The 55,550-nt window shown below is 69.0% G+C and carries 52 protein-coding genes (1 of these 52 cut by a window edge); 10 read left to right on the top strand and 42 right to left on the bottom strand.

The features are described from left to right. The 27 genes from pnp to TSB10GB4_RS08870 form a co-directional block, all read right to left on the bottom strand. Positions 1 to 96, bottom strand: the beginning of a protein-coding gene (pnp, locus tag TSB10GB4_RS08740; protein ID WP_186395424.1) for a polyribonucleotide nucleotidyltransferase. 2,022 nt of this gene lie to the left of the window's left edge; only the first 96 of its 2,118 coding nucleotides appear in the window; its start codon is at positions 94 to 96; the stop codon falls past the left edge of the window. Between the two features lie 327 nt (positions 97 to 423). Beyond that, positions 424 to 693 (bottom strand): 30S ribosomal protein S15, encoded by a 270-nt coding sequence (rpsO, locus tag TSB10GB4_RS08745; protein WP_186395425.1) that lies wholly within the window; start codon positions 691 to 693, stop codon positions 424 to 426. Positions 694 to 696: 3 nt separating this feature from the next. After that, positions 697 to 1,671, bottom strand: coding sequence for a tRNA pseudouridine(55) synthase TruB (gene truB / locus TSB10GB4_RS08750; protein WP_186395426.1), 975 nt, complete (start codon positions 1,669 to 1,671; stop codon positions 697 to 699). A 4-nt stretch (positions 1,672 to 1,675) separates the two neighbouring features. Further along, entirely contained in the window at positions 1,676 to 2,155 is a 480-nt protein-coding gene (gene rbfA / locus TSB10GB4_RS08755) for a 30S ribosome-binding factor RbfA (protein ID WP_186395427.1), read from the bottom strand. Positions 2,156 to 2,316: 161 nt separating this feature from the next. Next, on the bottom strand, positions 2,317 to 4,992 hold the full coding sequence (infB, locus tag TSB10GB4_RS08760; RefSeq protein WP_186395428.1) for a translation initiation factor IF-2: 2,676 nt from the start codon (positions 4,990 to 4,992) through the stop codon (positions 2,317 to 2,319). 7 nt (positions 4,993 to 4,999) lie between these two features. Then, on the bottom strand, positions 5,000 to 5,680 hold the full coding sequence (locus tag TSB10GB4_RS08765) for an RNA-binding protein (protein ID WP_186395429.1): 681 nt from the start codon (positions 5,678 to 5,680) through the stop codon (positions 5,000 to 5,002). Positions 5,681 to 5,736: 56 nt separating this feature from the next. Beyond that, on the bottom strand, positions 5,737 to 7,389 hold the full coding sequence (gene nusA / locus TSB10GB4_RS08770) for a transcription termination factor NusA (protein ID WP_186395430.1): 1,653 nt from the start codon (positions 7,387 to 7,389) through the stop codon (positions 5,737 to 5,739). 98 nt (positions 7,390 to 7,487) lie between these two features. Then, on the bottom strand, positions 7,488 to 8,066 hold the full coding sequence (rimP, locus tag TSB10GB4_RS08775) for a ribosome maturation factor RimP (protein WP_186388576.1): 579 nt from the start codon (positions 8,064 to 8,066) through the stop codon (positions 7,488 to 7,490). Positions 8,067 to 8,245: 179 nt separating this feature from the next. Next, positions 8,246 to 8,932, bottom strand: a complete 687-nt coding sequence (locus tag TSB10GB4_RS08780) for a tRNA (guanosine(46)-N(7))-methyltransferase TrmB (protein WP_186395431.1) — start codon at positions 8,930 to 8,932, stop codon at positions 8,246 to 8,248. Between the two features lie 114 nt (positions 8,933 to 9,046). Beyond that, positions 9,047 to 10,219: a methionine adenosyltransferase gene (gene metK, locus TSB10GB4_RS08785; RefSeq protein ID WP_186395432.1), complete on the bottom strand. Its 1,173-nt coding sequence runs from the start codon at positions 10,217 to 10,219 to the stop codon at positions 9,047 to 9,049. Positions 10,220 to 10,643: 424 nt separating this feature from the next. Then, positions 10,644 to 11,051: a helix-turn-helix domain-containing protein gene (locus TSB10GB4_RS08790; protein ID WP_067223230.1), complete on the bottom strand. Its 408-nt coding sequence runs from the start codon at positions 11,049 to 11,051 to the stop codon at positions 10,644 to 10,646. Positions 11,052 to 11,258: 207 nt separating this feature from the next. Beyond that, positions 11,259 to 12,854: an apolipoprotein N-acyltransferase gene (gene lnt / locus TSB10GB4_RS08795; protein WP_208984598.1), complete on the bottom strand. Its 1,596-nt coding sequence runs from the start codon at positions 12,852 to 12,854 to the stop codon at positions 11,259 to 11,261. A 133-nt stretch (positions 12,855 to 12,987) separates the two neighbouring features. Further along, positions 12,988 to 14,088, bottom strand: coding sequence for a hemolysin family protein (locus TSB10GB4_RS08800; protein ID WP_186395433.1), 1,101 nt, complete (start codon positions 14,086 to 14,088; stop codon positions 12,988 to 12,990). Positions 14,089 to 14,105: 17 nt separating this feature from the next. Beyond that, the gene (ybeY, locus tag TSB10GB4_RS08805) at positions 14,106 to 14,639 is read right to left on the bottom strand and encodes an rRNA maturation RNase YbeY (protein WP_186395434.1); all 534 of its coding nucleotides are present in this window, start codon (positions 14,637 to 14,639) and stop codon (positions 14,106 to 14,108) included. Beyond that, positions 14,636 to 15,679 (bottom strand): PhoH family protein, encoded by a 1,044-nt coding sequence (locus TSB10GB4_RS08810; protein ID WP_186388947.1) that lies wholly within the window; start codon positions 15,677 to 15,679, stop codon positions 14,636 to 14,638. The genes ybeY and TSB10GB4_RS08810 overlap by 4 nt, the downstream gene beginning before the upstream one ends. Positions 15,680 to 15,788: 109 nt before the next feature. After that, on the bottom strand, positions 15,789 to 17,270 hold the full coding sequence (gene miaB, locus TSB10GB4_RS08815; RefSeq protein ID WP_186395435.1) for a tRNA (N6-isopentenyl adenosine(37)-C2)-methylthiotransferase MiaB: 1,482 nt from the start codon (positions 17,268 to 17,270) through the stop codon (positions 15,789 to 15,791). A 63-nt stretch (positions 17,271 to 17,333) separates the two neighbouring features. Further along, entirely contained in the window at positions 17,334 to 18,176 is an 843-nt protein-coding gene (locus TSB10GB4_RS08820) for a 1-acyl-sn-glycerol-3-phosphate acyltransferase (RefSeq protein ID WP_186395436.1), read from the bottom strand. Positions 18,177 to 18,180: 4 nt separating this feature from the next. Then, on the bottom strand, positions 18,181 to 18,651 hold the full coding sequence (locus TSB10GB4_RS08825; RefSeq protein WP_186395437.1) for a Fur family transcriptional regulator: 471 nt from the start codon (positions 18,649 to 18,651) through the stop codon (positions 18,181 to 18,183). Between the two features lie 98 nt (positions 18,652 to 18,749). Next, positions 18,750 to 19,238 carry a ribosomal protein S18-alanine N-acetyltransferase gene (rimI, locus tag TSB10GB4_RS08830; RefSeq protein ID WP_186395438.1) on the bottom strand — a complete coding sequence of 163 codons (489 nt, stop codon included), beginning with the start codon at positions 19,236 to 19,238 and terminating at the stop codon, positions 18,750 to 18,752. After that, positions 19,235 to 19,903, bottom strand: coding sequence for a tRNA (adenosine(37)-N6)-threonylcarbamoyltransferase complex dimerization subunit type 1 TsaB (gene tsaB / locus TSB10GB4_RS08835; protein WP_186395439.1), 669 nt, complete (start codon positions 19,901 to 19,903; stop codon positions 19,235 to 19,237). Before tsaB ends, rimI begins: the two co-directional genes overlap by 4 nt. Positions 19,904 to 20,079: 176 nt before the next feature. Next, entirely contained in the window at positions 20,080 to 20,634 is a 555-nt protein-coding gene (locus TSB10GB4_RS08840) for a NifU family protein (protein WP_186388565.1), read from the bottom strand. Between the two features lie 145 nt (positions 20,635 to 20,779). Next, entirely contained in the window at positions 20,780 to 21,274 is a 495-nt protein-coding gene (locus TSB10GB4_RS08845; protein ID WP_186388564.1) for a universal stress protein, read from the bottom strand. 70 nt (positions 21,275 to 21,344) lie between these two features. Continuing rightward, entirely contained in the window at positions 21,345 to 22,649 is a 1,305-nt protein-coding gene (hslU, locus tag TSB10GB4_RS08850; RefSeq protein WP_186395440.1) for an ATP-dependent protease ATPase subunit HslU, read from the bottom strand. A 100-nt stretch (positions 22,650 to 22,749) separates the two neighbouring features. Further along, entirely contained in the window at positions 22,750 to 23,292 is a 543-nt protein-coding gene (locus TSB10GB4_RS08855) for a GNAT family N-acetyltransferase (RefSeq protein ID WP_186395441.1), read from the bottom strand. Beyond that, the gene (hslV, locus tag TSB10GB4_RS08860; RefSeq protein ID WP_186395442.1) at positions 23,282 to 23,839 is read right to left on the bottom strand and encodes an ATP-dependent protease subunit HslV; all 558 of its coding nucleotides are present in this window, start codon (positions 23,837 to 23,839) and stop codon (positions 23,282 to 23,284) included. Before hslV ends, TSB10GB4_RS08855 begins: the two co-directional genes overlap by 11 nt. 173 nt (positions 23,840 to 24,012) lie before the next feature. Then, positions 24,013 to 26,403, bottom strand: coding sequence for a 1-deoxy-D-xylulose-5-phosphate synthase N-terminal domain-containing protein (locus tag TSB10GB4_RS08865; RefSeq protein WP_186395472.1), 2,391 nt, complete (start codon positions 26,401 to 26,403; stop codon positions 24,013 to 24,015). Between the two features lie 198 nt (positions 26,404 to 26,601). Then, positions 26,602 to 27,810, bottom strand: coding sequence for a methionine gamma-lyase (locus TSB10GB4_RS08870; RefSeq protein WP_186395443.1), 1,209 nt, complete (start codon positions 27,808 to 27,810; stop codon positions 26,602 to 26,604). A gap of 168 nt (positions 27,811 to 27,978) precedes the next feature. Between TSB10GB4_RS08870 and TSB10GB4_RS08875 the strand changes: the two genes are divergently transcribed. Further along, the gene (locus TSB10GB4_RS08875; RefSeq protein ID WP_186388560.1) at positions 27,979 to 28,431 is read left to right on the top strand and encodes an Lrp/AsnC family transcriptional regulator; all 453 of its coding nucleotides are present in this window, start codon (positions 27,979 to 27,981) and stop codon (positions 28,429 to 28,431) included. A 25-nt stretch (positions 28,432 to 28,456) separates the two neighbouring features. On the opposite strand, the gene TSB10GB4_RS08880 is transcribed toward TSB10GB4_RS08875, so the two are convergent. From TSB10GB4_RS08880 to TSB10GB4_RS08890, 3 genes are all read right to left on the bottom strand, one after another. Continuing rightward, entirely contained in the window at positions 28,457 to 30,643 is a 2,187-nt protein-coding gene (locus tag TSB10GB4_RS08880; protein WP_186395444.1) for a TRAP transporter fused permease subunit, read from the bottom strand. Between the two features lie 84 nt (positions 30,644 to 30,727). Then, positions 30,728 to 31,699: a TAXI family TRAP transporter solute-binding subunit gene (locus tag TSB10GB4_RS08885; RefSeq protein WP_186395445.1), complete on the bottom strand. Its 972-nt coding sequence runs from the start codon at positions 31,697 to 31,699 to the stop codon at positions 30,728 to 30,730. A gap of 224 nt (positions 31,700 to 31,923) precedes the next feature. Further along, positions 31,924 to 32,289 (bottom strand): MmcQ/YjbR family DNA-binding protein, encoded by a 366-nt coding sequence (locus tag TSB10GB4_RS08890; RefSeq protein WP_371328882.1) that lies wholly within the window; start codon positions 32,287 to 32,289, stop codon positions 31,924 to 31,926. Between the two features lie 159 nt (positions 32,290 to 32,448). Here TSB10GB4_RS08890 and TSB10GB4_RS08895 point away from each other — a divergent pair, with 159 nt between their 5' ends. Continuing rightward, complete coding sequence (locus tag TSB10GB4_RS08895; protein ID WP_186395446.1) at positions 32,449 to 33,030, top strand: NADPH-dependent FMN reductase; 582 nt, start codon at positions 32,449 to 32,451, stop codon at positions 33,028 to 33,030. Positions 33,031 to 33,045: 15 nt separating this feature from the next. Here the strand turns inward: TSB10GB4_RS08895 and modC are convergent, their stop codons facing one another. The 4 genes from modC to TSB10GB4_RS08915 all read right to left on the bottom strand — a co-directional run bounded on the left by modC (position 33,046) and on the right by TSB10GB4_RS08915 (position 36,189). Beyond that, entirely contained in the window at positions 33,046 to 34,152 is a 1,107-nt protein-coding gene (modC, locus tag TSB10GB4_RS08900; RefSeq protein ID WP_186395447.1) for a molybdenum ABC transporter ATP-binding protein, read from the bottom strand. Next, the gene (gene modB / locus TSB10GB4_RS08905) at positions 34,149 to 34,844 is read right to left on the bottom strand and encodes a molybdate ABC transporter permease subunit (protein WP_186395448.1); all 696 of its coding nucleotides are present in this window, start codon (positions 34,842 to 34,844) and stop codon (positions 34,149 to 34,151) included. The genes modC and modB overlap by 4 nt, the downstream gene beginning before the upstream one ends. Before the next feature lie 45 nt (positions 34,845 to 34,889). Next, entirely contained in the window at positions 34,890 to 35,684 is a 795-nt protein-coding gene (gene modA, locus TSB10GB4_RS08910) for a molybdate ABC transporter substrate-binding protein (RefSeq protein ID WP_186395449.1), read from the bottom strand. 136 nt (positions 35,685 to 35,820) lie between these two features. Further along, complete coding sequence (locus TSB10GB4_RS08915; protein ID WP_186395450.1) at positions 35,821 to 36,189, bottom strand: winged helix-turn-helix domain-containing protein; 369 nt, start codon at positions 36,187 to 36,189, stop codon at positions 35,821 to 35,823. 315 nt (positions 36,190 to 36,504) lie between these two features. Here TSB10GB4_RS08915 and TSB10GB4_RS08920 point away from each other — a divergent pair, with 315 nt between their 5' ends. Beyond that, entirely contained in the window at positions 36,505 to 38,184 is a 1,680-nt protein-coding gene (locus TSB10GB4_RS08920; protein ID WP_186395451.1) for a methyl-accepting chemotaxis protein, read from the top strand. A 268-nt stretch (positions 38,185 to 38,452) separates the two neighbouring features. Further along, entirely contained in the window at positions 38,453 to 39,337 is an 885-nt protein-coding gene (locus TSB10GB4_RS08925; RefSeq protein WP_186395452.1) for a universal stress protein, read from the top strand. On the opposite strand, the gene pdxH is transcribed toward TSB10GB4_RS08925, so the two are convergent. The 3 genes from pdxH to TSB10GB4_RS08940 form a co-directional block, all read right to left on the bottom strand. Then, positions 39,328 to 39,963 (bottom strand): pyridoxamine 5'-phosphate oxidase, encoded by a 636-nt coding sequence (gene pdxH, locus TSB10GB4_RS08930; RefSeq protein WP_186395453.1) that lies wholly within the window; start codon positions 39,961 to 39,963, stop codon positions 39,328 to 39,330. The two genes, TSB10GB4_RS08925 and pdxH, sit on opposite strands and share 10 nt — an antisense overlap. A 117-nt stretch (positions 39,964 to 40,080) precedes the next feature. After that, positions 40,081 to 40,941: a universal stress protein gene (locus tag TSB10GB4_RS08935; RefSeq protein ID WP_186395454.1), complete on the bottom strand. Its 861-nt coding sequence runs from the start codon at positions 40,939 to 40,941 to the stop codon at positions 40,081 to 40,083. A 19-nt stretch (positions 40,942 to 40,960) separates the two neighbouring features. After that, positions 40,961 to 42,445 (bottom strand): SulP family inorganic anion transporter, encoded by a 1,485-nt coding sequence (locus TSB10GB4_RS08940; protein ID WP_186395455.1) that lies wholly within the window; start codon positions 42,443 to 42,445, stop codon positions 40,961 to 40,963. A 431-nt stretch (positions 42,446 to 42,876) separates the two neighbouring features. Between TSB10GB4_RS08940 and dnaK the strand changes: the two genes are divergently transcribed. The 4 genes from dnaK to TSB10GB4_RS08960 all read left to right on the top strand — a co-directional run bounded on the left by dnaK (position 42,877) and on the right by TSB10GB4_RS08960 (position 47,412). After that, a complete protein-coding gene (dnaK, locus tag TSB10GB4_RS08945; protein WP_186395456.1) occupies positions 42,877 to 44,799 on the top strand; it encodes a molecular chaperone DnaK in 1,923 nt (640 codons plus the stop codon). Positions 44,800 to 45,122: 323 nt separating this feature from the next. Then, positions 45,123 to 46,247 carry a molecular chaperone DnaJ gene (gene dnaJ, locus TSB10GB4_RS08950; RefSeq protein ID WP_186395457.1) on the top strand — a complete coding sequence of 375 codons (1,125 nt, stop codon included), beginning with the start codon at positions 45,123 to 45,125 and terminating at the stop codon, positions 46,245 to 46,247. Positions 46,248 to 46,292: 45 nt separating this feature from the next. Next, the gene (locus TSB10GB4_RS08955) at positions 46,293 to 46,721 is read left to right on the top strand and encodes a VOC family protein (protein ID WP_186388549.1); all 429 of its coding nucleotides are present in this window, start codon (positions 46,293 to 46,295) and stop codon (positions 46,719 to 46,721) included. Between the two features lie 82 nt (positions 46,722 to 46,803). Further along, positions 46,804 to 47,412 (top strand): class I SAM-dependent methyltransferase, encoded by a 609-nt coding sequence (locus TSB10GB4_RS08960; RefSeq protein ID WP_186388548.1) that lies wholly within the window; start codon positions 46,804 to 46,806, stop codon positions 47,410 to 47,412. Here the strand turns inward: TSB10GB4_RS08960 and TSB10GB4_RS08965 are convergent. Continuing rightward, entirely contained in the window at positions 47,391 to 49,142 is a 1,752-nt protein-coding gene (locus tag TSB10GB4_RS08965) for a SulP family inorganic anion transporter (protein ID WP_186388547.1), read from the bottom strand. The two genes, TSB10GB4_RS08960 and TSB10GB4_RS08965, sit on opposite strands and share 22 nt — an antisense overlap. Positions 49,143 to 49,443: 301 nt before the next feature. Here TSB10GB4_RS08965 and TSB10GB4_RS08970 point away from each other — a divergent pair, with 301 nt between their 5' ends. Next, positions 49,444 to 50,103, top strand: coding sequence for a LysE family translocator (locus tag TSB10GB4_RS08970; protein WP_186395458.1), 660 nt, complete (start codon positions 49,444 to 49,446; stop codon positions 50,101 to 50,103). A 12-nt stretch (positions 50,104 to 50,115) separates the two neighbouring features. Here the strand turns inward: TSB10GB4_RS08970 and phnE (TSB10GB4_RS08975) are convergent, their stop codons facing one another. From phnE (TSB10GB4_RS08975) to phnD, 4 genes are all read right to left on the bottom strand, one after another. Beyond that, positions 50,116 to 50,931 (bottom strand): phosphonate ABC transporter, permease protein PhnE, encoded by an 816-nt coding sequence (phnE, locus tag TSB10GB4_RS08975; protein ID WP_186395459.1) that lies wholly within the window; start codon positions 50,929 to 50,931, stop codon positions 50,116 to 50,118. Between the two features lies 1 nt (position 50,932). Then, a complete protein-coding gene (gene phnE, locus TSB10GB4_RS08980; protein ID WP_186395460.1) occupies positions 50,933 to 51,745 on the bottom strand; it encodes a phosphonate ABC transporter, permease protein PhnE in 813 nt (270 codons plus the stop codon). A 3-nt stretch (positions 51,746 to 51,748) separates the two neighbouring features. Then, positions 51,749 to 52,567 (bottom strand): phosphonate ABC transporter ATP-binding protein, encoded by an 819-nt coding sequence (gene phnC, locus TSB10GB4_RS08985; protein ID WP_186395461.1) that lies wholly within the window; start codon positions 52,565 to 52,567, stop codon positions 51,749 to 51,751. 99 nt (positions 52,568 to 52,666) lie between these two features. Further along, positions 52,667 to 53,611: a phosphate/phosphite/phosphonate ABC transporter substrate-binding protein gene (gene phnD / locus TSB10GB4_RS08990; RefSeq protein ID WP_186395474.1), complete on the bottom strand. Its 945-nt coding sequence runs from the start codon at positions 53,609 to 53,611 to the stop codon at positions 52,667 to 52,669. A gap of 1,234 nt (positions 53,612 to 54,845) precedes the next feature. On the opposite strand from phnD, the gene TSB10GB4_RS08995 reads away from it, so the two are divergent. After that, on the top strand, positions 54,846 to 55,541 hold the full coding sequence (locus TSB10GB4_RS08995; RefSeq protein WP_244570861.1) for a GntR family transcriptional regulator: 696 nt from the start codon (positions 54,846 to 54,848) through the stop codon (positions 55,539 to 55,541). Positions 55,542 to 55,550: the final 9 nt, after the last annotated feature.

The following is a 55,550-nucleotide window of genomic DNA, read 5'->3' on the forward strand; positions in this document are numbered from 1 at the left end:
GAGCACGGCGCCGTCGGCCTGGCGGGCGATCTTGCCCGTCTCCAGCACCAGCGGGCGTCCGCCCCAATCGACTTCCACGCGATGAATATCGAACATGTTGTTATCCTATTTCGGTCACCCGGCCCGCATCCATATGCGGCCCGGGCTGCTCCCATGGGCAGGCGGAGACGGCATCGTGCCGGCTGCGCCATTCAAGCGACGCGCCATGGGCAAGACAGCAGGAGGCTCGTTCCCGCCCGGCGCGATGCCGGGCGCTCAAGCCGCCTGCTATCCTGCCCCATGACCGTCTTTTGCCGCCAGTCCGGCGGCAGATGGACCGTCTTTCGCCGCCAGTCCGGCGGCAGATGGACCGTCTTTCGCCGCCAGTCCGGCGGCGGATGCGCAAACGCGGCGCCCTTGCGGACGCCGCGTTGCCCGTACCGGTTAACGGCGCAGGCCGAGGCGCTTGATCAGATCCTGATAGCGGCCCTCGTCGGTCTTCTTCAGATAGTCGAGAAGCGACCGGCGCTGGCTCACCATCTTCAGCAGGCCACGGCGGGAATGGTTGTCCTTGCCATGGCTCTTGAAGTGGTCGGTCAGATTGGCGATCCGCTCGGAGAGAATGGCGACCTGCACGTCGGCAGAGCCCGTGTCTCCTTCCTTGATCGCGTATTCCTTGATCAGTTCCGCCTTGCGTTCAGCGGTAATCGACATCGGTCATGTCCTTTCAACGATGTCCGCCCCGGACGTGTCCGGAGCGAGATTGAACACGCGCCGCGGCAAGAGTTCCCCGCGCTCGATCTCGCCGATCGCCACCAGTTCTCCCTGAGTGGTCACTGACACGAGGCCCGAAAACGCCGGGGCATCCCGCCCGCGCAGCAAAACGCCCTGCCCCCGTCGGAGGCGGGCGGCATCCTGCCGGCTGACGGCCAGCGCCGGGATGTCGTCCAGCGCGGTCTCTACAGGCAGAATGAAATCGGCATGCGCCTCGGTCAGGCCCATGCCGGGCGCACATTGCCCCAACTCCTCCAGAGTTTCCAGCGGAATCATGTCCTCCTCGTCGAAAGGACCGACGACAAGGCGCCGCAAGGCGGCAACATGGCCGCAGGTGCCGAGCCGCTCCGCGATGTCGCGGGCGAGCGCGCGCACATAGGTGCCCTTGCCGCATTCCGCCTCGAACACCGCGTGGTCGCGGTCGGGGCAGTCGACAAGGTCGAGCCGGTGGATGTCGATCTCGCGCGCCGCAAGCTCGACCTCCTCGCCGCCGCGGGCAAGGTCATAGGCGCGCGCGCCGTCCACCTTGATCGCCGAATATTTCGGCGGAACCTGGAGGATCGTGCCGGTGAACTCCGGCAGCACCGCGGCGATCTCGGCCGCAGCCGGGCGCGCGTCGCTGGTCGCGACGACCGGCCCTTCGGTGTCGTCGGTCTCCGTCGCCTCGCCCCAGCGGACGGTGAAGCGGTAGACCTTGCGCCCGTCCATGGCGAAGGACACGGTCTTGGTCGCCTCGCCGAAGGCCACCGGCAGCAGGCCGGAAGCGAGCGGGTCGAGCGTGCCGGCATGGCCGACCTTCTCCGGGTGGAGGATCTTCTTCAGCCGCGTCAACGCCTCGTTGGAGGTGATGCCGACCGGCTTGTCGAGCACCAGCCAACCGTCGATGCGGTTGCGGGCCGCCTTCCTGCGTCGTGCCATGCGCCTAGCGTCCACCCTGATCCGGAGCGTCCTCGGGGGCGTCGTCGGGGGTCTCGCCGGGGGCGTCGTCGGAAGTCTCGTCCGCCTCGTCCTCGGCAAGGTCGCGGCGCACCTCGTCGCGGGACAGAAGCGCGTTGATGCGGTCGTCGTCGTCGAAGCGGGTGTCGAGGACGAAGCGCAGGTCGGGCAGGAATTTCATCGTCAGCCGGCGCGCCAGCTCGCGGCGGATGATGCGGGCGCTGCGGTTGAGCGCCTCGATGACACGCTCGGCGTCACGGCCGCCAAGCGGCATCACCAGGCAGTTGGCGAGCCGCAGGTCCGGCGTCATGCGCACCTCCGGCACGGAGATGATGGTGCCGTCGAGGGCCGGATCGGCCAGCGTGCCGCGCGCCAGGATGTCGGAGACTTCCTTGCGCACCAGTTCGCCGACGCGAAGCTGCCGCTGCGACGGCATTCCCGCGGAATGTCTGTTGTTCGGGGCCATGGAGCCGGTCCACTTCTTTCCGGATCGTCAGGGACTAAAGAATCTTCGGGGCCGGGATCCTTCGGGAAAACGGCGGTTTCCCGGCACGTCCCCGATCCGGGCCAAACGGCAAACGCCGGCGGGACGGTCCCGCCGGCGTGCAAGACACGCGGCCGCGCCCCTCAGAGGGTGCGGGCCACTTCCTCCACCCGGTAGCACTCGATGACGTCGCCCGGGCGCATATCCTGGTAGTTCTCGAAGTTCATGCCGCATTCCTGGCCGGACTGGACTTCCTTGACCTCGTCCTTGAACCGCTTCAGCGTGCCGAGCTTGCCCTCGTGGATCACCACGTTCTCGCGGATCAGGCGCACCTGGGCACCGCGCTCGACGATGCCTTCCGTGACGAGGCAGCCGGCCACCTTGCCGACCTTGGTGATGTTGAAGATTTCCAGGATCTCCGCATTGCCGAGGAAGGTCTCGCGGCGCTCCGGCGACAGCAGGCCCGACATCGCCGCTTTCACGTCATCCACCAGGTTGTAGATGATGTTGTAGTAGCGGATCTCGATGCCTTCGCGCTCGGCCGCCTCGCGCGCCTGCTTGTTGGCGCGGACGTTGAAGCCGATGATCGGCGCGTTGGAGGCGGCCGCCAGCGTCACGTCGCTCTCGGTGATGCCGCCGACGCCGGCATGCAGGATGCGCGCCTTGACCTCGTCGGTGCCGAGTTGGTCCAGCGCACCGGCGATTGCCTCGACCGAGCCCTGCACGTCGCCCTTGACGACCAGCGCGAACTCCTTGTGGCCGCTCTGCTGCAGACGGTTCATCATCTGCTCGAGCGAGCCACGGGCACCGCTGGCGAGGACCGAGGCCTTGTCGCGCTTCTGGCGCTGACGGTAGTCGACGATCTCGCGGGCGCGGGCCTCGTTCTCGACGACGGCGACCATATCGCCGGCATCGGGCGTGCCGTTGAAGCCGAGGACCTCGACCGGCTTGGAGGGCGGCGCCTCCTTCACCTGCTGGCTGTTCTCGTCGAGCATGGCGCGCACGCGGCCCCACTCGGAGCCGGCCACCACGATGTCGCCGACCTTCAGCGTGCCCTTCTGCACCAGAACCGTCGCCACCGGACCACGGCCCTTGTCGAGCTGCGCCTCGATGACGATGCCCTCGGCGGTGCGGTGCGGGTTGGCCTTCAGTTCCAGAACCTCGGCCTGCAGCAGGATCATCTCCAGCAGCTTGTCGAGATTGGTGCCCTTCAGCGCCGAGACCTCGACGTCGATGACGTCGCCGCCCATCGATTCCACCACGATGTCCTCGCGCAAGAGGTCGGTGCGCACGCGGCTCGGATCGGCCGACGGCTTGTCCATCTTGTTGATCGCGACGATGATCGGCACGCCGGCCGCCTTGGCATGGGCGATGGCTTCCTTCGTCTGCGGCATGACGCCGTCATCGGCGGCCACCACCAGGATGACGATGTCGGTGGCCTTGGCGCCACGGGCCCGCATCTGGGTGAAGGCGGCGTGGCCCGGCGTGTCGATGAAGGTGATCTTGTTGCCGCCCTGCTCGACCTGATAGGCGCCGATATGCTGGGTGATGCCACCGGCCTCGCCCTGCACCACGTTGGAGCGGCGCAGCGCATCGAGCAGCGACGTCTTGCCGTGGTCGACATGGCCCATGATCGTGACGACCGGCGGACGCGACTCCATCGTGTCGTCCGCGTCGGGAGCGGAGAACAGGCCCTCCTCGACATCGGCTTCCGAGACGCGCTTGACCGAGTGCCCCATCTCCGAGGCGATCAGTTCCGCCGTGTCGGCGTCGATCACATCGTTGATCTTGAGCATCTGCCCCTGCTTCATCAGCAGCTTGATCACGTCGACGGCCCGCTCGGCCATGCGGTTGGCGAGCTCCTGGATGGTGATCGCCTCGGGCAGAACCACCTCGCGGGAGATCTTCTCGCGCACCACCTGCTGGCCGGCCCGCTTCTCCTTCTCGCGGCGGCGACGCAGCGAGGCGAGCGAACGGCTGCGCCCCTCGTCATCGCCGGTGGCGGAGGAGATGGTCAGCTTGGACCGGCGACGGTCGTCGGCGCCGGGGGTCTTGGCCGGGGCGCGTACCGGCGCAACCTTGGCGCGCTTGACGGCCTTCACGCCGCCCTTGCGGCTGTCCTCGTCGTCTCCCTCGGCCCGGCGGGCCGGGGCGGCGGGAGCCGCGGCGGCCGGCTTGCGCGCGGCCTCGTCACGGGCGGCCGGAGCCGGCGCGTCAGCCGACACCTCGCCGACTGCGGCAGAGATCGCGTCGGCCGCGTCCGAGGCCGAAACCTTCTCGCGGCCGTCGTCGCTCTTCTTGCGCTCGGCCTCCTCGGCGGCACGACGGGCGGCCTCCTCGGCCTCCTGCCTGGCGCGCTCGGCTTCCTCGACCTTGCGGCGTTCTTCCTCGATGGCGCGCAGGCGCTCTTCTTCCTCGCGCCGCTTGCGGTCCTCGGCGTCGCGGCGCTGCGCCTCGATCAGGGCCTGCTGCCGGGCAGCCGCCTCGTCTTCGGTCAGAGTGCGCAGGATGTTGCCACCACGCGGCCGCTGCTGCCCGGACGTCTCCGACCGGCGCGAGGGCGTCGCCGGCTCGATATCGGGCCGGCGCTGGGGGGGCGGCGCCACGCTGCGCGGTGCCGCCTCGGCCTCGGCCTCCGGCTTGCCGCCTTCGCCCGGCAGGACGACCCGGCGCTTCTTCTTCTCCACCACGACCGCCTTGGTGCGGCCATGGGAGAAGCTCTGACGAACAGTGCCCTGCTCGACGCCGGGCCGCTTCAGGCCCAGTGTCTTGCGCTCCATGCTGATCGTCTTGTCGCCGGGGTTCTTCGTTTCGCTCATATCGCCTTCAGTCCTGGATCACCGCATCGCCCGCACCGTCATTCGAAACCGGATCGTCGAGCGTTCCGGCAACCGGGGTCCTGTCGGATTCGGTACGGAAACGCTCCAGTTCCTCAACCCGGACGAGAGCGTTCTCGCCTGCCCGGCCTGCAAGCAGTGCAGCATGTATCACATTTGACCGACCCAATGCCAAATCCAATTGAGCCGATGTAAAACAGCCGATGATCCGGCAACCGCCGGTATCGGCAAATCGCGCCCGCGCGATTGCCGCGAGCTTTCTGGCCCCGTCGTCGCCGCCATCGCGCGCCTGGACGAGTCCGATGATATCCTGCCCGCGCACCGCCGCCTCCACCTTGGCGAAGCCGCTGACGACCTCGCCCGCCTTTCGGGCCAGAGACAGCGCGTTCAGCGCGGACCGCTCAAGAAGGGCCTCGACCTGGTCGGCGAGGTCGCCCTCCACCCGCACGGTCCCATCCTTGAGCGCGCGGGCAAACACCTTCTTCTTCTGGGCCTCGGCGACCGACTGGCGGCTCGCCGTGATCCAGACGCCCCGGCCCGGCAGACGGCGCCGCAGGTCGGGGACGATAGCGCCGTCCGGGCCCGCGACGAAACGGATCAGGTCCTCCACCGGCCGCACCGCGCGGGTCAGCGCGCAGCTTCGTTCCAATGGCTCGTTTCGTTTCGGCACCCGTCTTGCTCCGCCGGTCGTTCGACCCTAACCCAACCGGGTCGGGCCCAGCCGGATCAAACCTCGTGCACCACACCGCTTGCGGCGATGCCCGCCTCGTTCTCGTCCGTCTCGCCCTCGTCCGTCTCGTCCCCGGCCGGCTCCTCGTCGGATGCCAGGTCCGCCTCGGTGATCCAGCCCGCCTCGAGGCGCGCGGACATGATCATCTCCTCGGCCTCGGCGCGGCTGAGATCGAACCCGCTCAGCGCGCCCTCGTGGCGGGTGACGGTGCCGTTGGCGCGCTCGCTCCAGCCGACGAGATCGTCGGTGGCGCAGCCGGCGAGATCCTCGACGGACTTCACCCCATCCTTGCCGAGCGCGACCAGCATGGCCGTGGTCAGACCGGAAATGCTCCTGAGATCGTCGGAAACGCCGAGTTCACGGCGCTCCTCGTCGAGCTTCGCCTCAATCTCGTCGAGATATTCGCGGGCACGTGCCTGAATCTCGTCGGCGGTCTCCTCGTCGAAGCCCTCGATCGTGGCAATCTCTTCGCGCTCGACATACGCCACTTCTTCCACGGAGGCAAATCCTTCGGACGCCAGAAGCTGGCCGACGACCTCGTCGACGTTCAGCGCCTCCATGAAGAGCTGGGTGCGATCGGTGAATTCCTTCTGGCGGCGCTCCGACTCGTCATGCTCCGTCATGATGTCGATCGCCCAGCCGGTCAGTTGCGAGGCGAGGCGAACATTCTGGCCGCGGCGGCCGATCGCCAGCGAGAGCTGCTCGTCCGGCACCACCACCTCGATGCGCTCGGCATCCTCGTCGAGCACCACCTTGCTCACCTCGGCCGGCTGCAGCGCGTTGACGATGAAGGTCGCGTGATCCGGGTTCCACGGGATGATGTCGATCTTCTCGCCCTGCAGCTCGCCGACCACCGCCTGAACGCGGCTGCCGCGCATGCCGACGCAGGCGCCGACCGGATCGATGGAGCTGTCCTTGGAGATGACGGCGATCTTGGCGCGCGAGCCCGGATCGCGGGCCACCGCCCGGATCTCGATGACGCCGTCGTAGATCTCCGGCACTTCCTGGGCGAAGAGCTTGGCCATGAACTGCGGATGGGTGCGCGACAGGAAGATCTGCGGGCCGCGCTGCTCGCGGCGCACGTCGTAGACATAGGCGCGGATGCGGTCGCCGTTGCGGAACAGCTCGCGCGGGATCAGCTCATCGCGGCGCACGATGGCCTCGCCGCGGCCGAGGTCGACGATGACATTGCCATACTCGACCCGCTTGACCACGCCGTTGACGATCTCGCCGATACGGTCCTTGAACTCGTCATACTGGCGGTCGCGCTCGGCCTCGCGCACCTTCTGCACGATCACCTGCTTGGCCGACTGGGCGGCGATGCGGCCGAAGTCGAGCGGCGGCAGCGGTTCGGCGATATAGTCGCCGAGGCGCGCCATCGGGTTGCGGCGCAGCGCCTCCTCAAGGTCGATCTCCGTCGAGGTGTTCTCGACGCTCTCGACCACCAGCAGCAGGCGCTGCAGCTTGATCTCGCCGGTGCGCGGATTGATCTCGGCACGCACCTCGGTCTCGGAGCCGTAGCGCGAGCGCGCCGCCTTCTGGATCGCGTCCTCCATCGCGGCGATGACGATGCCGCGGTCGATCGTCTTTTCGCGCGCGACCGCATCCGCGATCTGCAGCAGCTCCAGCCGGTTCGCACTGATTGCCATCTCAGTCCACTCCTCTCGCGCCGGTCCGTGCCGGCGCTTTCCTGTCATCTGGAAGGGCTCGGCCGCTTCCGTCGGAATTCCCGTTGCCGCCGCGCGGCTCAGCCCTCGTCCGCGCCGTTGGCGCCGGCCTTGCGCCGCGCCGCCTTGTCCGCCTTCAGCGAGGCCTCGACCAGCGCGTCGGTCAGCACCAGGCGGGCCTCGGCGATGTCGGCGAGCGTCAGGCGCACGTCCGGCTCGCCGTCGTCCGGCAGATCCTCCAGCCGCAGCACCAATTCGCCGCCCTCGACGGCGCGGATCTCGCCGCGGAAGCGCTTGCGGCCGTCGCGCGGCACGGCCAGCTCCAGCTTGGCGAGATGCCCGCGCCAGCGCTCGAAATCGATGGCCCGCACCAGCGGCCGGTCGATGCCGGGCGAGGAGATCTCGAGATGATACTCCCGATCGATCGGATCCTCGACATCGAGGACCGGCGTCACCGCGCGGCTCACCGCCTCGCAGTCGTCGACGGTCATGGTGCCGTCGGGGCGCTCGGCCATGATCTGCAGGGTGAAGCCGTTGAGGCCCGACAGCTTGACGCGCACGAGGCGGAAGCCGAGATCGACGATCGCCGGCTCGACCATGGCCGCAATGCGCGCTTCCAGTCCGTTCTCGCGAACGATCCGCGTTTCCTGATCCTGCAAAACCGTCTCCCCGGAGCCGCCGAAGGGCGACCACCAAAACAAAAAGAGCGGGTCCCCGGAAGGGCCCACTCTCATACTGCTCATGCGAGCCGATAGAGAATTGAAGTGGGTTCACTATAGCGGGCCGGCGGGCGAACGCAAGAGAATTCGCCGCATCGCCCGGATCCCGCCCGCCGGTCTCAGCGCCGGCGGAACTCCAGATAGTGGCCCTTGCGGCCCTCGCGATAGGCCTTGGCCTCGTAGCGGGTGCCGGGCCAGGGCTGCCACGGGGTCAGCCAGTCGGCCGCGCCGTCCGCCGTCCACTCGAAGGCGGGATGGGCGAGCAGGCGGGCCAGCGTCCAGTCGAGATAGGTGTCGATGTCGCTGGCGAAGCGGTAGAGCGCGCCGGGCTTCAGCACCCGGGCGAAGCGGTCGAGATTGACCGGATTGACGAAGCGGCGCTTCCAGTGCCGGCGCTTCGGCCAGGGATCGGGATAGAGCTGGTAGAGGCCGTCGAGCGAGGCGCCCGGCAGCCAGTCGAGCAGCTTGATCGCGTCGTCGCCATAGACCCGGACATTGGCGAGGCGCTCGGCCTCGATCTCCACCACCGCCTTGGCAAGGCTTGCGACGAAGGGCTCGACGCCGAGAAAGCCGGTGGCCGGCAGGCGCCGCGCCTCATGCAAAAGGTGCTCGCCGCCGCCGAAGCCGATCTCCATCCACACCGCCTCGACCGGCGCCTCGAACAGGGTGCGCAGGTCCTCAGGGGCGGGATGCGACAGGTCCGGCTGCAGCCGCCGCAGCGCCGTCTCGAACACCTCCCGCCGCTGCGCCCGCAGCGGCTTGCCGACGCGGCGGCCGAAGAAGGAACCCTTGCTGTGATCGGTCATGCGTGAGGTCCGGCACTTCCCGCCCTGGCCCGGCCGGGCGGCGGAAACGAAATCCGCCCGGCACCAGCGTGCCGGGCGGGAGGACAGGCCGGGGCCTTGCGGCCCGGCGCGATGTCAGGCGGTGGCGCTGCGCAGGGCGTCGACCAGATCGATCTTCTCCCAGGAGAAGCCGCCATCGGCCTCCGGCTCACGGCCGAAATGGCCATAGGCGGCGGTGCGGGCATAGATCGGCCGGTTGAGGCCGAGATGCTGGCGGATGCCGCGCGGCGTCAGGTTCATCACCTCGCGCAGGGCCTTTTCCAGCTTCGCCTCGTCAACCTTGCCGGTGCCGTGCAGGTCGACATAGACCGACAGCGGCTCGGCGACGCCGATGGCATAGGAGAGCTGGATGGTGCAGCGGTCGGCGAGATCGGCCGCGACGACGTTCTTGGCGAGATAGCGGGCCGCATAGGCGGCCGAGCGGTCGACCTTGGTCGGGTCCTTGCCCGAGAAGGCGCCGCCGCCATGGGGCGCCGCGCCGCCATAGGTGTCGACGATGATCTTGCGGCCCGTCAGGCCGGCATCGCCGTCGGGTCCGCCGATCACGAAGGCGCCGGTCGGGTTGACGTGCCAGGCGGTGTCCTTGCCGACCCAGCCGGCCGGCAGGGCGGTCAGGATATAGGGCTCGACGATGGCGCGGATGTCGTCGGAGGTCAGCTTCGCGTCGAGATGCTGGGTCGACAGCACGATCGAGGTGACGCCGACCGGCGCGCCGTTCTCGTAGCGCACCGTCACCTGGCTCTTGGCGTCCGGCCCGAGCACCGGCTCGCGGCCGGAGCGGCGGGCCTCGGCCAGCAGACGCAGGATCTTGTGCGAATAGTGGATCGGCGCCGGCATCAGCTCCGGCGTCTCGCGGCAGGCATAGCCGAACATGATGCCCTGGTCGCCGGCGCCCTCGTCCTTGTTCTCGGCGGCGTCGACGCCCTGGGCGATATGGGCCGACTGGGCATGCAGATGGACGGCGATGTTGCAGGTCTCCCAGTGGAAGCCATCCTGCTCGTAGCCGATGTCGCGAATGGCGAGGCGGGCCAGATGCGCGACATATTCGTTGGTGATCGTCGCCGGGCCGCGGGTCTCGCCCGCGATCACCACGCGATTGGTGGTTGCCAGCGTTTCGCAGGCAACGCGCGCCTCCGGCATCTCGGAGAGGAAGGCGTCGACGACCGTATCCGAAATGCGGTCGCACACCTTGTCGGGATGACCTTCCGACACGGATTCGGAAGTGAAGAGATAATCTTGACGAGCCACGTTCAACCGTCCTTCTGGGAAGAATAGAAAGAAGCGGCGAGGATTCCCGCCGCCACGCACGACACATGCCAGCGAAGACGACGGCTCGTCAAGCCATGCGGCCGACGAGCGGCCACGCGGAAATCGCAGGTCCGGGCGAGGGATGCGCCGCCGCGAGCCTGTCGCCCGGGTGCCAGGGAGGCGGCCGGGGCTGGCGTGGGCGCGGGCGTGGGGGCGGGAGGACGCCGCGCGGGCCAGCTACGAGAGCCCGTTACGCGGGCCAGGCACACGGGCCTGATGCACGCCCCGGATGCGGCCGTGCGGACGCAGGCACACTCATGCGCAGGGACAAGCATGCGCGGGGACAAGCATGCGCGGGGACAAGCATGCGCCGGGAGAGGAGGGGATCCGCCTCCGCCCCTCTCCCGTCGGGTCGCGAAAAGGATCAGACCTCTTCGCCGGCGAGGGCGCGCACCAGGTCGACGACGCGGCGGCGCACCTTGGCGTCCTCGATCCGCACGAAGGCCTTGTTGAGCGACAGGCCCTCGGAGGAGGAGAGGAAGTCGACCACATAGGATGCCGGCTTGGCTTCGCCGAAGCCGCTCGCATCTTCCGGCGTGCCCGGCGCGTCCTCGAAGAAGAAGGCCACCGGCACCTTCAGGATCGTGGCGATATGCTGCAGTCGGCTGGCCCCGATACGGTTGGTGCCTTTTTCATACTTCTGAATCTGCTGAAATGTGATGCCCAAGCTTTCTCCAAGCTTTTCCTGGCTCATTCCAAGCATCATCCGGCGCAACCGCACGCGGCTGCCGACATGCACATCGATGGGGTTCGGCGCTTTCTTGCTACTCATTCTTGTCTTCTTTCTGGGTCTGTCGGTTGCTGTGACCATGCTATTCTTACCCAGCGTTTCTTTGCCCGACCCCAACATGCCTCGCCGGATACGGGCATCCGTCGAGAGAAACATCATGGCCGAACCGACGCCAGTTCGCAGGATTGCAACCCTTTCTTTGCAGCAGGTTGCAGCGGTTGTTATGATGCCGTGCCGCGACGCGACCCGTCAATCATTACGCGCATACCCTAAGTACCGCGTTATCAGGAGGGTGCCAAGAAAAACTATCAGCAGAACTAACAATACCTTTTGCCCATAGAGCGCGAAAAGCCCTGCGGGGGCCGCAGAGGGCAGGCGCGTGTCGATGATCGCGGCCGCCATCAGCGGGCGCAGTTCGACCACCCGGCCATAGGCATCGACAACCCCTGATATGCCCGTGTTGGCGGCACGCACAACCGGCAAGCCCTGCTCGACCGCCCGCATGCGTGCCTGGGCGAAATGCTGGCGGGGTCCGGGCGTGTCGCCGAACCAGGCGTCATTGGTGACATTGAGCAGGAATCCCGGCCGGCCGTCGCGCGAGGTCGCGGCCTGCGGGAAGATCGCCTCGTAGCAGATCAGGGGCAGGAAGGACGGGCCGGCGACCGGCGCCAGGGTGCGATGGCGGAAGCCGGCGCGGAAGGTGCCGGGAAGCGCCACCAGCTTGGTCAGGCCGATCGCCTCCAGCATGTCGCCGAGCGGCAGGTATTCGCCGAAGGGCACGAGGCGCACCTTGTCATAGGCATCGCGGATCGTGCCCTCGCCATCGATGACGAAGACGGAGTTGTAGAAGATCCGGTTGCCGGCATCCTCGACGCTGGCGCGGATCGCCCCGGTGACCAGCGTGTCGCCCTCGCGCAGCAGGCCGGCGATCGCCGCCAGCGCATCGGGAGACTCGGTCAGCAGGAAGGGCGGCGCGGATTCCGGCCAGATCACCAGGCGCGGCAGGTCCGCGTCCTCCTCCTCCCCCCGCCAGGGCGCGCGGCTCGCGTCCAGATAGGTGGCAAAGACGGCGGCGCGGTTGCCCGGCTCCCACTTCTCCTCCTGCGGGATCGACGGCTGCACCACCCGCAGGGCGACCGGCTCGGTCCCGGCGTCCGGCGACAGGGACAGGCGCGCGGCGCCATAGCCGGCAAGGGCGGCGAAGAGCAGCAGCGAGACCACGCCCATCCGCCGCCCGCCGCGCGTGCCGTCGGCAAAACCGGCAAGGCCGCAGAAGATGGTCGCCACCAGCAGGCCGAGCCCATAGACCCCGACCAGGGCGGCCGGCTGCATCAGGGCCGCATAGTCGCCGAAGGCATAGGCCCACAGGTTCCAGGGAAAGCCGGTCAGCACATGGCCGCGCAGCCAGTCGCCGAGCGTCAGAACCAGCGCCAGCAGCAGCAGCCGGTCCGGCCCGTCGCGCCAGGCCAGCGCCGCCAGCGCCAGCGCAAGCCCGGTGAACAGCGCAAGGCCGGCCGGCAGCAGCACGATGGCGAAAGGGATCATCCAGGCGAAGAGGTCCGCCTCGACCAGGAAGGCGCGGCCGATCCACCACAGGCCGGCCAGATGAAAGCCGAAGCCGAACCACCAGCCGATGGCGAAGCCCGGACGCAGCCGCCGGCCCCAGCCCTGCCCGTCGCAGATCGCCCCGTCGAGCAGCCAGACCAGCGCCGGCATCGACAGGGCGAGCACCGGGAACAGGCCGAAGGGCGGCATGGCGAGCGCGGCGAGCGCGCCGGCGAGGGCGGCCAGCAGCCAGCGCCGCCAGCCATGCGCGAGAAGAAAGACCTGTGCGAGGCGCAACACTGCGTCGGCTCCTGCATTGACATCGGGAATGCGCCGGTGGGGGCGAATCACCAGCCCCTCACCAGACCATTCCCGGCGCCCCGACGCCGGTCAAGGGCGGCCGCAAGCCAGAAGCGAATGCGAATTCACCCAACTAGCCCGGCCGATCCGGCCGGCGCAGCCGCCGCCGCGTCTCCGCATGGCGTGCCTCGGGACGCCGCGCCCGGATCCGCAGCCGCTTGATCCGCCGCGGATCGGCATCGAGCACCTCGAACTCGTAGCCGGGAAGCGCGCGGGCGGTGAGCAACTCGCCGCGCACCGGCACCCGGCCGACCAGGGTGAAAACCAGCCCGCCCAGCGTGTCGACCTCCTCGGCGAGATCGCCGAGCTGGAAGCCGGTGCCCAGCGCCTCCTCGACCTCCTCGATCGGCACCCGCGGATCGGCCACCCAGACGCCGTCGGCGACCTTCTGGATCATCGCCTCCTCGTCCTCGTCGTGCTCGTCCTCGATGTCGCCGACGACGGTCTCGACGATGTCTTCCAGCGAGACCAGGCCTTCGGTGCCGCCATATTCGTCGATCACCAGCGCCATCTGCACCCGGTCCGCCTGCATCTTCGCCATCAGGTCGGTCGCCGGCATGGACGGCGGCACGAAGAGGACGGGGCGGATCAGGTTGGCCTCCGCCAGCGGCAGGGAGAGATCGATGCGGGTCAGGTCGAAGCCCTGCGGCTCGTTGCTGACGGCGCCGGCCTCGCCGTCGCGCCGGTCTTCCGGCATCGCGCGGCCGGCGAAAAAGGCCATCAGGTCCTTGATGTGAACCATGCCGCGCGGATCGTCCAACCCGTCGTGGTAGACCGGCATGCGCGAATGGCCGCTCTCGCGGAACACGTCCATCAGCCGGGCGACGGAGACGCTGTCCTCGACCGCGTCGATATCGGCGCGCGGCACCATGACGTCCTCCACCCGCACCTCGCGCAGGCGCAGGATGTTGGACAGGAGGATGCGCTCTTCCGGCGTGAAGCTGGCGCTGTCGTCGGCCTCGCGGGCCAGTTCGTCCTGGAGATTCTGGCGCAGCGTGCCCGCACCGTTGCCCGGCCGGCGCAGGCCGGCCAATCGTTTCAGGGCATCGGACCACACGCTGCGCAGCGATCGCTGCGGTTCGCCGTCGGTCTGGGCGGCTTCCGCCGCCGCTCCGGCGGCCGCGCCAGGCGACGCCGGAGTGTCGGTCGTACTTCGGACCTCTGTATCGTTCATATCGGTTTCACGCCCGCTCAGGCAGGCGTCTCGCTCTCCGTGTCATGTCCGGCCGCAGGCGGGTCCCGGTAGGGGTCGGCAATGCCCAGAACGGCAAGAATCCGCCGCTCCAGAGCTTCCATCTCCTCGGCCTCGTCCTCCATTTGGTGATCATAGCCGAAAAGGTGAAGGAATCCGTGCGCAACAAGATGCGTCACATGGTCGGAAAAGGCGATTTCCAGCGCCTGCGCCTCCCGCACCACCGTCTCGCGGGCGAGGATGATGTCGCCGAGCAGCGGCCCGAAGGGCGGCTCGTCCTCGTCGCCGCCGGGGAAGGACAGCACGTTGGTCGGCGCATCCTTGTCGCGCCAGTCGCGGTTGAGCTCGCGCACGCGGGCATCGTCGGCGAAGACGACGGACAGTTCCGCCCCCTCGACAAGCTCCAGCCCGGCCTCGGCGCAGGCGATGCCGACGACCCGTGCGACGAGGGCCTCGAGCTCCGCCGGCGCGGGCCAGCCCTCGGCCTCCACCGCGACATCGATCTCCGGCAGGACGCCCGAGAAACCGCTCATGCGGCCGGTCCCCGCCGCGGCGCGCGCCGCGCCGCCTCGGCGGCGGCCTCCGCCGCGTCGCGCTCGGCACTGGCCTCGCGGCCGGCCTCGTCATAGGCGCGGACGATGCGGGCGACGAGCTCGTGGCGCACCACGTCGACCTCGGTGAAACGCACCTGCGCCACGCCCTCGACGCCCTCCAGCAGCGCCAGCGCCTCGCGCAGGCCCGACTTCTGGCCCGGCGGCAGGTCGACCTGGGTCGGATCGCCGGTGACGATCATCCGCGAGTTCTCGCCAAGGCGGGTCAGGAACATCTTCATCTGCATGGTGGTGGTGTTCTGGGCCTCGTCCAGGATCACCACCGCATTGGACAGGGTGCGGCCGCGCATGAAGGCGAGCGGCGCCACCTCGATCATGCCGGACTGCAGACCGCGCTCGACCTTTTCCGCCGGCATCATCTCGTAGAGCGCGTCGTAGAGCGGGCGCAGATAGGGATCGACCTTCTCCTTCATGTCGCCGGGCAGGAAGCCGAGCCGCTCGCCCGCCTCCACCGCCGGGCGCGACAGGATCAGCCGGGCGACGTCGCCGCGCTCCAGCAGCGCCGCCGCATAGGCAACGGCGAGGAAGGTCTTGCCGGTGCCGGCCGGGCCGACGCCGAAGGTGAGATCGGCCCGGTCCATGGCGCGGATATAGGCATCCTGCGCCGGGGTGCGGGCGAGCACCGTCTTGCGGCGGGTCGAGACCTGCGCATAGCTCAGGTGCGAGCGCGGCTCGATGGCCGGCAGGTCGAGTTGCGCCTCTTCGGCCGCCGCCATGCGCAAGGCCCCTTCCACGTCGCCAGGGTGCAGTTCATAGCCCTGCTGCAGGCGGGCATAGAGCGATTCGAGCGCCCGGCGCGCCTGCTCGCAGCCGCCGTGCCGTCCCTTGATGATCACCTGATTGCCGCGCGCCACCGCATCGACGCCGAGGCGCTGCTCGATAAGCGCGAGATTCTGGTCGAACTGGCCGAAAAGGTCGCCGACAAGCCTATTGTCGTCGAAGGCCAGAACCACATGGGTCATGTCCGAAGCGGGGACCGCGGCGCGGTACCCTCCCCGGCCGGGCGTCCGGCTGGCGCCGTTCAAGCGGCTTCTCCTGGCATCCTGCCTCCTGAAACCCCCGGCGCGGGCCTCACGCCCGAGCCCGCAAGGGCGTTGCCTCGCCGCTATTGTGCCCCGGCGCAAGACGCGCGAACAGGGAATTCGCGCCGGTTGCGACGATTTCCACCGGCACGATCTCGCCGATCAGGCTCGCATCCGCATCGAACTGCACCGGCTGCAGCCAGGGCGAGCGGCCGTTGAGCTGTCCGGCATTGCGGCCGGGCTTTTCCACCAGGACCTCGCAGGTGCGCCCGACGAGGCTCGCGTTGAAGGCCTTCTGTTGGCGCGCCACCAGGTCCTGCAGCTCCAGCAGCCGGGCGGTCATGACCTCTTCGGGCACATGACCCGCCATGGTGGCGCCCGGCGTGCCGGGACGGGGGCTGTATTTGAAGGAGAAGGCCGAGGCGTAGCCGACCTCCTCGATCAGCGCCATCGTGTCGCGGAAATCGGCGTCGGTCTCTCCGGGAAAGCCGACGATGAAATCGCAAGAGAGGGCGAGATCCGGCTGGGCGGCGCGGATGCGCTCGATCAGGCGGAGATAGTCGGCGCGCGTGTGCTTGCGGTTCATCGCCTTGAGGATGCGGTCGGAGCCCGACTGCACCGGCAGGTGCAGATAGGGCATCACCTGCGGCAGGTCGCGATGGGCGGCGATCAGCGCGTCGTCCATGTCGCGCGGATGGCTGGTGGTGTAGCGCAGCCGGTCCAGCCCGTCGATGCGCGCCAGCCGCTCCAGCAACCGGCCGAGGCCCCAGGCGGAGCCATCCGGCCCCGCGCCGTGCCAGGCATTGACGTTCTGGCCGAGCAGGGTGACCTCGCGGATGCCGCGCGCGGCCAGCCGCTCGGCCTCGGCGACGATCTGCGCGACATCGCGGGAGACTTCCGCGCCGCGCGTATAGGGCACGACGCAGAAGGTGCAGAACTTGTCGCAGCCCTCCTGCACCGTCAGGAAGGCGGTGTAGCTGCGCGGCCGTCCCGATGTCTTCGCCTCGCCCGCCGCCTGCGGCTTCGACAGGTGGCGGAACTTTTCCTCGATCTCAAACTCGGTCTCGACGACGCTCTCGCCGGCCGCCGCGCGGCTGACCAGTTCCGGCAGCCGGTGATAGGTCTGCGGCCCGAAGACCAGGTCGACGACGGGCGCGCGGCGGGCGATCTCCTCGCCCTCTGCCTGGGCGACACAGCCGGCGACGCCGATCATCGTCTCGCGGCCCTGCTCGGCGCGCGCGGCCTTCAGCTTGCGCAGCCGGCCGAGCTCCGAATAGACCTTCTCCGCCGCCTTCTCGCGGATATGGCAGGTGTTGAGGATGATCAGGTCGGCATCCTCGAGCGTCTCGGTGGCGCTGTAGCCCTGCGGCACCAAGGCGTCGGTCATCCGCTCGCTGTCATAGACATTCATCTGGCAGCCATAGGTCTTGACGAAGACCCGGCGCGCCGGCGCCGTGCCGGCGGCGTGGCTCGCCACCGGATCGCTGACGGTGCCGTCCCCTGCCGGGGTGTTGGTGATCTCTTCGCTCATCCTGTCTCCGCGCGGGTCCTGCCGCGCCGTCTGCCGCCCGGCCGCTCGCCGATGGGGCCTGCTTTAGCCGTTTTCGGGCGCGTTGAGAATAGCCGGCGCATCCGGGACACCCGGTCCCGCCGGCGGATAGCCCGCCCGCACATGGCCGGCAAGCCGGCGCACCTCGTCTTCCAGCAGCCGCGTTAGGGTCTTGCGGTCGATGTCCGGCGTCACCCGCACCGGCTCGCCCCAGACCACGGCGACATCGATCGCGCCCTGGCGCACGACATTCATGAAATGCGGCCCCATCTCCATGTCGCCATACCAGGCGACATGCGGACGGAACTGCCGTCCCATCGGCAGGCCGTGCAGATGGGTATAGGCAAGCGCCAGCGGCTGGATCCACATTTCCCCCTCGTCGCCGGCCAGCGCATGGCGGGCGGCGCCGATCAGGGCGGAGCGGAACGGCAGCACCTCGTTGCCGCTGTTCGACGTGCCTTCCGCGAACAGCACCATGGCATCGCCCGAGGCAAGGCGGGTGCCCAGCTCCTCGGCGGTGCGCCCGGTCGCGCTGCGCCGCTGGCGGTCGACGAAGACCGAGCGCTGCAGCTTGGCGAAAAGCCCGAAGACCGGCCAGGAGGCGACCTCGGTCTTGGCGACGAAGGACAGCGGCATGCGGCTGCCGAGCACGGTGATGTCGAGCCAGGAGACGTGATTGGCGACGATCAGCAGCGGGCGCTCGCGCGCCGGCCGGCCGATCTCGCGCACGCGGATGCCGACGGTGCGGCAGGCGATGCGGTGCCAGACGACGGGGAGCGAGCGCTTCAGCCCGCCCTTCAGGCGCAGCGCCACCCACTGCACCGGGATCAGCGGCAGCGTCACCACCGTCAGGGTCGCCAGCACCGTCGCGACGCGCAGGCGCCTCATCGGATCAGTCCCGGTCCTGTGGCGGCAGCGGCACGCCGTAAAGCTCCAGCCGGTGGTCGACCAGCCGGTAGCCGAGCTTGCGAGCGATGGCCTCCTGCAGCCGCTCGATCTCCTCGTTGCGGAACTCGATGACGGTGCCGCTCTTCAGGTCAATCAGATGGTCGTGATGCTCTTCCGGCACGGTCTCGTAGCGGGCGCGTCCGTCGCGGAAATCGTGGCGCTCGATGATGCCGGCATCCTCGAACAGCTTGACCGTGCGATAGACCGTGGAAATGGAGATGCGCGGGTCGTTCTCCACCGCCCGGCGGTAGAGTTCCTCGACGTCCGGATGGTCGCTGGCGCCTTCGATGACCCGGGCGATGATGCGCCGCTGCTCGGTCATGCGCATGCCCTTGGCGACGCACTGCTCCTCCAGCGAGGCGGACGCTTCGTCGGCCGCGGTCTCGGCGCCCTTGCGGCTGCCGGAATCGGTCATCTCGCCTCTCCTTCTCGCGCCCCGGCTCGCACCTCGGCTCGCACCCATCGACCGGTACGCCGGCCGGCTTGCGGGCCGTCGCACCACCGCCAAGCCGATTACGCCAGATCGACCCGCATGACAAGCGCACCGCCATCGCCCGCGCTGTCGCGATAATAGCCGCGCCGCTCGCCAACCTTGCGGAAGCCGAGACGGCGGTAGAGCGCCAGCGCCGGCGCGTTGGCGGCATCGACCTCGAGGAACAGCGAGGCCACCCGCTCGGCATAGAGCCGGGACAGGGCGCTGCGCATCAGCAGGCCGCCGACGCCGCGCTGGCGCTGGCGCGGATCGACGGCGATGGTCAGCACCTCCGCCTCGTCGGCGGCAACGCGCAGGATGACGAAACCGAGGATCGAGCGGCTGCCGAACAGGCTGGAGCGGCGGGCCTGCAGGATGGTGACGCCGGGCTGGCGGGCGAGCGCGGCCAAATCGTCCTCGCTCCAGCCGCTGGGGAAGGAACGCTCGTGGATCTCGGCCAGCACAGCGTAGTCCGCCGGGGTCGCCTCCTCCACCACCGGCGGCTCGGGCAGGAACCACCAGGGGCTCATGCCAGCAACCGCAGGTCGCGCCGCGCCGGTGCCGCGTCGGGCGGGCGCAGGTAGAGCGGCTCGGGCGGATGGCTGCCGATCTCGGCGACAGCGCCGAGGCGGGCGACGTCGACAATGTCCGGCCAGGCGGCCTCGCCGAGGATCCTGAGATCCTCGCGCCCGCTCGCCGCGACCAACTTCGCCGCGCCGCTCCCGTAAAGAGCTGCCCCCGAGGGCAGAGCCGCGCCATAGGCTGCGGCATCGACCGCTCGCGGCGCCTCGAGCGGCGTCCCGTCGGCGGCAAAGCCCTGTGCATAGATCTCGCCGCCCTTGGCCGCCAGCACGGCGCGGACCGGCTCGTCCGCCGCGATCCCGGCGGCAAGCGCCGCCAAGGTGCCGATGCCGACCGCCGGCGCGCCGACCACGAGGGCGATGCCGCGCGCCGCCGACAGGCCGACCCGGAGCCCGGTGAAGGAGCCCGGCCCGACCGTCACCGCGATCCGGTCGAGCGCGGCGAAGGGCAGGCTCGCCTCCACCATCACATCGGCGATCATGCCCATCAGCCGTTCCGCATGGCCGCGCCCCAGCACCTCGCAGGCCGAGGTCAGGCGCGCCATGCCGCCGCCGCCGTCATGGACGGCGACAGAGCAGGCGTCGAGCGCGGTATCGATGGCGAGCAGGCGCATGAGATGACTAAACCGGTCGCGGTGGGAGAAGTCGACAAGACCAATTGCTAATAGCGCCCGCCCACCCGGACGCGGTGGCGGCGACGGGCGGGACGGCTCCCGGCAGACGCGCCCAAAAGCGAGGGCGGCCCGGCCGTTTCCTGGCCGGGCCGCCCGTCGTCTGCCGGCATGCCGGATCAGATGGCGCGCACTTCCTCGACTTCCGGGACGAAGTGCCGCAGCAGGTTCTGGATGCCGTGCTTCAGCGTCGCGGTGGAGGACGGGCAGCCCGAGCAGGCGCCGCGCATCGACAGATAGACGATCCCGTCGCGGAAGCCGCGGAAGGTGATGTCGCCACCGTCCTGCGCCACCGCCGGGCGCACCCGCGTCTCGATCAGTTCCTTGATCGTGTCGACAGTCTCCTCGTCGCCCGCCTCGAAGAACTCGTCCTCGCTTTCCTCGGCCATCTCGCTGGCCATCACCGGGGCGCCGGACAGGAAATGCTCCATGATCGCGCCGAGGATCGCCGGCTTGATATGCTGCCAGTCGACATCGCCCTTGGTCACCGAGATGAAGTCGTGGCCGAAGAAGATGCCTTCGACGCCGTCCACCTGGAACAGCTTCTGCGCCAGCGGCGAGGTGCCGGCGTCTTCGCTCTTGCGGAAGTCCATGGTGCCTTCCGACACCACGATCCGGCCGGGGAGGAACTTGAGGGTCGCCGGGTTCGGCGTCGCCTCGGTCTGAATGAACATGTCGGTCTTCCTTGTCCTGGCGGGCCCTGGCATGCCCTCGCGGGCGCGGCCCTTTGGCGCGCGGCCACCGGTCTTGACCCTAATATACAGCGCCGGGGCGCAGGTTTCCAGATTGGAATGGTTCCAGTCTGTGCTTTTGTCGGGCTCAGGCGAGCGCGGCGATCGATTCGTCGTCGAGCGTGCCGGGCACGATGGTCACCGGGATAGGAAAGCTGCCGGCCCCCTTGCCCGCGATCGCGGTGACGAGCGGGCCCGGCCCTTCCGAGCCGCTGCCGGCCGCCAGCACCAAGATGGCGATGTCGGCATCCTCCTCGATCAGTTGCAGGATCTCGTCGGAGCGGTTGCCCTCGCGCACCACCAGTTCCGGCGTGGTGCGCGCCACCGCCCGCACCCGGTCCGCCGCCCGGGCAAGGCAAGCATCGGCCTCCTCGCGGGCTTCGGCGCGCATGATGTCCTCGACGCCGATCCAGTGCTGGAAGTCGCCCGGCGCGATCACATAGAGCAACGTAGCGACACCGCCGGTGCGTTCGGCACGCTTGGCGGCATAGACGATGGCCCGATCGCATTCCGCCGTGTCATCGACGACGACGAGAAACTTGCGCCTGTGGCCTTCCTCGAAACTCTTGCGGATCGCTACCATGGGCGCATGCTGCCATTGCCGCCGGGGCGCGGCAAGCGCCATGCGGTCGCGGGGGACATCTTGCCGGGGATCACAGGATGAACCTCGACAGATCGACATTCTTGGCAAGCTCGCCGATATTCTCGCGCACATAGGCGGCGTCGATCGTCACCTGGCGATCCGTCATGTCGGGCGCGACGAAGGACACTTCGTCGAGGATCCGCTCCATCACCGTCTGCAGCCGCCGGGCGCCGATATTCTCGATCGTGGCGTTGAGGTCGACGGCGATGGAGGCGATCTCGTCGATGGCGTCGTCCGTGAAGGTCAGCTCCACCTCCTCGGTCGCCAGCAGGGCGACATATTGCTTGATCAGGCTCACTTCCGTGTCGGTCAGGATGGCGCGGAAATCGTCCCTGGTCAGCGCCTTCAGCTCGACGCGGATCGGCAGGCGGCCCTGCAGCTCCGGCAGAAGATCGGACGGCTTGGCGACATGGAAGGCGCCGGAGGCGATGAACAGGATGTGGTCGGTCTTGACCGGCCCGTGCTTGGTGGCGACCACCGTGCCCTCGATCAATGGCAGCAGGTCGCGCTGCACGCCCTCGCGCGAGACGTCGCCGCCCATGCGCTCGCCGCGCGCGCAGATCTTGTCGATCTCATCCAGGAAGACGATGCCGGCATTCTCCACCAGATGGACTGCCTCCTCCACCACCTTGTCCTCGTCGAGCAGCGCATCGGCCTCCTGCTCGATCAGGATCTGGTAGCTGTCGCGCACATTGATCCGGCGCGGCTTGGTCTGGCCGCCGAAGGCCTTGCCGAGCATGTCGGACAGGTTCATCACGCCGACGCTGGCGCCGGGCATGCCGGGCATCTCGAAGCTCGGCATCTGCGGGGCGGCCCGCACCTGGATCTCGATCTCCTTGTCGTCGAGCTCGCCGGAGCGCAGCTTCTTGCGGAAACTATCCTTGGTCGCCGGGCTCGCGCCCTTGCCGACCAGCGCCTCCAGCACCCGCTCCTCGGCCTGCAGATGTGCCTTGGCCTCGACCGCCTTGCGCTTGGCGGCGCGCACCAGGGCGATGCCGGCCTCGACCAGGTCGCGGACGATCTGTTCCACGTCGCGGCCGACATAGCCGACTTCCGTGAACTTGGTCGCCTCGACCTTGACGAAGGGCGCATTGGCCAGCTTGGCGAGCCGGCGGGAGATCTCCGTCTTGCCGACGCCGGTCGGGCCGATCATCAGGATGTTCTTCGGCATCACCTCCTCGCGGAGGCTGTCGTCAAGTTGCTGGCGGCGCCAGCGGTTGCGCAGGGCGATGGCGACGGCACGCTTGGCGTCCTTCTGGCCGACGATGTAGCGGTCCAGCTCGGAGACGATCTCGCGGGGGGACAAAGTGGTCATGGCCGTGTCTTTCTCTCGATGAAACTCAGTCGGCGGGCGAAACGATCCGGGCCGGACCGATCAAGGCCGGACCGAGTCGGGCGGGCGCGGTGCCGCCCCGTCATGGATGCGCCTCCCCGGCATCGGCCACGTGTTCCATGATCAGCGCTCCGCCGGTGCGGCCGGCAAGATGCGCAAGCGGGCGAAACCCCGCCTTCTCATAGGCGCGGCAGGCGCGGCCGTTGTCCGCGTCCGGATCGATGACGATCCGCTGGTGGCCCCTTGCACGAAGCTGCGCGACGAAGGCGGTCAGCGCCGCCGTGCCGATGCCGCGCGACAGATCCTCCTCGCGGCCGATAGACAGGTCGACGCCGACCGCCTCGGCCGGCAGTTCGGCCAGCCAGGGATGGTCGGCGACGAGGTCCGGCGCCCGGTTGTCGGCCACGCGCCAGAGCTGGATATAACCGGTGTCGCGGCCATCCAGCGTGAAGAGGTAAGGCTCGGTCGTGTCCCGCCCCTCGACCATGTCTCGGATCTGCGCCAGCTCGGTCTCCGGTTCGTCCCACCACTGGCGCCAGTGCGGGGTCTCCAGCCACCGCGCCAGCAGCGGCAGGTCGGCCGTTGTGACCGGCCGGAAGCCGATGCGCTGCGGGTCAATCGGCATCCAGCGTCTCGATGGTGAGGTTGCCGTTGGTGTAGACGCAGATCTCGGCAGCGATCGCCATAGCCCGGCGGGCGATGGTCTCAGCATCGAGATCCGAATCCGCGAGCGCGCGGGCGGCGGCCAGCGCGTAGTTGCCGCCCGAGCCAATGCCCATGACGCCGCCTTCCGGCTCCAGCACGTCGCCGGTTCCGGTCAGCACCAGCGACACCGACTTGTCGGCCACCAGCATCATCGCCTCGAGGCGGCGCAGGTAGCGGTCGGTGCGCCAGTCCTTGGCGAGCTCGACGCAGGCGCGCATCAACTGGCCCGGATACTGCTCCAGCTTGGCCTCCAGCCGCTCGAACAGGGTGAAGGCGTCGGCGGTGGCCCCGGCGAAGCCGGCGATCACCTCGCCCTTGGCGAGCGGGCGCACCTTGCGCGCCGTGTGCTTGATCACGGTCTGGCCGAGGGAGACCTGCCCGTCGCCGGCGATCACCACCTTGCCGCCCTTGCGGACGCTGAGGATGGTGGTGCCGTGCCAGCCCGTGGGATCGTGCTGTGCCTGCATGCGCTGTCGTCTCCTGCCAGGTCGTTCGGGGCGCGGGGCACGCAACGCGCAGCACCCCTCCGGTCTGCCCCCTCCGGTCTGCCTATGTAAGCAGGCGGGCGGGGAATGCAAATCCCCCGCCCGCTACAGGCGCCTTGCAGGCAACAGGAAAATCGGCGCAGGACGCGCGCGCCTCAGAGCGGATTGACCAGCCGCACCGGGCGCCCCGGCGCCAGTTCCGAGGCCGCCGCGACGATGGCGTCCGCATCGATGCCGAAGTGGTGGTAGAGGTCGGCGACGGTGCCGGTCTGGCCGAAATGCTCGACGCCCAGCGCCGCCGTGCGGTGGCCGCAGACCGAGCCGAGCCAGGCGAGCGTCGCCGGATGGCCGTCGATCACCGTGATCATCGTGCAATGCGCCGGCAGCGGCGACAGCAGCCGCTCGATATGGCTCATGGCGCCGCGATGGCCGCGCTTGCGCATGCGCATCGCCGCGTGCCAGCCGGCGTTGAGCCGGTCGGCGGAGGTCACCGCCAGCACGCCGATGTCGCGGCGGTCGCCGCCGATGCGGCCGGCCGCCTCGATCGCCTCCGGCGCCACCGCGCCCTGATAGGCGATCACCACCTCGCAATTCGGCCCCGGCTCGCGCAGCCAGTAGGCGCCGTCGATGACGCCGCGGCGAAAGCGCTCGTCCTTGCGCTGCATCGGCTGTTCCAGCGCCCTTGTCGACAGGCGCAGATAGACCGAGCCGCCGGTCTCGTCGCGCAGCCAGGTGCGCTCGTCATGCACCGCCTCGCCGTCGCGCTGCAGGTAGTCGAAGCTCCAGTCCATGATCAGCGACAACTCGTCCAGCCAGGCCGGCTCGAACGAGGCGAGCCCGTCCTGGCTCATGCCGATCAGCGGGGTGGCGACCGACTGGTGCGCGCCGCCCTCCGGCGCCAGCGTCACGCCCGAGGGCGTCGCCACCAGCAGGAAGCGGGCATCCTGATAGCAGGCATAGTTCAGCGCATCGAGACCGCGCGAGATGAACGGATCGTAGAGCGTGCCGACCGGGATCAGCCGCTCGCCGAACAGCGAATGCGACAGGCCGGCCGCGCCCAGCAGCAGGAACAGGTTCATCTCGGCGATGCCCAGCTCGATATGCTGGCCGTCGGGCGAGAACGCCCATTTCTGCGCGGACGGGATCCGCTCGTCGCGGAACGTGTCGGCCAGTGCGTCGCGGGCGAACAGGCCGCGCCGGTTCACCCAGGGGCCGAGATTGGTGGAGACGGTGACGTCCGGCGAGGTGGTGACGATGCGCTCGGCAAGCTTGCTGTCGGAGCGGGCGATCTGGTCGAGGATCTTGCCGAAGCCGGCCTGGGTCGACAGCACCTTGTCGTCGAGCGCGACAGGGCCGGTGGTCGCCACCGGCTCGGCATGATGGCGACGGCGGCCGGCGGCGAAGAACGGCGTCGACAGCACCGCCTGGCGCAGCGCCGCCGCGTCCATCTCGAGCCCCTCGGCAAGGTCCCATTCGTGCCCCTCGCGCACCTGCATGGCGGCGCGGAACTCGTCCATCTGGCCAGGCGTCATCAGGCCGGCATGGTTGTCCTTGTGGCCGGCGAGCGGGGTGTTCCAGCCCTTGATCGTATAGGCGACGAAGGCGGTCGGCCGGTCGTGGCGCGCCTGTTCGGCAAAGGTCTCGCTCAAGGTCTCGAGGCAATGGCCGCCGAGATTGGTCATCAGCTCCTGCAGCTCGGCGTCGCTGCGCCGCTCGATCAGGGCCGTCGCATCGCCCTGGTCGCCGATATCGTCGAGCAGGCGCTTGCGCCAGGCAGCGCCCCCCTGGAAGGCGAGCGCCGAGTAGAGCGCGTTGGGGCAGCCGTCGATCCAGGCGCGCAGAGCCTCGCCCCCCGGCTCGGCGAAGGCGGCCTTTTGCCGCGCGCCGTATTTGAGCCGCACCACGTCCCAGCCGAAGGCGCCGAAGATCGCCTCGATCCGCCCGGCCAGGCCCTCGCGGACGACGCCGTCGAGGCTCTGGCGGTTGTAGTCGATGATCCACCAGGTGTTGCGCAGGCCGTGCTTCCAGCCTTCCTGCAGCGCCTCGTAGATATTGCCCTCGTCGAGTTCGGCATCGCCGACCAGCGCGATCATCCGCCCCTCGGGGCGCTTGGCGGCCCAGGGCTTGGCGGCGAGATAGTCCTGGATCATCGAGGAAAACGCGGTGATCGCAACGCCGAGGCCGACCGAGCCGGTGGAGAAATCGACGTCGTCGATGTCCTTGGTGCGGCTGGGATAGGACTGCGCGCCGCCATAGGCGCGGAAGGCCTCCAGCTTCTCGCGCGTCTGATTGCCGGCCAGATACTGCATGGCATGGAAGACGGGCGAGGCATGCGGCTTCACCGCCACCCGGTCCTGCGGGCGCAGGCAGTCGAAATAAAGCGCCGTCATGATCGACACCATCGAGGCGCAGGAGGCCTGATGGCCGCCGACCTTCATGCCGTCGCCCTTTTCCCGCACGTGGTTGGCGTTGTGGATCGTCCAGCAGGCGAGCCACAGGAGTTTCTTCTCGATGGCCTTCAATTCGGCCTTGCGGGTGCTGTCCATCACTGCCTTTGCCTTCGCGCGCGTCGTGCCGCAGGGACGCCAACCATAAGGGCGGCATTCGGCGAATTTTGTTCGCTTTTTTCTTTTTTGCGCCAAAATCTTTCCGAAATCGATCCCTGGCGGGCCGAAAGCGATGCAAAATTACCCGCCCCGCCGGAGCCTCGCGCCGCCGGAGCTTCGCCGTTCGGAATCGCCCGCTCAGGCGGCGACGCGCCAGACCTTGTCGAGCGCCTGGGCAAGGTCGGCGAGAATGTCTTCCGGCGTCTCCAGCCCGACCGACAGGCGGATCAGCCCGTCGGAAATGTCGTGCTCCTGTCGCTCCTCAGGGGTGTAGGTCGAATGCGTCATGCTCGCCGGGTGCTGGACCAGCGTTTCGGCATCGCCGAGGCTGACGGCGCGGCGAGCGAGCGCCAGCGCGTTGAGGAATTCGATGCCGGCCCCCATGCCGCCGACCAGCTCGAAAGCGATCATGCCGCCGAAGCCCGGCATCTGCCGCACGGCCAGCCCATGCTGGGCAAAGCTCGGCAGGCCCGGATAGTGGACGGTCGCAACCGCCGGGTGGTCCTCCAGCAGCCGGGCAGCGGCCTGCGCGCTGGCGCAGTGGCGCTCCATCCGCAGTTCCAGCGTCTTCAGCCCGCGCATGATCAGATGCGCGGTGAGCGGCGCCATCACCGCGCCGGTCATGTCCTTCAGCCCGACGAGGCGGACCTGGAGCATGTCCTCGGCCGAGCCGGCCGCAATGCCGGCGATCAGGTCGCCATGGCCGCCGAGATATTTGGTGGCCGAATGGACGACGATGTCGGCGCCCAGTTCCAGCGGCCGGGTCAGCACCGGCGTCGCATAGGTGTTGTCGACCACGGTGCGGGCGCCGGCCGCGCGGGCGATTCCCGAGACGGCGGCGATGTCGACGAGGCGCATGTTCGGATTGGCCGGCGTCTCGAAATAGACGATGCGGGTGCGCGGCGAGATCGCCGCCGCAACGTTCTTGGGATCGCGCATGTCGACATGGGTGACGGTGATGCCGAACTTCGCCAGCCCGTGGCGGAAGAAGGCGAAGGTGCAGCCATAGAGCGTCCGGTCGACGAGGATCTCGTCGCCCGGCGCGAGAAAGGTCCACATCACCGCGGTGATCGCGCCCATGCCGGAGGCGAAGGCGATGGCCGCCTCGCCGCCTTCCAGCACCGCCATCCGGTCTTCCAGCAGCGCCAGCGTCGGGTTGGAGAGACGGCTGTAGACATGGCCCGCCCGCTCGCCGGCGAACATCTCGCCGCCGGCTTCCGCCGTCTCGAAGGCGAAGGTCGAGGTCAGGTGCACCGGCGGGGTCAGCGCGCCCTCATTGGCGAGCGGGTCGTAGCCGTGATGGATGGCGCGGGTGGCAAAGCTGAGCGGACGGTTGCTGCGGGTCATGGCGAAGGCTCCTCTACCGGGTGCGGGCGGCGAGAGCGCGGGCAATCCCGCCCGTTCCTCTCCCGAACCGCTGAGGGCAGTCTAGGGTTTCGCGAGAGGTGATTTCTGGCGTAGTTTGCCCCTCGATCTGTTCAGATTGGCAGGTTCTGCCAACAATGAGGCCTGAAGATGGACGATATCGACCGCCGCATCCTGCGCGAGTTGCAGCAGGACGGGCGCCTGACCAATCAGCAGCTATCGGAAAGGGTGGGCCTGTCGCCCTCGCCCTGCCTGCGGCGGGTGCGCAACCTGGAAAAGGCCGGCATCATTTCCGGCTATGCGGCGGTGGTCGACCCGCAGGCCTACGGGCTTCCCGTCACCGTGTTCCTGCAGGTGAAGCTGACGCCGCACACCCAGGAAACGGTGACGACCTTCGAGCAGGCGGTGGCCGGCATCGAGGAGATCATGGATTGCTACCTGCTCGCCGGCGACCGCGACTATCTGCTCAAGGTGGTGGTCGCCTCGCTCGCCGACTACGAGAGCTTCATGCGCCGGCGGATCCACAAGATCCCCTGCATCGCCTCGCTGGAATCGAGCTTCGCCTTCGGCACGGTCAAGCACTCGCAGGTGCTGCCGGGGTGAGCCGGGCAGCACCTGCGCGCTGCGCTCAATCCAGGCCGCGGGCCAGGGTCTTCGGCGTCACCAGCTTCTTCTGAGCGGCCCATACGCCGATCGCCGCGGCGAGGCCGATGGCGTCGGTGATCCAGCCGCCGGCGATCATCGCCAGCGCCGCCGCGCCGAGAACGAGGCGGAAGACGACGTTGAGCCGGCCGAAGAACCAGGCCTGCACCGCCGACGACAGCAGGAAGATGCCGAAGGCGGCGGAGATGAAGACATGCAGGATGTCGAACCAGTGCCCCTGCATCAGCATCGCCGGCGAGGTGAAGAACATGAAGGGCACGACGAAGGCGGCAAGGCCGATCTTGAAGCTCTCGACGCTGGTTCGCATCGGATCGGACTGGGCGATCGCCGCCCCCGCATAGGCGGCCAGCGCCACCGGCGGGGTGATCGCCGACATCACCGCGAAGTAGAAGATGAAGAAATGCGCGGTGAGCGGCGGGATGCCCATCTGGATCAGCCCCGGCGCGATCACCGAGGCGGCCACCGCATAGGCCGCCGTCGTCGGCATGCCCATGCCGAGGACGATCGACACGACCATGGCGAAGAACAGGGCGATCACCTGGTTCTGGTCGGCAAGGCCGAGCAGCAGCGAGGAGAAGCGCGTGCCGATGCCGGTCAGCGCGATGACGCCGACGATGATGCCGGCGGCGGCGCAGACGGCGACGAGCTGCAGCGACATCTTGGCGGCGATCTGCAGCGCGAACAGCACCTCCTTCACGCCCATCCGGTAGGGGGTCAGCCAGCTCACCACGGCGGCGGCGGCCATCGCCAGCGTGCCGGCGCGGATCACCGAATAGCCGGAGAACAAGGCGCCGATCAGGATGAAGATCGGCACGAAGAGATAGGCCTGGCGCAGCAGCTTGGAGAACTGCGGCAGTTCCTCGCGCGGCAGGCCCTTCATGCCGAACTTCTGCGCGGCCAGGTCGACCATGAAATAGACCGAGATGAAGTAGAGCACGGCCGGGATGATCGCGGCGACGACGATGTCGGCATAAGCGATGCCGGTGATCTCGGCCATGATGAAGGCGCCGGCGCCCATGATCGGCGGCAGGATCTGGCCGCCCGAGGAGGCGGCGGCCTCGACGGCGGCCGCCGTCTGCGGCTTGTAGCCGACCTTCTTCATCAAGGGGATGGTCAGCGAGCCGGTGGACACGACATTGCCGGCCGAGGTGCCGTTGATCATGCCCATCAGGCCGGAGCCGAACACCGCGACCTTGGCCGGGCCGCCGCGCGCGCCGCCGGCGGCGGCGAAGGCGAAATTGACGAAATATTCGCCGACCCGCGAGGCCTGCAGGAAGGCGGCGAAGGTGACGAACAGGATGATATAGGTCGAGGAGATCGCGGTCGTCGGGCCGAGGATGCCCTGGTCGGTGTAGATATAGGTGAAGAAGCGCGACAGCGAATAGCCGCGATGGTTGAGAATGCCGGGCAAGTAGGGTCCGACGAAGCTGTAGATGACGAACAGCGCCGCGATGATCACCAGCGCCAGGCCGGCGAGCCGGCGGGTCATCTCCAGGATCAGGATCACGCCGGCGATCGCGGCGAACATGTCCGCGTCCTTGGCGAGCGCGGTGCCGGCGCGCAGCCGCAGGAACGGCGCGTGGAAGATGATGTACATCGCCACCGTGACCGCCGCGAGGGCGAGGAACACATCGGCGAGATCGAGCGTGCCGCGCTGGCGATCCGGCAGGACCCAGCTCATGGCGATCAGCCAGAGCGTGCCGCCGACCAGCGGCCAGCCGAAGCTTGCGACCAGCGCGGTCTTGGCCGCGGCCTGGCCGACCCCCTCGCCGGTGACGAAGAAGCCGACCGCCTGGACGAAGGCGGCCGCGACGGCGAGCGCCCCCGGCGCCAGCAGCGCCAGATAGAGACCGCGCGACAGGCCCCGCCTGCCCGGCGCCGCATCATCGGCGAAGAGGATCGAGGAAAACAGCAGGAAGCCGAGGGCGAGACCGCCGCCGACATGGATCAGCCGGTAGGTCCAGGTCTCGAGCGGATAGAGGTTCATCACCCCGACATGGAAGGAGGTGAAGAGGATGCAAAGAGCGATGATTACCTTGCCGGTAATCCCGGTCGGCACGCGCTGGTTGCCCGTAGTGATTTCCGCGTCGACGCCGCTGGCGATCATGGCGCTGTCCGCGGACGCCGCGCCGATGGACGAGTTCGATGACATGGTGGCTCCTCCCGCCCTGCATCCGATATGCATGCGGCGCGGGCCCGCTGGGACCCGCGCCGCGATTTTCGAGCTAGTCCCGGCTCACTTCAGTTCGTCGGGAACGGTGATGCCCTTCTCCTCGAGATAGCGCACGGCACCGGGGTGGAACGGCATGAAGGTGTTCTTGTCCCAGTTCTCCAGCAGCGTCTCGCTGGCCGCGGCATGGATCTGCACCATGCGCTCCGGGTTCTCCAACGCCAGCTTGGTGATCTCGTAGGCGAGGCTCTCCGGCATGTCCTGATGGGCGATCGCGAAGTTCCACAGGGCGACGGTTTCCTGGTCATAGTCGTGGCCGGCATAGGTGCCGGAGGCGATCGTCAGCGGCGCCATTGCCGGATAGGCGGCGAGCACCTTGGCCTTCTCGTCCTCGGTCAGGCCGAACATCACCACGTCGTTCTCGGCGGCGAGCTGGCTGAAGGCCGAGATCGGCACGCCGGCCGCGAAGGCGAAGGCGTCGATCAGGCCGTCCTTGAGCTGGCTCGCCGCATCCGATGCGCCGGCATTGGAAATGTTGGCGGTGACGCCGACCGCTTCCATGAAGCGCGGCCAGTAGGTGCCGGGCGTGCCGCCGGCCGGGCCGACGCCGACGCGCTTGCCGGCGAGGTCGGAGACCGACTTGATGCCCGAGGACTTCAGCGCGATCACCTGGAACGGCGTCTGGTACATCGGGAACAGCGCGCGGATCGACTTGTGCTCGAGCCCCGGCGCCAGTTCGGACTGGCCGATCCAGGCGTCATAGGCCGGGCCCATGGTGACGAGGCCCATCAGGTGATCGCCGGTCTCGACCAGCGTCACGTTCTGCACCGGACCGCCGGTCACTTCGCCGGTGGCGTTGAGGCCGAGCGCCTCGGAAATATAGCTGGCAAAGCCGTTGCCATAAACGAAGTAAGTCCCGCCCTGGCTGGCAGTGCCGATCGTCAGTTCGTTCGGCCAGCCGGTCTTGTCCTGAGCGGTGGCGGTGCCCATGCCAATCACGGCGGCTGCGGCGATGGCGGCGAGTGTCCTGAACTTCATTCTTTCCTCCCACGGAAACTCGGAACGACCCCATGTCACGCTCCGGTTGTCGCGCAAGACCGCACGGAAGCGTCAAACATGTCAACAGGATCGGCGCCTGTATTTCAAGCAGCACCTGCGTGATGTCAACGAAAAGCCCCGCCGGCTCCCGTCAAATCCGGGGAAACTGCCGCAGCGGCGGGCGGGCGGGCGGAGAGTTTCCCGGCGGAATTACGAGTTTATACCTACAGCCCGAGCTCGGCCCGTTTCGCCCGCGTCAGCTTTGCCGCCACCAGCCTGTGCGCTTCCGCGAGATGGGCGCGGATGTCGTCGGCCGCCAGCGGCGCGCCGGCGCGGACCTGCACCCAGGAGGCGCGGGCAAGATAGGGCGCCGGCACAACGCCGGGCAGGTCGGTGAGGATGCGGTAGGAGAGGTCCGAGCATTTGAAGGCGATGGCATCGTCCGCGCCCTCGCCCCAGGAGGAGCAGATCGCGAAGATCTTGCCGCCGACCTTCCACACCGAGGCCCCGCCCCATTGCACCACATGGGTCGCGGCCGGCAGGGCGGCGCAGGTGGCGTCGAACTGCGCGCGGGTGATCGCCATCGTCATCGGCGCGGGGCCCGCCCCGTCGGCCCAGGGAGAGGACCGGCGCTCCCCTCCGCAGAGCGGCCACTGGCCAGGGATGCCCTGCGACATATATGCAAGGCCGTCTGCGCCAACTCGTCCACAGCCGTCTCCTCCACAGCCATCCGACGATAAGGGGTTTCCATGAAAGACGTCCGCATCCTCATCCTTTCCGGTTCGATCCGCACCGGATCCTACAACACCAAGCTCGCCGCGCTGGCCGCCAAAACCGCCGCAATGGCCGACGCCAAAGTGACGCAGATCTCGCTCGCCGACTATCCCCTGCCGATCTATGACGGCGACCTGGAGGCGGACACCGGGGTGCCGGAGAACGCCCGAAAGCTGAAGGCGGTGTTCCAGCAGCACAACGGCGTGTTCATCGCCTCGCCGGAATACAACACCGCCGTGACGCCCTTGCTGAAAAACACGCTCGACTGGGTCTCGCGCCTGTCGGACAAGGGCGAGCCGCCGGCCGCCGCCTTCCGCAACCGGGTCTTCGCGCTCGGCGCCGCCTCGATCGGCGCGCTCGGCGGCATCCGCGGCCTGATCGGCCTGCGCACCATCCTGGAGATCGGCCTCGGCGCGCTGGTCATTCCCAACATGGCGACCGTGCCCAATGCCGCGTCCGCCTTCGACAGCCACGGCCATCTCACCAACGAGCGCACCGCCGGCCTGCTGCAGGAGACGATCGCCCGGCTGATCGAGGAAGTGAAGCTGCGCGGATAGGCGCGCAGTTTTTCCCTACCGCCCCTCGCGGCCCTCGATCCAGACATCCTCCTGCGCCACCGCGACGGATTTGAGGATGGCGTGGCAGGCAAGGCCGGGGGCAAGGCCGAGCGCCTCGGCGGAGCGGCGGGTGACGCGGGCGAGCAGCCGGTCGCTGCCGCAGCGCAGTTGCACGACGACGCCCGGCCCCTCGCCCCGGCGCAGCGAGACGATCTCGACGGGAAGCTGGTTCAGCGCCGAGATGCCCTCCTGCGGCGCCAGCGACAGCATCACGTCATGGGCATGGATGCGCACGCGGACCAGCGTGCCCGGCGCGGCAGCGATATGCGGCAGCAGCAGCCGACCGCCGGAGGTCGCCAGTTCGCTCAGCCCGTCGGGATGATGGGCCGCGACGGTGGCGGCGATCACCGCGCCGGCATCGCGGATGCCAAGCGTCGGCACGGCCTGCGGGTCGCTCAGCACCTCGGCCGGCGTGCCGGAGCGCACCACCCGCCCCTCACTGAGCGCCACCACCGTGGTGGCAAGGCGCGCGACCTCGGCGACCGAATGGCTGACATAGAGGATCGGCACCCTGGTCTCGCGGCTGAGGCGTTCGAGATAGGGCAGGATCTCGGTCTTGCGCGCCTCGTCGAGCGAGGCGAGCGGCTCGTCCATCAGCAAGAGGCGCGGACCGCTGAGCAGCGCCCGGCCGATGGCGACGCGCTGGCGCTCGCCGCCCGACAGGGTGCCCGGACGGCGGGCGAGCAGCGCGCCGATGCCGAGCATCTCGACGACGGTGCCCATATCGGCGACCTCCGCCCCGTGACGGCGGGCGAACCAGCGGCCATAGCCGAGGTTCTGGCGCACGGTGAGATGCGGAAACAGCCGCGCCTCCTGGAAGACATAGCCGATGCGGCGCAGGTGCGGCGGCACGAAGACGCGTTCGCTCGTGTCGAACAGCGTCTCGCCGCCGACCCTGGCATGGCCGGCATCGACCGAGATCAGCCCGGCCAGCGCGTTGACCACCGTGGTCTTGCCCGAGCCGGAGCGGCCGAACAGGGCGGTGACGCCGGGCGGCGCCTCGAAGGCGAGGTCGAGCGCGAAGCCTGAAAAGGCGTGGCGGAGGGCGACGGACAGGCTCATGCGCCGCGGATCCTGCGGGCGACAAGCCGGCTCACCCATTCCGACAGCAGCAGCGCGGTCATCGCCACGACGATCGAGACCATGACCAGCCGGGCGGCGGAGGCCTCGCCGCCGGGCACCTGCATGAAGGCATAGATCGCCGACGGCAGGGTCTGGGTCTCGCCGGGAATGTTGGAGACGAAGGTGATGGTGGCGCCGAATTCGCCCATCGCCTTGGCGAAGGCGAGCACCGAGCCGGCGATGATGCCCGGCAGGATCAGCGGCAGGGTGATGGTGAGGAACACCATCGCCCGCGAGGCGCCGAGCGTGCCGGCCGCCTGCTCCAGCTTCGGGTCGACCGCCTCGATGGCGAGGCGGATCGCCCGCACCATCAGCGGAAAGGCCATGACGCCGGCGGCCAGCGCCGCCCCGGTCCAGCGGAAGGCGAAGACCAGGCCGAACGTGTCGGCGAGAAAGCTGCCGACCGGCGCGCGGCGGCCGAAGGTGGCGAGCAGCAGATAGCCGGTGACCACCGGCGGCAGGATCAGGGGCAGGTGAACGAGGCCGTTGAGTACCTGCTTGCCGGGAAAATTGCCGCGGGCAAGCAGCATGGCGACGAGAATGCCGAGCGGCAGGCTGACCAGCGTTGCCCAGAAGGAGACGCGCAGGGACAGCGCGACGGCGCTCCATTCCTGCGGACTGAGATACTCCATGCGTCTGCGGCCCCGCCCCCGATCCGTTCACCCGTCCCGAACGCGTCACTCGCCCAGAACGACAAAGCCCTGCTTTTCGAAGGCGGCCCGGGCCTCCGGTCCGCGCAGATAAGCAAGGGCCGCAATGGCAGCCGGCTTGCCGCTCTGCGCCATCACCGCGGCAGGATAGACGATCGGCGGATGGCTGTCGGCGGGAAAGGTGGCGACGACCGTCACATTGTCCTCGGCGGCCGCATCTGTCGCATAGACGATGCCATAGGGCGCCTCGCCGGCGGCGACCAGCGCCAGCGCGGCCCGCACATTGTCGGCCTGCGCCACCTTCGGCGCGGCGGCCTGCCACAGGCCGAGGTTCTCCAGCGCCGCCTTGCCGTAGATGCCGGCGGGCACCGCGTCGACCAGCGCCATCGCCAGTCGGCCGTCGCCGAGCAAGGCGGCAAGGTCGAGAGCGGGGGTGATCTCGACGGGAGAGGCGTCCCGACCGTGGGCGATCAGCACGATGACGTTGCCGAGCAGGTCGACCCGGGTTCCCGCCTGGACGAGACCGTCGGCCTCGACCGTGTCCATCCAGTCGGAGCTGGCGGAAATGAAGATGTCCGCCGGGGCGCCGGCCTGGATCTGTCGCGCCAGGGCGGAGGAGCCGGCCAGCGACACGACCAGCCTGTCGCCGGTCGCCGCCTCGAAACCCGGGGCGATCTGGTCCATCGCGGTCTTCAGGCTGGCGGCCGCAAAGACCAGCACGTCGTCCGCCCGGGCCGCGCCCGGTCCGGCCGCCAACGCCAGCGTGGCGGCGAGCAGCAGGGCCGACGGCCGCAGCCCAGATCGAAGAAAGGCGAACGTCATCGGCAGGTCTCCCTCTCCCGTCCGGCAGGCGGCGCGCCCCTCCCGGCAAGCGTTATGGTCGAGCGGAAATATCGCCTGTCGACGCCCGGCGCGCAAGCGTTATTTCCAACGGGACATATCGATGAATCGGAGACATCTAGCCGCCCGGCGGCTCGCGCAGCAGCGCGCGCAGGCCGTCGATCTCGCCGCGGCCGGCCTCGCGGGCTTTCGCCTCCATCGCCCGGTAGAGGTCGAGCACCGCCTCGCCGCCCTCCGTCAGCCGCGCCCCGCCGCCACTCGCCCCGCCGCGCGAGCTTTCCACCAGGGGCGCGGCGAACATGGCGTTGAGCTGCTCGACCAGGGTCCAGGCGCGCTTGTAGCTCATGCCCATGCGCCGGCCGGCGGCGGCGATCGAGCCGGTCGCGGCGATGCCCTCCAGCAGATCCGCCTTGCCGGGGCCAAAGGCGGCGTCGGGTTCGAAGACGAGGCGCAGGCGCACCCCGACCGTCTGGTCGTCCTTGTTCATGGGAGGAGCCTAGTCGCTTTGCGGCGGGGAGGGAATCGGCCGGCGAAGCAGAGAGGCGGGAAAACGCGCGGCGCGCCCTCTCCGGCGTGATTTTCGCAGCCGCACCCCGCCCTCGATCAACTTTGGCACATGCGCATACCCGCAGCGGAAACTACTTTGTCACGAAAGAGATTCCGTAGATTCTACAGGTACTCCTTCAGAAAAACTGTCGCGATTCCCCTACGGCTTAAACCCCGGTTAAGCGGTTTCGGCTATCGAACTCAGGTCTTTGCATCGGCGCCCGCCGGTCCTCCCAAGCCGCAAGGATCCGCTTTCATGTTCAAGCATGCATCCATCGTCCAGAAAATGCTCGCCGTGGTGCTCCTGATGGGGCTCACCGCCGCCGGGATCGCGACCGTCGCCTTCCTGCAACTCAACGACCTGACCCGCTCCTTCAACACCGTCGGCGCCTCCGAGGAGGCGGCCCGCGAGGCGATGGACCTGCGCATCGACATCATCGCGATCAGCCGCATGACCTATCAACTGGCGCAGGCGAGCGACAAGGCGCAGGACTTCCGGGCCGAGAGCGCCCGCCGCGCCGAGGAAATGCTCGAGCGCCTGCCGAAGCTGGCGGCGGTCGCCGATGCGCGCCAGCGCGAGCAACTGGAGGCGATCCGCGCGGCGCTGGAAAGCTACTTCGCCCGCATCGGCGCGATGATCGACACGGCCGCCTCGGCCGCCAGCGACGAGGCCGCGATCCGCGGCGCGCTGGCGGCGGCGCTGGACGGGCAGAAGGCCGTAACCGACACGGTCAAGGTCTATAGCAGCTACTCTGCCGAGATGATGGCGGGCCAGCGCGCGGAGGCGGCCAGCGATGCCCAGACGGCGGCACGCAACGTGGTCGTCACCGCCCTTGCCGCGATCCTCATCGGCGCCGCCATCGCCGGCTGGATCGCCCGCAACAGCATCTCGCGCCCGCTCGGCCGCATCGTCGGCGTGCTGACCGAACTCGCCCGCGGCAACACCGAGGTGGAGATCGCCGGCGCGGACCGGCGCGACGAGATCGGCGAAGTGGCGCGCGCCGCCGGCGTCTTCCGCGACCAGGCGATGGAAAACGCCGCCATGACTCGCGAGCAGGAGGCGCTGAAGGCCCGCGCGGAGACCGAGAAGCGGGCCGCCCTCGCCGAACTGGCGCAGGAGTTCGAGCGCTCGGTCGGCCAGGTGGTGGAATCGGTGTCGGCGGCAGCGGCGCAACTGGAATCCTCGGCCCGGCTGATGTCCGGCAGCGCCGAACAGACCTCGCATCAGTCGGTCGCCGTCGCCGCCGCCTCGGAAGAGGCCTCGGCCAATGTCCAGACCGTGGCCGCCGCCACCGAGGAACTGACCGCCTCGGTGCGCGAGATCGCCGGCCAGGTGGACCAGTCGAACCAGATGTCCTCCGTCGCGACGACGGATGCCAATGCCGCCGCCACCAAGGTGCACAGCCTGTCCGACGCGGCCCAGAAGATCGGCGACATCGTCGAGCTGATCTCCGGCATCGCCGCCCAGACCAACCTGCTGGCGCTCAACGCGACGATCGAGGCCGCGCGCGCCGGCGAGGCCGGGCGCGGCTTCGCCGTGGTGGCGGCCGAGGTCAAGGACCTGGCCGACCAGACCGCCAAGGCGACGACCGAAATCGCCGGGCAGATCGCCGCGATCCAGACCTCGACCACCGAATCGGCGACCGCGATCAACGGCATCGCCGAGACGATCCAGCGGCTGAACGGCATTTCGGCGGCCGTCGCGGCGGCGGTGGAAGAGCAGGCGGCAGCCACCCAGGAGATCGCCCGCAATGTGCAGGAGGCCTCGGTCGGCACGGCGGATGTCTCGCACGCCATCACCACGGTGACCCAGGCCGCCGACGAGTCGAGCCATGCCGCGGGCCAGGTGCTGCAGGCGTCGAGCGAATTGTCGCGCCAGGCCGCGACGCTGCGCGGCGAACTCGCCCGCTTCCTGTCGGGGATGCGCGCCGCCTGACCGGGCGCCGATCCCATTGGCTTCGCCCGCGGCGGGAGGGACGCGGGCGAAGCGCTGCTTTTTCCAGGTGTTTACGGCCACGCGGTTGTGGCCCGATGTTTTTGGCCCGCTGTTTTTTGCCGGTGTTTTTGGTCAAGTGGTTTTCCGGATCGCTTTCCCGACCCGCTGCGACGATATAGGCGTAAGCCGGTGACGTGACGGACCTGCGTCCGATCCGGAAAAATCGCCGCAAAGTTGGCCGGAAAGATCGAAGGGGAGCCCCGCACCGATGACCACGATCCTCGCCGCAACGGATTTTTCCACCCGTTCCGACCGGGCGCTGCGGCGCGCGGCGCTGCTCGCCCGGCGCAGCGGGGCCCGGCTCGTCCTCGTCCATACCGTCGACGACGACCAGGCCGAGCGCAAGATCGCCGCCGAGATGGCGGCGGCGACGGCGCTGCTGGCCGAGCAGGCGCGCACCTTCCGCGAGGTCGACGGGCTCGACTGCGAGGCAAGGGTCGTCACCGGCGCCCCCTTCGAGGGGGTGATCGCGGCGGCCCGGGAGGCGGAGGCGGGGCTGATCGTCGTCGGTCCGCATCGCCGGCGGCCGCTGATGGACACGTTCCTCGGCACCACGGCCGAGCGCATCATCCGCGCGAGCCCGGTTCCGGTGCTGATGGCGAACGGCGTCCCCGCCGCCGCCTACGCCCACGCCCTGTTCGCCACCGACCTGTCAGACTGTTCGGCAGAGGCGGCGCGGCGGCTCGCCGGCCTCGACCTGTGCCAGGGGGCGCAGCTTTCCGTGCTGTATCTGTTCGACGCGCCGGAAGTCCGGCTGATGCTGCGGTCCTCGATCTCGACGCCGAAGCTGCGGGCGCATCTTGCCGAGGTCGGCCGCAACGCGGCGGGCGAGCTGTCCACCTTCGTCAGGGACACCGGCCTTGCCCCGACCGGCGAGGTCGTCCGCCATATCGAGACGCTGCCGGCGCATGACATCTGCAGCCGGGCACGGGCGATCGGCGCCGACCTCGTCGTGGTGGGCACGCGCGGCCGAACCGGCCTTGCCGGGCTGGTGGTCGGATCGGTGGCGATGGAAGTGCTGCGGATCGCGACGGTCGACGTGCTCGCCGTGCCGCCGGCCGCGGCCGGCGCGCAGGACGCGGCTCAGGGATAGAAGCGCTCGGTCACCCAGCCGCCCTCGGGCCGCTCGCGGCGGAAGATGTGGCGGTCGTGCAGGCGGAACGGCCGGTCCATCCAGAACTCGATATAGACCGGGCGGATGCGGTAGCCGGTCCAGTGATCCGGGCGCGGCACCTCGCCGATGGCAAAGCGCGCGGCGTATCTCGCCACCGCCTTTTCCAGCGCGAAACGGCTTTCCAGCGGCCGCGACTGCTGGCTCGCCCAGGCGCCGATGCGGCTGTCGCGCGGCCGCGAGGCGAAATAGGCGTCGGCCTCCTCGCTTGTCACGAACTCCGCCGGGCCGCGAAAGCGGACCTGGCGGCGCAGCGACTTCCAGTGCAGCACGCCGGCGGCCTGCATGTTCTCGGCCAGTTCGCCGCCCTTTTGCGACTGGGTGTTGGTGTAGAAGACGAAGCCGTTCTCGTCGAAGCCCTTGAGCAGGACCATGCGCACGTCCGGCAGACCGTCGGTGCCAGCGGTGGCCAGCGCCATGGCGTTGGGATCGTTCGGCTCCTTGGCGCTCGCCAGGTCCAGCCATTCGCCGAACAGCACGAAGGGATCGCCCGCCGCGACGCGGGTCTCCAGATCGTCCGGTTCCAGGTTTCCGGTGTCGCTGCTCATCTGTCGCTGCTCGCTGCTCGTTGGCTGTCGCTGTCCCGTCCGGGCGCGCCGGCCCGGCTCCACAGCCTTATATCGCAGCCCGGCGGCTTTGCCAGCCGCCGGGTGCGCGGCGCCGGGTCACCGGAACAGCAGGACCGGGACCTTGCAGGAGCGGACCATCTCGGTCGTGGTCGAGCCGATGATCAGCGAGCGGATGCGCGAATGGCCGTAGGCACCCATGACGAGCAGGTCGATGCCGTCCTTTTCCACCGCTTCCGCGATCACCGTCTCCGGCTGGCCGGGGCGCATGTCGGCGGTGACGCGGTAGCCGCCGCCCTTCAGCATCGCCGCCGCGCCCTCCAGGCTGCGGCGCAGCTCGGGCGTCTCCTGGCCGACCGTCAGAAGGTGGCAGTCGAGCCCGGCGAGAATGGAGCTGCGGGCGATGTGGTCGACGGCCTTCAGCGCGCTGGTGCCGCCGTCATAGGCGATCAGCAGGCGCTTGATCGGACGGAAGCCGCGCGCCGCCACGAAGACCGGCTTGCGGGCGCCGCGGACGATCCGCTCCAGGTTGGAACCGAGATGCAGCCTTGCGAAATCCGCCGCCTCGCCGCGCTTGCCGACGATGACGAGGTCGGCCTCCGCCTCCATCTCCGCCAGCGTCTCGACCAGGTCGCCGGAGCGCAGCCGCGTCGTGACATCCGCGACGCCCGCCTCGTCCAGCACCTTGGCCGCATCGTCGAGGATCGCCCGGCCGCGCGCCTTGGCAAGCTTCGCCGCCCGCTCGTCGAGCTCGGCCAGTTCGTTGAGCAGCGCCGTGCGGGCGCCAAGCGCGATATTGCCGGAGAGGTTCGCCGCCCCGCCCTCGGCCTGGCGCCTTCCGAGCACATGCAGCACTTCGACGCGGGCGCCCTCGCCGGCGCGTGCCGCAATCCAGGCGGCATGCTCGCAGACGCTGCGGGAATAGACGGAGCCGTCCACCAGCGCGATCAGTTTGGTCATGGGGTGTCCTCCGCTCGGCTCAATGGCCCATCAGGCGGTCGAGCGCGCCCGGCTTGTCGTGAATGGCGAGCCGGTCGACGATGGTCTCGCTCGCCTCGTTGATGCCGACGATCTCGACCTCGGCGCCCTCGCGGCGGAACTTAAGCACGATCATGTCGAGCGCGGCCACCGCCGAGATATCCCAGATATGCGCCCGGCCGACATCGATGATCACCTTTTCCAGCACCTCGCGGAAGTCGAAGGCCTTGGTGAAGGCCTCGGCCGAGGCGAAGAACACCTGCCCCTCGACAACATAGGTGCGGGTGCGCCCGTCCGCCGACAGGGTCGAGGTGACGCGGAAGATCTGCGCGATCTTCCAGGCGAAGAAGATACCCGACAGCAGCACGCCGATCAGCACGCCGATGGCGAGGTTGTGGGTCAGCACCACGCCGGCCACCGTCGCCAGCATGACGATGGAGGAGGAGCGCGGATGGTCCTTGAGATTGCGGATCGACGACCAACTGAAGGTGCCGATGGAGACCATGATCATGATCGCCACCAGCGCCGGCATCGGGATGCGGCCGACCCACTCGCCGAGCACGACGATGAGGAACAGCAGGATCGCGCCGGCGGCGAAGGTCGACAGGCGCCCGCGGCCGCCCGACTTCACGTTGATCATCGACTGGCCGATCATGGCGCAGCCGGCCATGCCGCCGATGAAGCCGGTCGCCGTGTTGGCGATGCCCTGGCCGATGCATTCCTGGTTCTTGTCGCTCGGCGTGTCGGTGAGATCGTCGACGATCGAGGCGGTCATCAGCGATTCCAGCAGGCCGACGGCCGCGACGCCCACCGAATAGGGCAGGATGATCAGCAGCGTCTCGAGGGTCAGCGGAATGTCGGGGATCAGGAAGACGGGCAGCGTGTCGGGCAGGGCGCCCATGTCGCCGACGGTGCGCACGTCCAGCCCGAATGCCAGGGTGAGCGCAGTCAGCACCAGGATGCAGATCAGCGGCGAGGGCACTGCCGTCGTCAGGCGCGGAAACAGGTAGATGATGGCAAGGCCGGCGGCGACCATCACATAGGTCAGCCAGGTGACGCCGATCAGTTCCGGGATCTGCGCCATGAAGATCAGGATGGCGAGCGCGTTGACGAAGCCGGTCATCACCGAACGCGAGACGAAGCGCATCACCGCGCCGAGCTTCAACAGGCCGGCGAGGATCTGCAACAGGCCGGCCAGCACCGTGGCGGCGAGCAGGTATTGCAGGCCGTGCTCCTTGACCAGCGTCACCATCAGCACGGCGGTCGCCGCCGTCGCGGCCGAGATCATGCCGGGGCGGCCGCCGACGAAGGCGATGATCACGGCGATGGAGAAGGACGCATAGAGGCCGACCTTGGGGTCGACGCCGGCGATGATGGAAAAGGCGATCGCCTCGGGAATGAGGGCGAGCGCGACGACGAGGCCGGCCAAGAGGTCCTTGCGGACATTGCCGGTCCAGTCCCGCGCATAGGAGGACAGGGAAAACATCGGGCCATCCGGTCTGGTGCCGGGCAGCGCGGCAGGCGCGGCCATGCAGATGGTTTGCTGGTCGAGAGGGGTCCGGCCGCATCCGCAAAATGGCGCGGGAGGGCGCAAGGGATGCAGGGCCGCCCCTCGGCGGACTACGTAATGGGACTTCTACGGAGGTTTGCGCTGCATTGCAACATCGGCCGGCCGTCGCGGTTTCCCGGCGCAGGCCCAGCGGTCCGGGGCCAGAGCGCGGCCAGAGCGCACGATGGGCGCGCCCGGCGCGCCAGCCTTGCGATGCGCAAGCGCCCAACATATATAGCGGTCACGTTCTGCCGACGTGTTCCGACATGCGGGCCCGCCCCGTAGCCGGCCCGTCACCATGAACCGAAAAGAGGGGCCGGTCCGATGCCGCAACGGGTCCGACCGGCTTGCTGGAAAGAGAGGGCAATATGGCAAAGGTCATCGGTATCGACCTCGGCACGACCAATTCGTGCATCGCCGTCATGGACGGCAAAAATCCCAAGGTGATCGAGAATTCCGAAGGCGCGCGGACGACCCCGTCCATGGTCGCCTTCAACGACGACGGCGAGCGGCTCGTCGGCCAGCCGGCCAAGCGCCAGGCGGTGACGAACCCGACCGGCACGCTGTTCGCGGTGAAGCGCCTGATCGGCCGCCGCTACGAGGACCCGACCGTCGAGAAGGACAAGAAGCTCGTCCCCTACAACATCGTGCGCGCCGACAATGGCGATGCCTGGGTCGAGGCGAGCGGCGAGAAATATTCTCCCTCGCAGGTGTCCGCCTTCATCCTGCAGAAGATGAAGGAAACCGCCGAGAGCTATCTCGGCGAGAAGGTCGAGCAGGCGGTGATCACCGTTCCGGCCTATTTCAACGACGCCCAGCGCCAGGCCACCAAGGACGCCGGCAAGATCGCCGGTCTCGAGGTGCTGCGCATCATCAACGAGCCGACGGCGGCAGCTCTCGCCTACGGCCTCGACAAGAACGACGGCAAGACCATCGCGGTCTATGACCTCGGCGGCGGCACCTTCGACGTGTCGATCCTGGAGATCGGCGACGGCGTCTTCGAGGTGAAGTCGACCAATGGCGACACGTTCCTCGGCGGCGAGGACTTCGACATGCGCCTCGTCGACTACTTCGCCTCGGAGTTCAAGAAGGACCAGGGCATCGACCTGAAGAACGACAAGCTCGCGCTGCAGCGCCTCAAGGAGGCGGCCGAGAAGGCCAAGATCGAGCTGTCCTCCTCGTCGCAGACCGAGATCAACCTGCCCTTCATCACCGCCGACGCCTCCGGGCCGAAGCACCTGACGATGAAGCTGACCCGCGCCAAGTTCGAGAGCCTTGTCGAGGATCTCGTCCAGCGCACGATCGAGCCGTGCAAGGCCGCGCTCAAGGATGCCGGCATCGTCGCCGGGCAGATCGACGAGGTCGTCCTTGTCGGCGGCATGACCCGCATGCCGAAGATCCAGGAGGTCGTCACCACCTTCTTCGGCAAGGAGCCGCACAAGGGCGTCAACCCGGACGAGGTCGTGGCCATGGGCGCGGCGATCCAGGCCGGCGTGCTGCAGGGCGACGTCAAGGACGTGCTGCTGCTCGACGTGACCCCGCTGTCGCTCGGCATCGAGACGCTGGGCGGCGTCTTCACCCGCCTGATCGATCGCAACACGACGATCCCGACCAAGAAGAGCCAGACCTTCTCCACCGCCGAGGACAACCAGACCGCCGTGACGATCCGGGTGTTCCAGGGCGAGCGCGAGATGGCGGCGGACAACAAGATGCTCGGCCAGTTCGACCTGGTCGGCATTCCGCCGGCGCCGCGCGGCGTGCCGCAGGTCGAGGTGACCTTCGACATCGACGCCAACGGCATCGTCAACGTGTCGGCGCGCGACAAGGGCACCGGCAAGGAGCAGCAGATCCGCATCCAGGCCTCGGGCGGCCTCAGCGACGCCGACATCGAGAAGATGGTCAAGGACGCCGAGGCGCATGCCGACGAGGACAAGAAGCGCAAGGCGCTCGTCGAGGCGAAGAACCAGGGCGAGGCGCTCGTCCACTCGACCGAGAAGTCGCTGAAGGACTATGGCGACAAGGTCTCGGCCGACGAGAAGGGTGCCATCGAGACGGCCATGGCCAATCTGAAGTCGGCGCTGGAGGGCGAGAACCTGGAGGATATCCAGGCCAAGACCCAGGCGCTGGCCGAAGCCTCGATGAAGCTCGGCGAGGCGATGTACAAGGCGGCCCAGGCGGCCGAGGACGCCGGCGAGAGCGCTGCCGGCGACGACGCCTCCAGGGCGGATGACGACGTGGTCGACGCGGACTTCGAGGAAGTGCGCGACGAGGACGACAAGAAGTCCGCCTGACCTGACTGAGCGGCGACGCGGCCCCCGGTGTCGGGACGCGCCGCGCCGCCGGCCTGCCGGAACGGCATGGTTCCGGCCGCCAAGGAGCGGGTAAGGGCAGCGGGCCTTTCGTCCGGCTGCCCTTGTCCGTGTTTGATCCCCGTTCCGCCGCGCGGAGCGGCCGAGTTCCCCCGCTGGCGCCCAGGCCGGCGCGACCCAGACGCTGGAGAGTGACATCCGGATATGAGGCAGCCGATCCTCCACCCCCTTGCGGCGCCCCTCGCGCCACCGCCCGGCGCCGCTCCCCGTGCCGTCATGGCGGGGCGACGTGACGGAACATCCTGATGGAAAAGCGCGACTATTACGAAGTCCTCGGCGTTGCCCGCGACGCGGACGGCACGGTGCTGAAGAGCGCCTATCGCAAGCTGGCCATGCAGTATCACCCGGACCGCAATCCGGGCGACGCGGAGGCGGAGAACCGCTTCAAGGAGGTCAGCGAAGCCTATGACACGCTGAAGGACGAGCAGAAGCGCGCCGCCTATGACCGCTTCGGCCATGCCGCCTTCGAGAATGGCGGCTTCGGCGGCGGGCGCGGCGGCGGCCCCGGCGACTTCGCCTCGGCCATGTCCGATATTTTCGACGAGTTCTTCGGCATGTCCGGCGGGCGGCGCGGCGGCCGCGATCGCGGCGCGGACCTGCGCTACAACCTCGAAATCTCGCTGGAAGAGGCCTTTGCCGGCAAGACGGTGGAGATCGAGGTGCCGACCTCGATCACCTGCGAGACCTGTTCCGGCTCCGGCGCCAAGCCCGGCAGCGCCCCGACCATCTGCCGCGTGTGCAACGGCTCGGGCCGGGTGCGCGCCTCGCAGGGCTTCTTCACGCTGGAGCGCACCTGCACCGCCTGCCAGGGCCGCGGCCAGGTGATCTCCGACCCCTGCCCCGACTGCCATGGCGCCGGCCGCAAGACCGTCAACCGCACCCTGTCGGTGAACATTCCCGCCGGCATCGAGGACGGCACCCGCATCCGCCTCGGCGGCGAGGGCGAGGCCGGCCTGCGCGGCGGCCCGTCCGGCGATCTCTACATCTTCCTGTCGATCCGCCCGCACGCCTTCTTCCAGCGCGACGGGGCGGACCTCTATTGCCGGGTGCCGGTGTCGATGACGACGGCCGCGCTCGGCGGCCAGTTCGAGGTGCCGACGCTCGGCGGCGAGACCATGCGGGTCAAGGTGCCGGAGGGCACCCAGACCGGCAAGCAGTTCCGCCTCAAGGGCAAGGGCATGCCGGTGATGCGCTCGCAGCAGCTCGGCGATGCCTATATCCAGGTGACGGTGGAGACGCCGACCAACCTGACCCGCCGCCAGCGCGAGCTGCTGGCCGAGTTCGAGCAGGAATCCTCCGGCGAGACCCATCCCGAGTCGCATGGCTTCTTCGCGCGGGTGAAGGACTTCCTCGACACGCTCGGCAAGTGAGGGTCGCAACCGGGGCGATCCGAGGGGGCACGGAACGGAGGGACGATGTTCTCCTATGCGACACTCGGGACAAGCGATCTGGCCCGGTCGATCCGCTTCTATGACGCGCTGATGGCGATCCTCGGCGAGCCGCGCTGCTGGAGCGGCGAGACCGGCGCGGCCTGGGGCTCGTTCGACGATCCGGCGCACGGCGCGCTGGTGGTCGGCGCGCCGTTCGACGGCCGGGAGGCCTCGGTCGGCAACGGCGCGATGCTGGCGCTGCGCGCCTCCTGCGAGGCGATGGTCCGGCAGCTCCATGCCGCGGCCCTTGCCCATGGCGGCAGCGACGAAGGCGCGCCGGGCCCGCGCCCGCAATACGGGCCGGCGTTCTTCGGCGGCTATGCGCGCGATCCCGACGGCAACAAGCTGGCCTTCGTCTTCATGCGGCCGATTGCGGCGGACACGAACCAGGGTCAGGACCGCTTCCTGCCTTGATTTCACCACGGCCGGGGACCACCTTGGCGGGTGGAGCAGGGTGCAGGCCCGCCTCCGGGTTTCGAAAGGGATGGATTTCAGCATGCTCAGCACGCCCGCGCGCAAGGTCAAAGGCCTGTCCACCAAGGTCGCCGACGAGCTGCGCTTCATCCGAAGCTGGGCGGAAAAACCGCTCACCACCGGGGCGGTCAGCCCCTCCGGACCCGATCTGTCGCGCCGCATGGCAAGCTTCGTGGAGGCCGAGCGCCCCGGCCCGGTGCTGGAACTCGGCCCCGGCACCGGCGTCGTCACCCATGCCATTCTCGAACGCGGCATCGCCCAGGACCGCGTGATCGCGCTGGAATACAGCGAGGATTTCTGCCGCCTGCTCGCCCGCCGCTATCCCGACATGAGGATCGTGCGCGGCGACGCCTACCGGCTGCGCGAGACGCTGGCCGATGTCGAGCCGGGCACGCTCGCCAGCATCGTCTCGTCCATGCCGCTGTTCTCGCGCCCCCGGGAAGAGCGCCGGGCGCTGTTGATGCAGGCCTTCGATCTGCTGCAGCCCGGCGCCCCGTTCATCCAGTTCTCCTATGCCCTGGTGCCGCCGGTGGCGCCGGAGCCGCGCGTCTTCTCGGTGCAGCGCAGCGGCTGGATCCTCAAGAACCTGCCGCCCGCGCGGGTGTGGGTCTACCGCCGCACCTCCGCCTGAGGCACGGCCCGCAGGGCCGCCATCGCCGCCTCGACATCGGCGGCGAACGTCACCTTCGGCGGCACCAGTCCCTGCGCCACCAGCGGGCGGCGCAATCCCTTCTCCAGACCGCACAGCACCACGTTGATGCCCCGCCGTGTCGCCTTGTCGACAAGGCCTGCCACCGTATTGGCCGCGGTCGAATCGAGGAAGGGCACCGCCGAGAAGTCGATGACCAGCGCCCGGTGGGTGTCGGCGATGCGCTCCAGCACCGAGCCGATCGACGCGGCCGCGCCGAAGAAGAACACGCCGGTGATGCGGTAGACGACCACCTGCGGGTCGGCCGCCGCCCCGTCATAGGGCAGGCCGCCGTCGGCGCTGGTGTCCGCCTGGTCCTCCGAAACCAGCGGCAGCCGGCGAACCCCGGCGATCTGCGACATGCGGTGGATGAACAGGACCGAGCCGAGCGCGAAACCGGTGACGATGGCCTCGGTCAGGTCGCGGAAGATGGTCAGCAGGAAGGTGACGGCGAAGACCAGCGTCTCGCCGCGCGAGGTGCGCAGCAGCATGGTGATGGCATGGCGTTCGGCCATGTTCCAGGCGACCACCGCCAAAAGGCCGGCAAGGCTCGCCAGCGGGATGTAGGAGGCGAGCGGCGCCGCCAGCAGCATGAAGGCGAGCAGGAACAGGGCGTGCAGCATGCCGGCGACCGGGCCGATGGCGCCGGCGCGGACATTGGTTGCGGTGCGGGCGATGGTGCCGGTGACGCAGAAGCCGCCGAACAGCGCCGAGCCCATATTGGCGACGCCCTGGCCGACCAGCTCGCAATTCGACCGGTGACGGCGGCCGGTCATGCCGTCGGCGACCACGGCGGAGAGCAGCGATTCGATCGCGCCGAGCAGGGCGAAGGAGACCGCCGCCGGCAGCACCGCGACGATCCGCTCGAAGGAGATGTCCGGCAGGGCGGGCACCGGCAATCCGCTCGGAATGCCGCCGAAGCGCGAGCCGATGGTGTCGACCGGCAGGCCCGCCGCCCAGGTGACCAGCGAGGCGAGGGTGACGGCGATGAGCAGGCCCGGCCAGTGCGGCCGCCAGCGCTTCAGCCCGAGAATGACCGCGATCGTGCCGCCGGCGAGCAAGGCTGCGGCCGGCTCGAAACCGGGCAGCGCCCGCCACAGCACCGGCAGCTTTTCCAGCAAGGGGCCCGGTTCCGGCCCGTCCAGCGTCAAGCCGAAGAGATCCTTCACCTGCGAGGCGAGGATGATGACGGCGATGCCGGCGGTGAAGCCGACCGTCACCGGCCAGGGGATGAACTTGATATAGGTGCCGAGCCGCAGCGCGCCGACGCCGATCAGGATCAGGCCGGACAGGAAGGTCGCAAGGATCAGCCCCTCGACCCCGTGCTGCATCACCGTCGCGGCGACCAGCACGATGAAGGCCCCGGCCGGGCCGCCGATCTGGAAGCGGCTGCCGCCCAGCGCCGAGACCAGGAAGCCGCCGACGATGGCGGTGTAGAGCCCCTGCGCCGGGGCGACGCCGGAGGCGATGGCGATCGCCATGGACAGCGGCAGCGCGACGATGGCGACGGTCAGGCCGGCGATCGCATCGGCCCTGAGCGCGGCAAGGCCATAGCCCTCCCGGAACACGGTGACGAGCTTGGGGGTGAACAGGGCCGCCGGATCGGGTGCGGCGGATTGGGAGTGGGGACGATGCGCGGAGGGCTTGCGCGCATCCTGTCCGGTGGCGGTCATCGCGGATCTCATATGTCGGGGGGCCCGTCGGTCGGCGGGCTTTGATGAGAGAGCAGCATCCGCCCCCGGCCTCCGCAAGAGCAATACGCGAAAATACCTAAGGCCCTCGTCAGGCCCGCGGCGCGGCAGGCCCCAGGACACGGGACACGGGGCACGGGGCACGGGACACGGGACACGGGGCACGTGAAAGCCCCTCACCGCCGGTTGAGAGGAAAGCACTTGGCCGGCCGGCGGAGCCGTGCGATCCCTTGCGGAGGCTGCCCCCGCCCTTGCGGGCACCGCTCTCGTCAGGATGCTGCCAATGGATCCGCTCTCCGCCGTTCTCGCCTTCTCGCTTGCCGCCGCGCTGCTGACGCTGACGCCCGGCCTCGACACCGCCCTGGTGCTGCGCACGGCGGCGGTGGAAGGACCGGGACAGGCGATGCTGGCCGGCGCCGGCGTCTCGACCGGCGTTCTCGCCTGGGGGCTGATGGCCGCGCTCGGGCTCGGCGCGGTGCTCGCGGTTTCGGAGACCGCCTATCTGCTGCTGCGGATCGCCGGCGCCGTCTATCTGCTGTGGCTCGGCATCGGCATGCTGCGCGCGGCGCTGTCGCCGGAGCGGGCGCGGCACCTGGCGGCGATGGCGAGCGCCAAGGGGGCGGGGGGAACCGGCGGCGGCCGAGGCCGCGGCTGGTACTGGCGCGGGCTGCTGACCAACCTGCTCAACCCGAAGGTCGGCGTGTTCTATGTCAGCTTCCTGCCGCAGTTCACCGCCGAGGGCGTGCCGGTGGTCGCCTTCAGCGTCGGCCTTGCCGCGATCCACGCGGCGATGGGGATCGCCTGGTTCGCGCTGCTGACCCTGGCGACGCGGCCGATCACCGGCCTGCTCAAGCGCCCGGCGGTGACCCGCTCGCTCGACGGGGTGACCGGCGCGGTGCTGATCGGCTTCGGCCTGCGGCTGGCGCTGGAGCGGCGGAGCTGATCCGCAGCCCCGTCAGATGATGGCGTGGCGGACCTTGGCCGAGACCCACTCGCTGAACACCACCGTCGCCAGGATGACGAGGAGGATCGTCGTCACCTGCGGCCAGGCCAGCACGTTGAGCGAGGCCTGGAGCTGCAGGCCGAGGCCGCCGGCGCCGACGAGGCCGAGCACCGCGCTCTCGCGGATGTTGATGTCCCAGCGGAACACCGAGATGCCCCAGAAGGCGGGCGCGATCTGCGGCCAGTAGCCGTAGTTGAGCAGTTGCGCGCCGCCGGCGCCGGTCGCCTGGATCGCCTCGATCTGGCTCGCCTCCGTCTCCTCGATCGCCTCGTAGAGCAGCTTGCCGACGAAGCCGATGGAGCGCAGGGCGATGGCGATGATGCCGGCGAGCAGGCCGGGGCCGAGGATCGAGACCAGCAGCAGCGCCCAGATCAGCGAGTTGATCGAGCGCGAGGCGACGATGATGAACAGCGCGATCGGCCGGGCGATCAGCAGGCTCGGCGAAGTGTTGCGCGCGGCCAGGAAGGCGATGGGCGTGGCGATGACGACGCCGAGCAGGGTGCCGAGCGTCGCCATGTTGATCGTGTCCCACAAGGGCCAGAGCAGCCGCTCGATATAGGCAAGGCGCGGCGGGAACATGCGCGAGCCGATGTCGGCCGCCTGTTGCGGCGCATCGAGGACGAAGAGCCAGATCGTGTCCTTCGTCATCACCTGCCAGCACCAGACGGTGAGGGCGACCAGGGCGAACCAGCCGGCCCACAGGGCAAGACGGGCGCGCGGGGTGCGCAGGCGCCAGACCGGGCCGTTCTCGGTTTGCGTCACCGGCATGTCACTGCACCCACTTGCGGATATGGCTGGAGGAATATTCCGCGAACATCACCACGACGATGATGATCAAGAGGATGGCGCCGGCGCTGTCATATTCGTAGCGGTCGATGGCGGTGTTCAGCGTCGCGCCGATGCCGCCGGCGCCGACGATGCCGATCACCGCGCTTTCGCGGAAGTTGATGTCGAAGCGGTAAAGCGACAGGCCGATCAGCCGCGGCATCACCTGCGGCTGGACCGCATAGTTGACCAGTTGCCACCAGGAGGCGCCGGTGGCCCGGATCGCCTCGGCCTGGGCCTCGTCGATGTCCTCGATGTCCTCGGCCAGCAGCTTCGCCAGGAAGCCGATGGTGGCGAAGGACAGGGTCAGGAAGCCGGCAAAGGGTCCGAAGCCGAACATCGCCACCAGCAGGATGGCAATGATGATCTCCTGCAGGGCGCGGCTCGCGGCGATGATGCCGCGGCAGACGTAATAGACCGCGCGCGGGGCGATGTTGCGCGCCGCGCCGATGCCGATGGGGACGGAGATCAGCACGCCGGCCACTGTCGAGGTGACCGTCATGGTCAGGCTCTCGATCATGCCGGCGCGGATGTCCTTCCAGCGGCTGGTGAAGTCCGGCTGCAGGAAGCCCTGGACGAAGCGCCAGCCGCGGTCGAGCCCGTCCCACACGCGCATCCAGTTGACCTCGACCGAGCCGACGGCCAGCACCAGATAGACGAGGATGGCGGCGTAGAGCCCGTAGCGCCAGCGCGGATCGGGGATCATCGTCGCCGGGCGGCGCCAGCGGCGGGGATAGGCCTTGGCGGTGGCGGTCATGGCTCAGACCATCCCGGCCATGCGCTCGGCCGCGTCGCGCTCGGCATGGTGGTCCTCCTCCGCCGCGCGGCGCATGGCGGTCCAGTCCTCCTCGCCATAGATGCGGGTGAGCACGCTTTCGTCGAGCAATTCGGGGGCGCCGTCGAACACGACCTCGCCGGCCTTCAGGCCGATGATGCGCTGGGTGAACTGCTGGGCCAGCACCACGTCATGGATGTTGATGATCGCCGGCAGGTCCTGCTCGGCGCAGATCTCGACGATCAGCCGCATGATCTGGCGCGAGGTCTTGGGGTCGAGCGAGGCGGTCGGCTCGTCGATCAGCAGCAGTTCGGGATCCTGGGCGAGCGCGCGGGCGATGCCGACCCGCTGGCGCTGGCCGCCCGACAGGGCGTCGGCGCGCTTGTCGGCATGGTCGATCAGACCGACCCGGTCGAGCAGGCGGAAGGCTTTTTCCACGTCCTCGCCGGGAAAGCGGCGCAGGAACGAGCGCCAGAAGCCGACATAGCCGAGCCGGCCGGACAGCACGTTCTCCATCACCGTCAGCCGCTCCACCAGGGCGTATTCCTGGAAGATCATGCCGATCCGCCGCCGCGCCCGGCGCAGTTCGCCGGCGGGCAGGCCGGTGATGTCGAGGTCCCCCAGAAGCACCCGGCCCTCGGTCGGCTCGACCAGGCGGTTGATGCAGCGGATGAGGGTCGACTTGCCGGCGCCGGACGGGCCGATCAGGCCGAGCACCTGCCCCTTGGGCACCGTGAAGCCGACCGATCTCAGCGCCTTGTCACCGGTCTTGTAGGTCTTGGTAAGCGCGTCGACTGTCAGCATGCGGGGATCCGGGGAGAGGGCCAGGTCTGTCGGGCCGGGAGGCCGGTCATGTCGGGGCCGGGCGCGGAGACAGGTCCCCGCGCCCGGCCGGCCAGAGACTTACTGGCAGTTGTAGGACACGCCGCTCGCCTCGTCGATCTGACGGATGACGGACCAGTTGTCCTTGAAGGTGATCGGGATGAACTGCGCCTCGCCCGACTTGGAGAACTCCTTCTCCAGCGACGAGCCCTCCCACTTGAAGCTGAAGAAGCCTTCCTTGATCTTCTCCTGCAGTTCCGGCGTGAGGTTGTGGGCGATGCCGTAGCCGGTGGTCGGGAAGGTCTGCGACTTGTAGATGGTCACGATCTGCTCCGGCTTGATCACCTCGCGCTCGATCATGCGGTGCATGATGGAATTGGCGATCGCGGCGGCCGGGTAGTCCTTGTTGGCGACGCCGAGGATCGAGTTGTCGTGCTTGCCGGAGAAGGCGGGCTGGTAGTCGGTGCCGGCGGCGAGGCCGTATTCCGCCTGCAGCAGGGCGGAAGGCGCCTTGTAGCCGGAATTCGAGGTCTCGGAGGTGAAGGCCAGCGTCTTGCCCTTGATGTCCTCGACCTTCTCGATGCCCGAGCCCGGATAGGTGATGATTTCCATCTCGTAGCCGAAGGAGCCGTCGGCCTTGGCCATCATGGTGAAGGGGCGGAAGCCGGCGCAGGCGACGGCGAGCGGGTTGGAGCCGGTGTTGAAGCCGGCGATATGCAGGCGGCCGGCGCGCATCGCCTCGATCTGGGCGGCGTTCGACTGCACCGGGAAGAACTGCACCTTCTTGCCGGTGACGGTCTCCATATGAGCCAGGAAATCGGCCCAGGCCTCGGCATAGACGGCCGGGTCCTCGACCGGGGTATAGGCGAAGATCAGCGTCGAGGGGTCGACCTGCTGGGCGGGATCGGAAGGAATGTCGGCGATCATGTCGCCGTCGGCATCGGTGTAGCGGCTGTCGAGCTTGAACTCGGCCTGTGCCGGAGTGGCGGCCATCAGGCCGGCAAGCAGGGCGGCAACGCTCGCCATGCCGGCGAGCTTCGTCAGGTGCATGGTCATCTACGTTCCTCCACTGGGGCGCGGTCTGCATCCATTAGGGACCGGATGTCTGTTATGCGTCCTGTGTGAAGGCTGGATGACAACGCAACCCCCGTCAAGTCTGTAAGCCGGCGAAGCTTTCCTCAGGTTGCGCCGCCCGGCACCGCGAAACACCCGCCTGGCGTGCGTTCACCGCCCCTTGCACGCCGCCCCCGTCATCCCCGCGTCTTCCCGGACGGCGCACCCGCGCCGCGCCGCGACGACATCCTGCGGGCGGGGCGGACGACGTGCTTTCCTCGCCGCGTTGCGAAAGACGGCCGAGAGGGAGGCGAGAGCCTTGTCCCACACACCGAGGTCACCCCGGCCGCAGGCGAAGCCGCAGAGCCGGGGGCTATTCATTTCCAGAGCGGCGGCAGAGGACGCACACCCCCTCCCCGCGTCATCTCGCACGCAGCGAAGCGGAGATGCGGGATCGGGGAGCCGCGGCGCTCACGGGGCTTTCGGGAGCACGTCCGACAGGCCTCGGCTCGCCGGGTCCGGGTCGCGGCTTCGCCTTGCCCGGAATGACGCAGGGAAAGGTGGGCGGCCGGGGCGCGGCCGAGGGAGGCCCGAGGACGCGGCCGGGGGAGGCCCGAGGACGCGGCTTGCACGAATTTTTGGAATTCCGAATTCCGATCTGGTTGACAGGCCACCGCCGATGCGGCAGGTTGAGATCAACGGAATTTGGAATTCCGAATTCCTTTAGCGGGCACCGTCGCTCCCCTTCGGCCCCGCCGCTCCACGCGATCCGGCAGCGCCGCCGGTCTTGCGCCGGCCCCGAGCCAGAGCGTCGAACCATTTCGCCGGCCCTGCCGGCAACCGGGCTCCGTTGGCCCCATCGCCGGACCGCCGGCCGGTCCGGCTCCGCTCCAGCCGCCCCCCACGCCGGCAGGGCGGATCCCGGACGCGCGGCCGCCGCGGCGACAGCGGAGGACACGGCCTTTCGCCGTGTCAGGGACAGGTCCGTCCCCAAGGACCGCGCCGCCGGGTGCCCGATGCGGGCCTCCCGAACTCTACCCGTGGTGCGTCCGGCGGCGCGGCAGTCCTTGTAACCGTTGCCGGGCAACCGTTGCCCGGCGGGCGTTCGGCGTGAGATGAGATGACGGGTGCGGTCTGGCGACCGCATCAGCACTGAGGCGCCAAGGGGGGGCGCCAAGGGGGAACGCCAAGGGGGGGGAAGCAAGGCATGTCCATGGAACTCATCGACCAGAGCCCGATCCTGGTGGACCGCGTCTACGACCGGCTGCGACAGGCCATCGCGCTGGCGGACCTTGCGCCGGGCGAGCGTATCCGCCAGGCGGAGCTCGCCGAACGGCTCGGCGTGTCGCGCCAGCCGGTCAGCCATGCGCTGCAATTGCTGAAGCGCGACGGGCTGGTCGAGGAGACCGGCCGCAAGGGGCTGAAGGTCACCGAAATCGATCCGGTGCATCTGCGCCAGATCTACCAGGTGCGCGCGGCGCTGGACGGGCTCGCCGCCGGGCTCGCCGCCGCCCGCGTCGCCGAGGGCACCGTCCCTGAGGCGGAGTTGCGCCGGCTCGCCGCAATCCTGAAGGAGGCCGAGCGCTTCGACGGCGACACCCCGGTCGCCGAGCGGATTTCGCTCGACGTCGCCTTTCACAACCAGGTCATCGTCATGTCCGGCAACCGCCGGATCGCCGAGACGCTCGAGCCGCAGTTCTCGCATATGACGCGGTCGATGCGGCTGGTGCTCGACATCGGCGGCTTCCGCGAGACGGCGTGGGAGCAGCATCGGGAGATCGCCCGCCTGATCGAGGCCGGCGACAGGGCCGCGGAAGAGGCCGCAAGAGCCCACGCGGAAAATGCCGGGCGGGAGACGGAGGCCCGTCTCACCGCCGGGCGAACGCTGAGGAACACGGCCTGAGCGCCGTGG

The organism is Stappia sp. TSB10GB4 (genome assembly GCF_900185745.1).
Lineage (GTDB): Bacteria > Pseudomonadota > Alphaproteobacteria > Rhizobiales > Stappiaceae > Stappia.

What these genes read in the sequence shown, in the direction of transcription:
- rpsO (WP_186395425.1), bottom strand. Translation starts at nt 693, where the DNA reads ATGTCGATTACCGCTGAACGCAAGGCGGAACTGATCAAGGAATACGCG.
- truB (WP_186395426.1), bottom strand. Translation starts at nt 1,671, where the DNA reads ATGGCACGACGCAGGAAGGCGGCCCGCAACCGCATCGACGGTTGGCTG.
- rbfA (WP_186395427.1), bottom strand. Translation starts at nt 2,155, where the DNA reads ATGGCCCCGAACAACAGACATTCCGCGGGAATGCCGTCGCAGCGGCAG.
- infB (WP_186395428.1), bottom strand. Translation starts at nt 4,992, where the DNA reads ATGAGCGAAACGAAGAACCCCGGCGACAAGACGATCAGCATGGAGCGC.
- nusA (WP_186395430.1), bottom strand. Translation starts at nt 7,389, where the DNA reads ATGGCAATCAGTGCGAACCGGCTGGAGCTGCTGCAGATCGCGGATGCG.
- TSB10GB4_RS08780 (WP_186395431.1), bottom strand. Translation starts at nt 8,932, where the DNA reads ATGACCGATCACAGCAAGGGTTCCTTCTTCGGCCGCCGCGTCGGCAAG.
- TSB10GB4_RS08790 (WP_067223230.1), bottom strand. Translation starts at nt 11,051, where the DNA reads ATGAGTAGCAAGAAAGCGCCGAACCCCATCGATGTGCATGTCGGCAGC.
- TSB10GB4_RS08800 (WP_186395433.1), bottom strand. Translation starts at nt 14,088, where the DNA reads ATGAACGATACAGAGGTCCGAAGTACGACCGACACTCCGGCGTCGCCT.
- ybeY (WP_186395434.1), bottom strand. Translation starts at nt 14,639, where the DNA reads ATGAGCGGTTTCTCGGGCGTCCTGCCGGAGATCGATGTCGCGGTGGAG.
- TSB10GB4_RS08810 (WP_186388947.1), bottom strand. Translation starts at nt 15,679, where the DNA reads ATGACCCATGTGGTTCTGGCCTTCGACGACAATAGGCTTGTCGGCGAC.
- miaB (WP_186395435.1), bottom strand. Translation starts at nt 17,270, where the DNA reads ATGAGCGAAGAGATCACCAACACCCCGGCAGGGGACGGCACCGTCAGC.
- TSB10GB4_RS08820 (WP_186395436.1), bottom strand. Translation starts at nt 18,176, where the DNA reads ATGAGGCGCCTGCGCGTCGCGACGGTGCTGGCGACCCTGACGGTGGTG.
- TSB10GB4_RS08825 (WP_186395437.1), bottom strand. Translation starts at nt 18,651, where the DNA reads ATGACCGATTCCGGCAGCCGCAAGGGCGCCGAGACCGCGGCCGACGAA.
- rimI (WP_186395438.1), bottom strand. Translation starts at nt 19,238, where the DNA reads ATGAGCCCCTGGTGGTTCCTGCCCGAGCCGCCGGTGGTGGAGGAGGCG.
- tsaB (WP_186395439.1), bottom strand. Translation starts at nt 19,903, where the DNA reads ATGCGCCTGCTCGCCATCGATACCGCGCTCGACGCCTGCTCTGTCGCC.
- TSB10GB4_RS08840 (WP_186388565.1), bottom strand. Translation starts at nt 20,634, where the DNA reads ATGTTCATTCAGACCGAGGCGACGCCGAACCCGGCGACCCTCAAGTTC.
- TSB10GB4_RS08845 (WP_186388564.1), bottom strand. Translation starts at nt 21,274, where the DNA reads ATGGTAGCGATCCGCAAGAGTTTCGAGGAAGGCCACAGGCGCAAGTTT.
- hslU (WP_186395440.1), bottom strand. Translation starts at nt 22,649, where the DNA reads ATGACCACTTTGTCCCCCCGCGAGATCGTCTCCGAGCTGGACCGCTAC.
- TSB10GB4_RS08855 (WP_186395441.1), bottom strand. Translation starts at nt 23,292, where the DNA reads ATGCCGATTGACCCGCAGCGCATCGGCTTCCGGCCGGTCACAACGGCC.
- hslV (WP_186395442.1), bottom strand. Translation starts at nt 23,839, where the DNA reads ATGCAGGCACAGCACGATCCCACGGGCTGGCACGGCACCACCATCCTC.
- TSB10GB4_RS08865 (WP_186395472.1), bottom strand. Translation starts at nt 26,403, where the DNA reads ATGGACAGCACCCGCAAGGCCGAATTGAAGGCCATCGAGAAGAAACTC.
- TSB10GB4_RS08870 (WP_186395443.1), bottom strand. Translation starts at nt 27,810, where the DNA reads ATGACCCGCAGCAACCGTCCGCTCAGCTTTGCCACCCGCGCCATCCAT.
- TSB10GB4_RS08875 (WP_186388560.1), top strand. Translation starts at nt 27,979, where the DNA reads ATGGACGATATCGACCGCCGCATCCTGCGCGAGTTGCAGCAGGACGGG.
- TSB10GB4_RS08880 (WP_186395444.1), bottom strand. Translation starts at nt 30,643, where the DNA reads ATGTCATCGAACTCGTCCATCGGCGCGGCGTCCGCGGACAGCGCCATG.
- TSB10GB4_RS08885 (WP_186395445.1), bottom strand. Translation starts at nt 31,699, where the DNA reads ATGAAGTTCAGGACACTCGCCGCCATCGCCGCAGCCGCCGTGATTGGC.
- TSB10GB4_RS08890 (WP_371328882.1), bottom strand. Translation starts at nt 32,289, where the DNA reads ATGACGATGGCGATCACCCGCGCGCAGTTCGACGCCACCTGCGCCGCC.
- TSB10GB4_RS08895 (WP_186395446.1), top strand. Translation starts at nt 32,449, where the DNA reads ATGAAAGACGTCCGCATCCTCATCCTTTCCGGTTCGATCCGCACCGGA.
- modC (WP_186395447.1), bottom strand. Translation starts at nt 34,152, where the DNA reads ATGAGCCTGTCCGTCGCCCTCCGCCACGCCTTTTCAGGCTTCGCGCTC.
- modB (WP_186395448.1), bottom strand. Translation starts at nt 34,844, where the DNA reads ATGGAGTATCTCAGTCCGCAGGAATGGAGCGCCGTCGCGCTGTCCCTG.
- modA (WP_186395449.1), bottom strand. Translation starts at nt 35,684, where the DNA reads ATGACGTTCGCCTTTCTTCGATCTGGGCTGCGGCCGTCGGCCCTGCTG.
- TSB10GB4_RS08915 (WP_186395450.1), bottom strand. Translation starts at nt 36,189, where the DNA reads ATGAACAAGGACGACCAGACGGTCGGGGTGCGCCTGCGCCTCGTCTTC.
- TSB10GB4_RS08920 (WP_186395451.1), top strand. Translation starts at nt 36,505, where the DNA reads ATGTTCAAGCATGCATCCATCGTCCAGAAAATGCTCGCCGTGGTGCTC.
- TSB10GB4_RS08925 (WP_186395452.1), top strand. Translation starts at nt 38,453, where the DNA reads ATGACCACGATCCTCGCCGCAACGGATTTTTCCACCCGTTCCGACCGG.
- pdxH (WP_186395453.1), bottom strand. Translation starts at nt 39,963, where the DNA reads ATGAGCAGCGACACCGGAAACCTGGAACCGGACGATCTGGAGACCCGC.
- TSB10GB4_RS08935 (WP_186395454.1), bottom strand. Translation starts at nt 40,941, where the DNA reads ATGACCAAACTGATCGCGCTGGTGGACGGCTCCGTCTATTCCCGCAGC.
- TSB10GB4_RS08940 (WP_186395455.1), bottom strand. Translation starts at nt 42,445, where the DNA reads ATGTTTTCCCTGTCCTCCTATGCGCGGGACTGGACCGGCAATGTCCGC.
- dnaK (WP_186395456.1), top strand. Translation starts at nt 42,877, where the DNA reads ATGGCAAAGGTCATCGGTATCGACCTCGGCACGACCAATTCGTGCATC.
- dnaJ (WP_186395457.1), top strand. Translation starts at nt 45,123, where the DNA reads ATGGAAAAGCGCGACTATTACGAAGTCCTCGGCGTTGCCCGCGACGCG.
- TSB10GB4_RS08955 (WP_186388549.1), top strand. Translation starts at nt 46,293, where the DNA reads ATGTTCTCCTATGCGACACTCGGGACAAGCGATCTGGCCCGGTCGATC.
- TSB10GB4_RS08960 (WP_186388548.1), top strand. Translation starts at nt 46,804, where the DNA reads ATGCTCAGCACGCCCGCGCGCAAGGTCAAAGGCCTGTCCACCAAGGTC.
- TSB10GB4_RS08965 (WP_186388547.1), bottom strand. Translation starts at nt 49,142, where the DNA reads ATGACCGCCACCGGACAGGATGCGCGCAAGCCCTCCGCGCATCGTCCC.
- TSB10GB4_RS08970 (WP_186395458.1), top strand. Translation starts at nt 49,444, where the DNA reads ATGGATCCGCTCTCCGCCGTTCTCGCCTTCTCGCTTGCCGCCGCGCTG.
- phnE (WP_186395459.1), bottom strand. Translation starts at nt 50,931, where the DNA reads ATGCCGGTGACGCAAACCGAGAACGGCCCGGTCTGGCGCCTGCGCACC.
- phnE (WP_186395460.1), bottom strand. Translation starts at nt 51,745, where the DNA reads ATGACCGCCACCGCCAAGGCCTATCCCCGCCGCTGGCGCCGCCCGGCG.
- phnC (WP_186395461.1), bottom strand. Translation starts at nt 52,567, where the DNA reads ATGCTGACAGTCGACGCGCTTACCAAGACCTACAAGACCGGTGACAAG.
- phnD (WP_186395474.1), bottom strand. Translation starts at nt 53,611, where the DNA reads ATGGCGAGCGTTGCCGCCCTGCTTGCCGGCCTGATGGCCGCCACTCCG.
- TSB10GB4_RS08995 (WP_244570861.1), top strand. Translation starts at nt 54,846, where the DNA reads ATGTCCATGGAACTCATCGACCAGAGCCCGATCCTGGTGGACCGCGTC.